Annotated in this window: 57 protein-coding genes, 1 tRNA gene and 1 pseudogene (1 of these 59 running past the window's edge); 24 read left to right on the forward strand and 35 right to left on the reverse strand. The window is 69.2% G+C overall.

Annotation, left to right across the window (positions count from 1 at the left end; all coding sequences use genetic code 11):
• Together BN996_RS00005 and BN996_RS00010 are read right to left on the reverse strand one after the other, a co-directional pair.
• The coding region (locus BN996_RS00005) for a hypothetical protein (protein WP_089776638.1) at positions 1-943 on the reverse strand (943 nt) is incomplete at its 3' end.
• A 91-nt stretch (positions 944-1,034) separates the two neighbouring features.
• Positions 1,035-3,599 carry a methyl-accepting chemotaxis protein gene (locus BN996_RS00010; RefSeq protein ID WP_089776639.1) on the reverse strand — a complete coding sequence of 855 codons (2,565 nt, stop codon included), beginning with the start codon at positions 3,597-3,599 and terminating at the stop codon, positions 1,035-1,037.
• A 289-nt stretch (positions 3,600-3,888) separates the two neighbouring features.
• Here BN996_RS00010 and BN996_RS00015 point away from each other — a divergent pair, with 289 nt between their 5' ends.
• The 5 genes from BN996_RS00015 to BN996_RS00030 all read left to right on the forward strand — a co-directional run bounded on the left by BN996_RS00015 (position 3,889) and on the right by BN996_RS00030 (position 6,477).
• A complete protein-coding gene (locus tag BN996_RS00015; protein ID WP_089776640.1) occupies positions 3,889-4,233 on the forward strand; it encodes a ferredoxin in 345 nt (114 codons plus the stop codon).
• Between the two features lie 41 nt (positions 4,234-4,274).
• A tRNA-Leu gene (locus tag BN996_RS00020) sits at positions 4,275-4,359 on the forward strand.
• 211 nt (positions 4,360-4,570) lie between these two features.
• Entirely contained in the window at positions 4,571-5,356 is a 786-nt protein-coding gene (locus tag BN996_RS00025; RefSeq protein ID WP_089777272.1) for a tetratricopeptide repeat protein, read from the forward strand.
• 52 nt (positions 5,357-5,408) lie between these two features.
• Entirely contained in the window at positions 5,409-5,585 is a 177-nt protein-coding gene (locus BN996_RS19890; RefSeq protein WP_167344077.1) for a DUF8015 family protein, read from the forward strand.
• Between the two features lie 394 nt (positions 5,586-5,979).
• Entirely contained in the window at positions 5,980-6,477 is a 498-nt protein-coding gene (locus BN996_RS00030; protein WP_089776641.1) for a DUF5813 family protein, read from the forward strand.
• Positions 6,478-6,543: 66 nt separating this feature from the next.
• On the opposite strand, the gene BN996_RS00035 is transcribed toward BN996_RS00030, so the two are convergent.
• Together BN996_RS00035 and BN996_RS00040 are read right to left on the reverse strand one after the other, a co-directional pair.
• The gene (locus tag BN996_RS00035; RefSeq protein WP_089776642.1) at positions 6,544-6,780 is read right to left on the reverse strand and encodes an Lrp/AsnC ligand binding domain-containing protein; all 237 of its coding nucleotides are present in this window, start codon (positions 6,778-6,780) and stop codon (positions 6,544-6,546) included.
• A 2-nt stretch (positions 6,781-6,782) separates the two neighbouring features.
• Entirely contained in the window at positions 6,783-7,466 is a 684-nt protein-coding gene (locus tag BN996_RS00040; RefSeq protein ID WP_089776643.1) for a potassium channel family protein, read from the reverse strand.
• 108 nt (positions 7,467-7,574) lie between these two features.
• Between BN996_RS00040 and BN996_RS00045 the strand changes: the two genes are divergently transcribed.
• A complete protein-coding gene (locus BN996_RS00045; protein ID WP_089776644.1) occupies positions 7,575-7,808 on the forward strand; it encodes an Lrp/AsnC ligand binding domain-containing protein in 234 nt (77 codons plus the stop codon).
• A 15-nt stretch (positions 7,809-7,823) separates the two neighbouring features.
• On the opposite strand, the gene BN996_RS00050 is transcribed toward BN996_RS00045, so the two are convergent.
• Entirely contained in the window at positions 7,824-8,870 is a 1,047-nt protein-coding gene (locus tag BN996_RS00050) for a thiamine pyrophosphate-dependent dehydrogenase E1 component subunit alpha (RefSeq protein ID WP_089776645.1), read from the reverse strand.
• A 160-nt stretch (positions 8,871-9,030) separates the two neighbouring features.
• On the opposite strand from BN996_RS00050, the gene BN996_RS00055 reads away from it, so the two are divergent.
• Positions 9,031-9,351 (forward strand): DUF7991 family protein, encoded by a 321-nt coding sequence (locus tag BN996_RS00055; RefSeq protein ID WP_007275614.1) that lies wholly within the window; start codon positions 9,031-9,033, stop codon positions 9,349-9,351.
• A 24-nt stretch (positions 9,352-9,375) separates the two neighbouring features.
• Here the strand turns inward: BN996_RS00055 and tmk are convergent, their stop codons facing one another.
• A complete protein-coding gene (gene tmk, locus BN996_RS00060; protein WP_007275613.1) occupies positions 9,376-9,969 on the reverse strand; it encodes a dTMP kinase in 594 nt (197 codons plus the stop codon).
• An 85-nt stretch (positions 9,970-10,054) separates the two neighbouring features.
• Here tmk and BN996_RS00065 point away from each other — a divergent pair, with 85 nt between their 5' ends.
• The 6 genes from BN996_RS00065 (at position 10,055) to cofG (ending at position 15,621) form a co-directional block, all read left to right on the forward strand.
• Positions 10,055-10,300: a hypothetical protein gene (locus BN996_RS00065; protein ID WP_007275612.1), complete on the forward strand. Its 246-nt coding sequence runs from the start codon at positions 10,055-10,057 to the stop codon at positions 10,298-10,300.
• 136 nt (positions 10,301-10,436) lie between these two features.
• Positions 10,437-11,342 carry a complex I NDUFA9 subunit family protein gene (locus tag BN996_RS00070; RefSeq protein ID WP_049920600.1) on the forward strand — a complete coding sequence of 302 codons (906 nt, stop codon included), beginning with the start codon at positions 10,437-10,439 and terminating at the stop codon, positions 11,340-11,342.
• A gap of 211 nt (positions 11,343-11,553) precedes the next feature.
• On the forward strand, positions 11,554-12,741 hold the full coding sequence (locus BN996_RS00075; RefSeq protein WP_004969204.1) for a tubulin/FtsZ family protein: 1,188 nt from the start codon (positions 11,554-11,556) through the stop codon (positions 12,739-12,741).
• Positions 12,710-13,504, forward strand: a complete 795-nt coding sequence (locus tag BN996_RS00080) for a hypothetical protein (protein WP_089776646.1) — start codon at positions 12,710-12,712, stop codon at positions 13,502-13,504. The genes BN996_RS00075 and BN996_RS00080 overlap by 32 nt, the downstream gene beginning before the upstream one ends.
• 6 nt (positions 13,505-13,510) lie before the next feature.
• A complete protein-coding gene (gene cofC / locus BN996_RS00085) occupies positions 13,511-14,131 on the forward strand; it encodes a 2-phospho-L-lactate guanylyltransferase (RefSeq protein WP_089776647.1) in 621 nt (206 codons plus the stop codon).
• A gap of 323 nt (positions 14,132-14,454) precedes the next feature.
• Positions 14,455-15,621, forward strand: coding sequence for a 7,8-didemethyl-8-hydroxy-5-deazariboflavin synthase subunit CofG (cofG, locus tag BN996_RS00090; protein ID WP_089776648.1), 1,167 nt, complete (start codon positions 14,455-14,457; stop codon positions 15,619-15,621).
• 39 nt (positions 15,622-15,660) lie between these two features.
• Here the strand turns inward: cofG and BN996_RS00095 are convergent, their stop codons facing one another.
• The 3 genes from BN996_RS00095 to cofH all read right to left on the reverse strand — a co-directional run bounded on the left by BN996_RS00095 (position 15,661) and on the right by cofH (position 18,311).
• Entirely contained in the window at positions 15,661-16,263 is a 603-nt protein-coding gene (locus tag BN996_RS00095; protein WP_089776649.1) for a hypothetical protein, read from the reverse strand.
• A 130-nt stretch (positions 16,264-16,393) separates the two neighbouring features.
• The gene (locus tag BN996_RS00100; RefSeq protein WP_089776650.1) at positions 16,394-16,942 is read right to left on the reverse strand and encodes a hypothetical protein; all 549 of its coding nucleotides are present in this window, start codon (positions 16,940-16,942) and stop codon (positions 16,394-16,396) included.
• A 1-nt stretch (position 16,943) separates the two neighbouring features.
• A complete protein-coding gene (cofH, locus tag BN996_RS00105) occupies positions 16,944-18,311 on the reverse strand; it encodes a 7,8-didemethyl-8-hydroxy-5-deazariboflavin synthase subunit CofH (protein ID WP_089776651.1) in 1,368 nt (455 codons plus the stop codon).
• 108 nt (positions 18,312-18,419) lie between these two features.
• Here cofH and BN996_RS00110 point away from each other — a divergent pair, with 108 nt between their 5' ends.
• A complete protein-coding gene (locus BN996_RS00110; protein ID WP_089776652.1) occupies positions 18,420-18,842 on the forward strand; it encodes a DUF5518 domain-containing protein in 423 nt (140 codons plus the stop codon).
• 24 nt (positions 18,843-18,866) lie between these two features.
• On the opposite strand, the gene BN996_RS00115 is transcribed toward BN996_RS00110, so the two are convergent.
• Positions 18,867-20,912, reverse strand: coding sequence for a hybrid sensor histidine kinase/response regulator (locus tag BN996_RS00115; protein WP_089776653.1), 2,046 nt, complete (start codon positions 20,910-20,912; stop codon positions 18,867-18,869).
• A gap of 107 nt (positions 20,913-21,019) precedes the next feature.
• On the opposite strand from BN996_RS00115, the gene BN996_RS00120 reads away from it, so the two are divergent.
• Positions 21,020-21,268, forward strand: a complete 249-nt coding sequence (locus BN996_RS00120; RefSeq protein WP_089776654.1) for a hypothetical protein — start codon at positions 21,020-21,022, stop codon at positions 21,266-21,268.
• A gap of 38 nt (positions 21,269-21,306) precedes the next feature.
• Here BN996_RS00120 and BN996_RS00125 read toward each other — a convergent pair whose 3' ends face one another.
• Positions 21,307-22,065: an SIR2 family NAD-dependent protein deacylase gene (locus BN996_RS00125; RefSeq protein ID WP_089776655.1), complete on the reverse strand. Its 759-nt coding sequence runs from the start codon at positions 22,063-22,065 to the stop codon at positions 21,307-21,309.
• Positions 22,066-22,203: 138 nt separating this feature from the next.
• On the opposite strand from BN996_RS00125, the gene BN996_RS00130 reads away from it, so the two are divergent.
• Positions 22,204-23,223, forward strand: coding sequence for a phosphoribosylaminoimidazolesuccinocarboxamide synthase (locus tag BN996_RS00130; protein ID WP_089776656.1), 1,020 nt, complete (start codon positions 22,204-22,206; stop codon positions 23,221-23,223).
• Between the two features lie 42 nt (positions 23,224-23,265).
• Here the strand turns inward: BN996_RS00130 and BN996_RS00135 are convergent, their stop codons facing one another.
• The 3 genes from BN996_RS00135 to BN996_RS00145 all read right to left on the reverse strand — a co-directional run bounded on the left by BN996_RS00135 (position 23,266) and on the right by BN996_RS00145 (position 26,093).
• On the reverse strand, positions 23,266-23,481 hold the full coding sequence (locus tag BN996_RS00135) for a hypothetical protein (RefSeq protein WP_089776657.1): 216 nt from the start codon (positions 23,479-23,481) through the stop codon (positions 23,266-23,268).
• Positions 23,482-23,542: 61 nt separating this feature from the next.
• On the reverse strand, positions 23,543-24,526 hold the full coding sequence (locus tag BN996_RS00140; protein ID WP_089776658.1) for a formyltetrahydrofolate deformylase: 984 nt from the start codon (positions 24,524-24,526) through the stop codon (positions 23,543-23,545).
• Positions 24,527-24,671: 145 nt separating this feature from the next.
• A complete protein-coding gene (locus tag BN996_RS00145) occupies positions 24,672-26,093 on the reverse strand; it encodes a GntP family permease (RefSeq protein WP_089776659.1) in 1,422 nt (473 codons plus the stop codon).
• A gap of 278 nt (positions 26,094-26,371) precedes the next feature.
• Between BN996_RS00145 and purS the strand changes: the two genes are divergently transcribed.
• Positions 26,372-26,623, forward strand: a complete 252-nt coding sequence (gene purS, locus BN996_RS00150; protein WP_004969187.1) for a phosphoribosylformylglycinamidine synthase subunit PurS — start codon at positions 26,372-26,374, stop codon at positions 26,621-26,623.
• Between the two features lies 1 nt (position 26,624).
• A complete protein-coding gene (purQ, locus tag BN996_RS00155; protein WP_089776660.1) occupies positions 26,625-27,299 on the forward strand; it encodes a phosphoribosylformylglycinamidine synthase I in 675 nt (224 codons plus the stop codon).
• Between the two features lie 488 nt (positions 27,300-27,787).
• Here the strand turns inward: purQ and BN996_RS00160 are convergent, their stop codons facing one another.
• Both BN996_RS00160 and BN996_RS00165 read right to left on the reverse strand, forming a co-directional pair.
• A complete protein-coding gene (locus BN996_RS00160; RefSeq protein WP_089776661.1) occupies positions 27,788-28,870 on the reverse strand; it encodes an archaeosine biosynthesis radical SAM protein RaSEA in 1,083 nt (360 codons plus the stop codon).
• Between the two features lie 78 nt (positions 28,871-28,948).
• Positions 28,949-29,815 carry a DICT sensory domain-containing protein gene (locus BN996_RS00165; RefSeq protein WP_089776662.1) on the reverse strand — a complete coding sequence of 289 codons (867 nt, stop codon included), beginning with the start codon at positions 29,813-29,815 and terminating at the stop codon, positions 28,949-28,951.
• Positions 29,816-29,930: 115 nt separating this feature from the next.
• On the opposite strand from BN996_RS00165, the gene BN996_RS00170 reads away from it, so the two are divergent.
• Both BN996_RS00170 and BN996_RS00175 read left to right on the forward strand, forming a co-directional pair.
• A complete protein-coding gene (locus BN996_RS00170) occupies positions 29,931-31,010 on the forward strand; it encodes an Ig-like domain-containing protein (RefSeq protein WP_089776663.1) in 1,080 nt (359 codons plus the stop codon).
• Positions 31,011-31,136: 126 nt separating this feature from the next.
• The gene (locus BN996_RS00175; protein ID WP_089776664.1) at positions 31,137-33,068 is read left to right on the forward strand and encodes an aldehyde ferredoxin oxidoreductase family protein; all 1,932 of its coding nucleotides are present in this window, start codon (positions 31,137-31,139) and stop codon (positions 33,066-33,068) included.
• A 14-nt stretch (positions 33,069-33,082) separates the two neighbouring features.
• Here the strand turns inward: BN996_RS00175 and BN996_RS00180 are convergent, their stop codons facing one another.
• The 11 genes from BN996_RS00180 to BN996_RS20760 form a co-directional block, all read right to left on the reverse strand.
• Entirely contained in the window at positions 33,083-33,709 is a 627-nt protein-coding gene (locus BN996_RS00180) for a DUF7979 domain-containing protein (RefSeq protein ID WP_089776665.1), read from the reverse strand.
• 50 nt (positions 33,710-33,759) lie between these two features.
• A complete protein-coding gene (locus tag BN996_RS00185; protein WP_089776666.1) occupies positions 33,760-34,443 on the reverse strand; it encodes a DUF7978 family protein in 684 nt (227 codons plus the stop codon).
• 75 nt (positions 34,444-34,518) lie between these two features.
• Positions 34,519-34,857: an AzlD domain-containing protein gene (locus BN996_RS00190; RefSeq protein WP_089776667.1), complete on the reverse strand. Its 339-nt coding sequence runs from the start codon at positions 34,855-34,857 to the stop codon at positions 34,519-34,521.
• The gene (locus BN996_RS00195) at positions 34,858-35,553 is read right to left on the reverse strand and encodes an AzlC family ABC transporter permease (protein WP_089776668.1); all 696 of its coding nucleotides are present in this window, start codon (positions 35,551-35,553) and stop codon (positions 34,858-34,860) included.
• Positions 35,554-35,620: 67 nt separating this feature from the next.
• On the reverse strand, positions 35,621-36,061 hold the full coding sequence (locus tag BN996_RS00200) for a DUF8048 family protein (protein ID WP_089776669.1): 441 nt from the start codon (positions 36,059-36,061) through the stop codon (positions 35,621-35,623).
• On the reverse strand, positions 36,058-36,315 hold the full coding sequence (locus BN996_RS00205) for a MoaD-like domain-containing protein (protein ID WP_089776670.1): 258 nt from the start codon (positions 36,313-36,315) through the stop codon (positions 36,058-36,060). Before BN996_RS00205 ends, BN996_RS00200 begins: the two co-directional genes overlap by 4 nt.
• A 1-nt stretch (position 36,316) precedes the next feature.
• Positions 36,317-36,595 carry a ubiquitin-like modifier protein SAMP3 gene (samp3, locus tag BN996_RS00210; RefSeq protein ID WP_089776671.1) on the reverse strand — a complete coding sequence of 93 codons (279 nt, stop codon included), beginning with the start codon at positions 36,593-36,595 and terminating at the stop codon, positions 36,317-36,319.
• A 269-nt stretch (positions 36,596-36,864) separates the two neighbouring features.
• The gene (locus tag BN996_RS00215) at positions 36,865-37,218 is read right to left on the reverse strand and encodes a DdfA family disk-determining factor (RefSeq protein WP_320055247.1); all 354 of its coding nucleotides are present in this window, start codon (positions 37,216-37,218) and stop codon (positions 36,865-36,867) included.
• Between the two features lie 302 nt (positions 37,219-37,520).
• Positions 37,521-39,482, reverse strand: coding sequence for an archaea-specific SMC-related protein (locus BN996_RS00220; protein WP_089776673.1), 1,962 nt, complete (start codon positions 39,480-39,482; stop codon positions 37,521-37,523).
• Positions 39,483-39,517: 35 nt separating this feature from the next.
• Entirely contained in the window at positions 39,518-40,162 is a 645-nt protein-coding gene (rdfA, locus tag BN996_RS00225) for a rod-determining factor RdfA (RefSeq protein WP_089776674.1), read from the reverse strand.
• A gap of 191 nt (positions 40,163-40,353) precedes the next feature.
• Entirely contained in the window at positions 40,354-41,295 is a 942-nt protein-coding gene (locus tag BN996_RS20760; protein ID WP_394326161.1) for a DUF1616 domain-containing protein, read from the reverse strand.
• Positions 41,296-42,664: 1,369 nt separating this feature from the next.
• Here BN996_RS20760 and BN996_RS00235 point away from each other — a divergent pair.
• Genes BN996_RS00235 through BN996_RS00245 form a run of 3 tightly spaced genes read left to right on the forward strand, consistent with a single transcriptional unit; the run spans position 42,665 to position 45,663 of the window.
• Complete coding sequence (locus BN996_RS00235; protein ID WP_089776676.1) at positions 42,665-44,110, forward strand: DUF58 domain-containing protein; 1,446 nt, start codon at positions 42,665-42,667, stop codon at positions 44,108-44,110.
• 18 nt (positions 44,111-44,128) lie between these two features.
• Complete coding sequence (locus tag BN996_RS00240) at positions 44,129-44,623, forward strand: DUF8163 family membrane protein (RefSeq protein ID WP_089776677.1); 495 nt, start codon at positions 44,129-44,131, stop codon at positions 44,621-44,623.
• The gene (locus BN996_RS00245) at positions 44,620-45,663 is read left to right on the forward strand and encodes a DUF7982 domain-containing protein (protein ID WP_089776678.1); all 1,044 of its coding nucleotides are present in this window, start codon (positions 44,620-44,622) and stop codon (positions 45,661-45,663) included. The genes BN996_RS00240 and BN996_RS00245 overlap by 4 nt, the downstream gene beginning before the upstream one ends.
• Before the next feature lie 15 nt (positions 45,664-45,678).
• Here the strand turns inward: BN996_RS00245 and BN996_RS00250 are convergent, their stop codons facing one another.
• From BN996_RS00250 to BN996_RS00275, 6 genes and pseudogenes are all read right to left on the reverse strand, one after another.
• Entirely contained in the window at positions 45,679-46,668 is a 990-nt protein-coding gene (locus BN996_RS00250; RefSeq protein ID WP_089777273.1) for an AAA family ATPase, read from the reverse strand.
• A gap of 93 nt (positions 46,669-46,761) precedes the next feature.
• A pseudogene (locus BN996_RS20715) lies at positions 46,762-47,655 on the reverse strand (DUF4350 domain-containing protein); the annotation flags it as partial.
• Positions 47,656-47,931 (reverse strand): DUF8044 family membrane protein, encoded by a 276-nt coding sequence (locus BN996_RS00260; protein ID WP_089776679.1) that lies wholly within the window; start codon positions 47,929-47,931, stop codon positions 47,656-47,658.
• Between the two features lie 76 nt (positions 47,932-48,007).
• Complete coding sequence (locus tag BN996_RS00265) at positions 48,008-49,315, reverse strand: ABC transporter permease (protein WP_089776680.1); 1,308 nt, start codon at positions 49,313-49,315, stop codon at positions 48,008-48,010.
• Positions 49,308-50,543, reverse strand: coding sequence for an FtsX-like permease family protein (locus BN996_RS00270; RefSeq protein ID WP_089776681.1), 1,236 nt, complete (start codon positions 50,541-50,543; stop codon positions 49,308-49,310). Before BN996_RS00270 ends, BN996_RS00265 begins: the two co-directional genes overlap by 8 nt.
• The gene (locus BN996_RS00275) at positions 50,536-51,285 is read right to left on the reverse strand and encodes an ABC transporter ATP-binding protein (protein ID WP_089776682.1); all 750 of its coding nucleotides are present in this window, start codon (positions 51,283-51,285) and stop codon (positions 50,536-50,538) included. The genes BN996_RS00270 and BN996_RS00275 overlap by 8 nt, the downstream gene beginning before the upstream one ends.
• A 157-nt stretch (positions 51,286-51,442) precedes the next feature.
• Here BN996_RS00275 and BN996_RS00280 point away from each other — a divergent pair, with 157 nt between their 5' ends.
• Positions 51,443-51,970, forward strand: coding sequence for a metal-dependent hydrolase (locus BN996_RS00280; RefSeq protein WP_089776683.1), 528 nt, complete (start codon positions 51,443-51,445; stop codon positions 51,968-51,970).
• A gap of 45 nt (positions 51,971-52,015) precedes the next feature.
• Here the strand turns inward: BN996_RS00280 and BN996_RS00285 are convergent, their stop codons facing one another.
• Both BN996_RS00285 and BN996_RS00290 read right to left on the reverse strand, forming a co-directional pair.
• Entirely contained in the window at positions 52,016-53,131 is a 1,116-nt protein-coding gene (locus BN996_RS00285; RefSeq protein ID WP_089776684.1) for a cell surface protein, read from the reverse strand.
• 112 nt (positions 53,132-53,243) lie between these two features.
• On the reverse strand, positions 53,244-54,764 hold the end of the coding sequence (locus tag BN996_RS00290; protein ID WP_089777274.1) for a PGF-pre-PGF domain-containing protein. 5,193 nt of this gene lie beyond the right edge of the window; the window shows 1,521 of its 6,714 coding nt (coding positions 5,194-6,714); its start codon lies beyond the right edge, outside the window — the gene reads right to left on this strand; it ends in the stop codon at positions 53,244-53,246.

The raw sequence follows: 54,764 nt of genomic DNA on the forward strand, positions 1-54,764 counted from the left end.
CGAGGCCGTCCGGCTCGGCGGGGCGGCGGGCGTAGCGCGTGGTCCCGTCGGCGTACGCGTCCTCCGAGGCGGTCGGGCGCGGGAACGCCCTGAGTTGTCCGGCGCGCTCGACCTCGGAGGCGTAGACGTTCGGGGCCTCGACGCGGACGACCTCCACCTCGCGGCCCGTCTCGTCGCCGGCGATTGACTCGCGGTATCGGAGGGTCCACCGGTACGACCGGTTCGCCGCGGCCCGGCGGTGGGCGGCCGCGAGGCGCGTCGCGTTCTCGACGCCCGCGGTTGTCACGCCGGGGGCGACCGTCCGCGGTTCGGGTGTCGGCGTCGGGTCGGGAGTCGTCGTCGCGGCCGGCGTCGGAACCGGCGGCTGTTGTCCACCGAGCGCCGGCCCGAACTCCAGCACGCCGCCCGGACCGGCGGTCACGACGACCGCCGCGAGGAGGAGCGCGACGAAGAGAAGCGGGACGACCGGGAGCGACGAGAGCGAGCGAGAAAGCGGAGCGACGACTGCGCCGCCCGCATCGTCCGCACCCCTCGCACCGACGCCGCCGTCATCGCCCGGCAGGTCGGCGAGGCGGACGCCGAAGTGGTCGGCGACGAGGTCGTCGCCGCGGCCCTCGGGGACACCGTACCGGACGAGGTCGTAGAGGTCGTCGACAGAGATAATCCGGGCGGCGTCGGGGGCCGCGCGCCGGGTCCGTTCCGGGTCGCCGAGCGCGACGACGACTGTCGCGTCGGCCGGAACCGACGGCGACAGGCGGAACCGCGAGCGCGAGACCACCGCGAGTCGCTCGGTTCGGTCGCCTCTGCGGGCGACGACGAGGCGGTCTTCGACGGTCGTCTCCCACCCGCGGGCGGCCCAGAGGTCGGCGAGGAATCGGCGGCGGTCGCTGGGGCCGACGGCGCGAATCAGGTCGCCGAACCGCGAGCGACGGGACTGCCGCATCGCTCGGAATTAGGGCTCGACGGCGAAAGAATCTCCGGGCGGTCGCTGAGGGGCGGCCCGTTCCGACTCGCACTGACCCGGTCCCACCCGGTCAGCGGTCCGCCGAGTCCTCGTACTCCGACAGCCGGGCCGACACCTGTTCGTCCATCGTCGTCAATACGGCGTCGAGGTCGCGGCCGCCGAACAGCTCGGACAGCCCCTCGGAGACGATGGTCCTGACGGTCGTGAAGGGGCCGACGCGAGCGCCGCGGGTGGCCGGCGTGTCGACGGTCTCGGCCAGTTGGTCGAACGCGACCGCGAAGCCGGGGTGCTCGTCGAACCAGCCGTCGTCGCGGAGGAGGTCCCGCGTCCGGCGGTGGACCGGGAAGTACCCCGTCCGGCGGTGCCAGCGACGCTGTTGTTCGGGCCGGGTGAGCCACGCGATGAACTCGCCCGCGGCGGCCCGTCTCCGGGATTCGACGCCGTCTGCGACCCACAGCGACGCGCCGCCGACGACAACGCCCTCCCGCGACGACCCGGGGGCGGGGAACCGGCCGACTTCGGCGGTGAACCCGCGCTCTGCGGCCCCTCGAACGACCGACGCGGCGCTCGAACTGGAGTCCACGAGCATCGCGGCGCGGCCGTCGAGGAACGCCTCGCGGGCGTCTCGGCGGGCCTCGACGCCGGGGTTGTACAGCAGGTCGTTGCGTTCGAGGTCGCGCCACCACTCGAACACGCGCGTCCCGACCGGGCCGTCGAGGTTCGAGGTGCGGGCGGTGCCGCTCCGCCCGTTGTCGGCGTCGAAGAGACACTCGCCGGCGGCGGCGAACCACTGCTCGACGAACCAGCTGTAGTTCGCCCACGTCGCGCCGTAGTCGACCGCGCCGCTCGTCTGCAGCGTCGCCGCGGCGGAGGTGACCGCGTCGAACGTCGCCGGCGGGTCGTCGGGGTCGAGGCCGGCCCGCTCGAACGCGTCGGCGTTGTAGTACAACACGGGGTTCGAGGCGTTGAACGGCATCGACCAGAGCGCGCCGTCGTGGCGGTAGTAGTTGGCGATTTCGGGGACGAGTTCGCCCGCGGACGCCCCGTCGGGGAGCACCGACTCGACGGGGATGAACGCCCCGCTGTCGAGGGCGCGCTGGGTGCCGACCTCGTACAGTTGCGCGATGGTCGGCGGCGTCCCCGACCGGGCCGCGGCGAGCGTCGCGTCGAACGTGCCGCGGTAGCTCCCCTTCGACGCGGTGTCGACGCGGACGCCGTCGTGTTCGGCGTTGAACTCGTCGACGAGCGACTCCAGGACCTCGGCCTTGTCGCCGGACATGCCGTGCCAGAACTGGACGACGGTCTGTCCCGACTCGGTCGCCTCGGCGTGGAGGCGGTAGTCGTCGATGGAGTCTTGGAGGTGGTCGGCCTGGTCGGAAAGCGCGCCTATCTTCGTCACCGCCTCGGAGAGCGACACGGTCTGTCGGCGGGCCGACCCGGCGGCGTCGACCGCGAGCGCCGCGGTCTCGTCGCTTATCTCGCCGACGCCGTCGGCCTGGCTCACGACCTCTTGGGAGGTCGCCGCCTGCGAGTCCGTGGCGTCGGAAATCTCGTGGAGGCTCCCGTTCGTCTCTTCGAGGTCGGAGACGACGCCGTCGAGCGCCGACAGCGCGTCCTGAATCGTCTCGCTTCCCTCGTCGAGGCGCTGGCTCGTGTCGGTGATGTCGTCGACCGTCGCGGCCGACCGACTGCGAACCGTCTCGATGGTCGATTCGATGTCGGCGGTCGCGGCCTGCGTCTCCTCGGCGAGCGCCTTCACCTCGTCGGCAACGACGGCGAAACCCGCGCCCGCGTCGCCGGCGCGGGCGGCCTCGATGGAGGCGTTGAGCGCGAGGATGTTCGTCTGCTCCGCGATGTCGGAAATCTTGGTCGCGATGCCGGTGATGTCGTCGATGTGGTCGTCGAGTTCCTCGACGCGCTCGACGGTCGCGTCGGTCCGCTCGCCGATGGCGGTCAACTCGTCGATGGCGGTCTCGGCGGCGCGTTTGCCGCGGTCGCCGCGCGAGACGGCCTCGTCGGTCGCGTGCCTGATTTCGTCGGCGGAGGCGGCGACCTCCTCGATGGTCGCCGAGAGGTTCCGCATCTCGTCTGCGACCTCCTCGACGCTCTCGCTTTGCCGGCGCGCGCCCGCCGCGATGTCGTCGACGGAGTCCGCGACTGACCGGCTCTCCTCGCGGCTCTCCTCGGCGGCGTCGGCCACGATTCGGGTCGACGCCGAGACCTGGTCGGCGAAGGCGTCGACGTCCCGCATGGCGGCCTGCCACTCCTCGAACAGCTCGTTGAGGAGGCGGGCGTGGCGCGCGAGCGCCGGGTCGTCGGGCACGTCGACCCGGACCGTCAGGTCGCCGTCGATACAGCGTTCGATAGCCGCGGAGAAGTCGTCGAGGTCGTCGAGCGCGGCGTCGTTCGAGCCCGCCGACGCGGTGGCATCGCCATCGGTGGAGCGAGGCTCCCCGGCCCCAGACCCGACGGCGACCGTGGGGGGTCCCCCGCCGTCGCTCCGCGCGTCGTCGCGCGCCGGCGCGTCTGCGGCGTCCGATTCGGATTCGTCGTCGGTCGCGCGCGAACCGAGCGCGGCCCGGACGGTTGCGCGAACCGACGACGCTCGTCTCCGGAGGTGGCTGTCGTCGTCCATTGGTCCGGAATGTCTCTGGTCGGTGATAAGACCACGCCTTCGGGTATCAAATATGAGAACGTATTCGTGACTGGCGGTGAATCAGTCGACTGCCCGTTCGACGGCAGCGTTCCACTGAGTCCGGATTCGTCCGAGAGAATACGGTACGTGTACTCGCCGGTTCTTGGGAGCGGGCGCGGAGCGGTCGCTTCGACGGACGTGACAGAAGTTCGAATCGTGGCGCGGGTCCGGCCCGCGGCGTCGCCGCGCGACCGACAGCGCAAAGACCACCGCGCGGCAAGGGCCGACGATGAGCGAGGAGTCCGACCGTCCGAAGCCGATCGACTTCGGAACCGACGAGAACGCCCCGCCGGTCGACGAAAAGCCCTACAAGATAATCTTCGAGGCGAACAAGTGCTTCGGGGCCGGCCGGTGCGCGGAGGTCGCGGACAACTGGGAGATGGACCTCGAAACCGGCCTCGCCCGCGCCAAATCCTACTTCATCGGCGAGGACGAACTCGACGAGAACGTCGACGCGGCGGAGGTCTGCCCGGCGAAGAAGGGCCGCGGCGTCATCCACGTCATCGACCGCCGGACCGACGAGGAGCTCTCGCCGAACCCACACGGCGACGGGACGCTCTCCGTCGACTGGTAAAGCGAAAGCACTTTTCTCCCCCTCGAAGAACGGGAGAGTGCGCGGGGGTGGCTGAGCCAGGCCAAAAGCGGCGGACTTAAGATCCGCTCCCGTAGGGGTTCGCGAGTTCGAATCTCGTCCCCCGCATCGATTCTCTGAACGTAGTGAAGGGAGCGATGCGGCCAGAGAGATTTGAGCTAGGGAGCGTCGCGAACGGAGTGAGCGGAGCGAGTGGAGTTCGAATCTCGTCCCCCGCATGTTCGTCGCCGAGCGGCGCGTCCTCCGTTTCACCGCCGTGGACCGGTCCGCCGCGGCGGGCGGCGACCACGTTATCTCGGTTCCCCGCCAAGTGATACGAATGGTTTCGACGCGCAGACACCGCTACTCGGAGGGACAGGGGTTCGGAAACCCGTACGACGGGTTCGACCTCGACCCGCCGACGTACCGGGTGAACGGGCGGCTCGTCGACCCGGCGGACGACCACGCCCTCGCCGAACTCGTCGACGAGGCGGGAATCGACCCCGAGGCGGTCGACCCGGCGGCGCTCGTCGAGGTCGGACTGGCCTACGTCGCCGTCGAGGAGTACGAGCAGGCCGTCGACAGCTTCGGACGCGCAATCACCTACGCCGACGAGGACTCGCCGACCGCGTGCGAGGCGTGGGTGAACAGGGGGGTCGCCCACGCGCAGCTCGGGGAGTACGACGAGGCGGTCGGCGCGTACCGCGAGGCGCTCCGCATCGACGGCGACGGCGAGTACGCCGCGGTCGCCGAGACGAACCTCGCGTACGCGCTGTGGGAGCTCGGCGACTCGTCGGCCCCGCTCGACCGCGCCGACCGCGCCGTCGAACTCGACCCGCGACTCCCGCAGGCGTGGTACAACCGCGGCTTCTTCCTCGCCGAGCGCGGCCTCCACGAGGAGGCCGTCCGCTGTTTCGACGCCGCCATCGCCCTCGGGATGCGCGACGCCTCGGTGCGCGGCGAGCGCGAGCGGTCCGCGGCGTTCCTCGAAGCCGACGCCGTCGAGAGCGAGACCGAAGCGCGGGAAAGCGCCGCTCCGGAACGGGCCCGCGTCGGTGACGAACCCGAGACGCGCGAGGTCACCGCCGACGCGACCGGCCCGGAGGTGAGAGAGCGAGGCGAGTAGGACCGCACCCACAACTATTTTGACAGTTCGAATAATGAGATGTAATTAGACCGTGACACCCGGACACCTCATCACGCGATTCGACGCCGCGCTCCTCGGCATGGCCGTCTGTCTCCTCGTCGGAGCCGTCGTCGGCGTCGTGTCCGCCCTCCCGACGCCGCTGGCCGCGGGCGGCGGCGCGACCGGTGCCGCCGCTCTCGCGCTCGGCGTCACCGCGAGCGAACTGTAGCCGAGCGTCAGCATCGCCGTCGGACGCGAGCGACGCCGTGACGGCCTCGCCACCGACGGCTCGGTCGGTCACGATTCGGGTTCTGGAACGCGCACTGGGCGGACGTCACTCGATTCGGATTCCATTCGGGCGCGCGAGAACGCGAGCCGGCGGCTCTCGGACGTGAGTTTCGTGAGAAAGGGATAGGCAGCCGCACGGGATCGGCCCGCGCGGCGAATGCCGCCCTAGATTGGTCCCCGCTGACGCTTCGGCCCTCCAAAGCGAAGCGTCACCTGAACGGAGTGCGGCGAGATACTTAAACGTGCCGCCATTCGCCCAAAACCGCCGCAGGCGGGCGATTCGAGGGCGCTCGCGACGCAACGGGCTTTTCTCCCGTCGGCACCTTCGTCCGTGCATGAGCGAAGACGACATCCCCGGTCGAGTCCGCCGCGCGTTCGGCGACCACGGGTCGTTCGAACCGGTTGACGACCGAACCTTCGAGTCCGTGACGACGCCGTTCGACGGCACCGTCGGCGTCGCGGCGCGGGACGGCGGCCGCGTCGAGTTCGACGTGGAGGTGCGCGTCCCGATGCTCTCGGCGGTCGCCGACGACGTGGCCCCCGTGGTCGAAGACGGCTGGTACGAGACGTTCGAACTCCGCCTCGAAGACGTGGGCGGCGTCGTCGCCGGCGACCACGACCTCGACCCCGACGTGACGCGCGCGGGCGATGAGGCGGTCGTCCGGGCGAGTTTCGCCGATATCAACGAGCGCCGCGGCGTCGACGACGCCGGCGCGGTCATCGACTACGTCGAGGGCACGTTCGTCGAGGGCATCATCCCCGGTTACGACTACGGCGAGCCGGTGACGAGTCTCATCCAGAACGCGAGAGACGCCGCCGGCGGGGGCTTCTGAAAAACGAGCGTATTCGGTTCGAGCGCGGCTCGGGTGGCTCCGCGGGGCTGGCCCCGTTGTCCGTGCTCAGTCCATCGCGATGTACGTCTGGGTGTCTTCGATGCCCGACACCGACTGGATGCCGCCGGCGATGTCCTTTACGTCCGCGGGCGAGTCCACCTCGACTTTGACGATGAAGTCCACGTCGCCGGCGACGATGTGGGCGCTGACGATGCCGTCGGAGACGGCCAAGAGGTCCTCTTTCAGTTGGTCGATGCCGCCGGAGACGGGCGCGGCCTTGACCATAATGTAGGCGTAGACCATCGTCACGCACCCCCCGCCGCGGTGGCGACTTCGTCGCCGACGAGCAGCTGTCGCACGTCGTCGAGCACGTCGAAGTCCGCGAGGACGGCCACGCGGTCGCCGGTCTCAAGCGAGTCGTCCGAAAGCGGGATGCCCATCGGCCCGTCTCTCTTCCCGAACGCGAGGATGCGGGCGTTCGCCGGGAGCGCCACCTCCTCGATGCTGTACCCGTTCATCGGCGACTCCTCGGTCACCGTCACGAGGATGACCTGCAGGTGTTGCGCGATGTCGGCGATGGCCCGGATGGAGCCGCCGAGCAGCGCGTTCTTCGCGCCGATAGCGCCGAGTCGCTCGGGGTAGACGATTACGTCGACCTCCTTGGCGTACTTCTGGTACACCTCCTCGCGGTAGTCCTCGTCGACCCGGAGCACCGTCCGACAGCCGAAGTGCTTGCCGATCATGCACGCCGCGAAGTTCACGTTGAGGTCGGCGGTGAGCGCGCCGAGGGCGTCGGCCGCCTCGATACCGGCGTCGACGAGCACCTCCTCGCGAGAGCCGTCGCCTTCGACCACCTCGAACTCTGCCTCGCGGGCCCGCTTGACCCGGTCGCGGTCCAACTCCACCAGGACGATGTCGTGGCCCTCCTCGCGGAGGACGCGAGCGGTGCGCAGCCCAACCCGTCCAGCACCAATGATAACGAACCGCATGATAGAGAGGTATGTCGGCGGAGGCAAATAACCTTCCCCCGGTTCGGCCGAGCGGGGCACGGTCGGTCGAAGCAAGGCTTTTGACGACCGTGGTAGAATATCTCACGCATGGTTCACGCGTTCATCATGGTGAAGACCGGAGCCGGCGAGTCGGAACAGCTGCTCGGTCCCATCCGCGACTTCGAGACGGTGACCGAGGCCCACATCGTCGCGGGCGCGTACGACATCATCGCCGAGGTCGACACCGACGCGGTCTACGAGGTGCTGAAGACGGCGTCCAGCCACGTGCAGGGGTTACAGGGCGTCGCCGACACGAAGACGTACATCTCCTTGGACGACTGAGGGGGCGGGCGCGACTCAGCGCTCGATGTCGAACGGCCCGTTGCGCTCGACGAACGCGACGTGTTCCTCGCGCTGGCGGGCGAGTTCCGTCGGCAGCTCCTCGTAAACGTTGTCGAACAGCTCGTCGGTCCCCGGTTCGGGCGTCGCCTCGGCGCGCTCGACGGCCTCGCGCAGTTCCTCGTCGGCGTCGTCGCGCATGGTCTCGACGGCCGCGTCGTCGACGACGCCGCCCTCGCGGCAGAACGACTCGAAGCGGTCGAGGGGGTCGCGCGTCCGCCACTCGGGGAGGTCCGGCTCGTCGTCGCGGTAGCGCGAAGGGTCGTCGGCGGTCGTGTGCGGGCCCTGCCGGTATGTGAGGCTCTCGATGAGAACCGGCTCCCCGGCGCGGGCCTTCTCGAAGCCGCGCTCGACGGCCTCCCTGACCGCCAGCGGGTCGTTGCCGTCGACCTGCATCCCGTCGATACCGTAGGCGTCGGCCTTGGCCGCGATGGACTCGCTGGCGGTCTGGCGCTCGCGGGGGAGCGAAATCGCCCAGCCGTTGTTCTCACAGAAGAAGACGACCGGCGCGTCGAAGACGCCGGCGAAGTTCAGCCCCTCGTGGAAGTCGCCCTCGGAGGTCGCGCCGTCGCCGAAACAGACCAGCGCCGCGTGGTCGTCGCCGCGGTAGTTCGCGGCCATGCCGACGCCCGCGGCGTGGGGAATCTGGCTCCCGATGGGGACCGCCTGCGGGAACACCGGCACGTCGTGGTCGGAGTTGTATTCAGCGTGGCCGCGGCGAAAGAGGAAGATGTCGCTCGGCGGGACGCCGCGGGCGAGCTGGAGGGCGTTGGACCGATACGTCGGCAGTAACACGTCGTCGTCGCGCATGGCGTGTGCGGCCCCGATTTGGGAGGCCTCCTGCCCGCGAAACGGCGGGTAGCCGCTCATCCACCCGCGCCGCTGGAGGGCGAGTGCGCGCTCGTCGAACCGGCGCGCTCGAATCATGTCGCGGAGGGCGGCGCGGGCGTCGTCCGCGGTGAACCCCGTGTCGTCCAGCCCGCGCTCTGCGATGAGTCGGTGCATGGCGGTGAGTCACGGTCCTTCGTGATAAACGTCACCCGTCTGCGGGGCGGTCGGGGGCGGTCGGAGGCGCTCCGAGTCGGGGGGTCCGACCGACGGCGACGCCGGACGAGCGGGTCGCCGAGAGCGACAGGCCAAAGACCACCGCCTCCCTAGGTCGGCTATGGTCTCGGTGGTCAACCTCGTGCTCATGGGCGCGCTCATCGTCCTCCACACCCTCATCGCGGCGGTCATGACCCGGTTTTTCCGCCTGCGGCTGAACACGCGGTGGGGGTCCGTCCTGTACGCCCTGTTTCTCATCCCGCTCGTGCTGTTCGTCTCGACGCTGGTGTTCTCCGGGGTCTTCGGCATCGGCGTCGACCTCGGCAGTCCGACGGCGGCGCTCGGCGTGATGATAGGGATGCCGCTCGCGCTCGGCTTCACCATCGACACGCTCTACGTTCCGCCGCCGGAGGAGTACGAGAACCTCCCGAACTCGCGGTGAGCCGCGAGCGGTCGGGAGTTACTGTTACTGTTCCGCGAGAATCTCTTCGAGCGCCGCCTCGACCGCTTCGAGCACGTCCTCGGGCGACTGCGTCGCGTCGACGCGGACGAACCGCTCCGGCTCGGCATCGATGAGTCGCTCGTAGTTGGCGCGCACGTCCGCGAGGTACGCCGCCTGTTCGAACTTGTTCGTCGCGCCGCTCCGCGCGGCGGCCGTCTCGGGGTCCACGTCGAGGTAGATGGTCTTGTCCGGGGGGCGGGTGAAGGCCGCGTGGATGCCCATGATGTACTCCATCGGGCGGCGGAGGTCGCTGTCGCTGAGCGCGGCCGCCTGATAGGCGTACCGCGAATCGGAGTAGCGGTCGGAGACGACGAGGTTCCCGTCGGCGAGGGCCGGCCGGACGACCCGCGAGAGGTGGTCGGCGTGGTCGGCGGTAAAGAGGAACAGCGTGGCCAGCGGGTCGGCGTCGTCGTCGTCGATGGCGCGGTTGACAGCCTCTCCGTACCACGAGTCCGACGTGGGCTCGCGCGTGAAGACGGCGTCGGGGTACGCGTCGTGGAGCGCCTCCCAGACGGTCGTCTTCCCGCTCCCGTCGAGCCCTTCGAGCGTGACGAGCATACCCTACCAACTCGGCGCTCCCGAAAAAGCGCGCCGAAGCGCGCCGCCGCAACGATAATGTCAACGCGGACCGATATACGCCGTAGTGGCACCCACCTGCGAGCGGTGGGACGACCTCCGACCGAGGGACAAACAGTACAGCGTCGTCCGCTTCGACGAGCGGGCGTCCCCGACCGACCCGGCGTTCGCGACGAAGCAGTCGGAGGTCGACCACCCGAACGACGCGCCCGACGAGTGCCCCGCGGCGGCCGAGGAGCTCGTCGTCTACGACCGAATCGGTCGGATGGTGAAACGCACGGACGGGTCGGTCGCGCCCTCGGTGCTGTTCTGAGCGCGGTCGCAGTCGCGGGCGGTGCGGATGCGGACCGCGGCCGAGCGCGAGAACGTCTTTCGCATCTGAGCGTTCGCCGGCGAAATCGACCTCATTCCCCCGTTAGCTTTACCCTCATTCCGCCGAATATTACGGCATGAAAGTCCTTGTTGTCGGCGGAAGCGGATTCATCGGGAGCCACCTCTGCCGCGAACTGCAGTCGCGGGGCCACAGCGTGACCGCGATGTCGCGGAGTCCGAACAGCGAGGACCTCCCCGACGGCGTCGAGAAGGCGATGGGGGACGTGACGGACTACGACTCCATCGCGGGCGCGTTCGAGGGGAAGGACGCGGTCGTCAACCTCGTCGCGCTCTCGCCGCTGTTCGAGCCGAGCGGCGGCAACCGGATGCACGACATCGTCCACTGGCAGGGGACCGAAAACGTCGTGAAGGCCGCCGAGGCCCACGACGTGCCCCGACTCGTCCAGATGAGCGCGCTCGGGGCCGACACCGACGGCGACACGGCCTACATCCGCTCGAAGGGGAAAGCCGAGGGGGCGGTCAAGTCGTCGGGCCTCGACTGGGTCATCTTCCGTCCCTCGGTCGTCTTCGGCGACGGCGGCGAGTTCGTCTCCTTCACGAAGCGGCTCAAGGGGATGTTCGCGCCCGGCGTCCCGCTGTACCCGCTTCCCGGCAACGGGAAGACGCGGTTCCAGCCCATCTGGGTCGGCGACCTCGTGCCGATGCTCGCCGACGCCGTCGAGGGCGACGAACACGTCGGCGAGACCTACCGCATCGGCGGGCCGGAAAAGCTCACGCTCCGCGAGATCACGGAGATGGTGTACGACGCCGAGAACAGGTCCATCACCATCGTCCCGCTCCCGATGGGTCTCGCGGGCGTCGGCCTGACCGTTCTGGGGGCGGTCCCCGGCTTCCCGATGGGGAAAGACCAGTACCGCTCGCTCCAGTTCGACAACACGACCGACCGGAACGACGTGGGCGTCTTCGGCGTCGACGTGTCGTCGATGAAGACGCTCGGCACGTATCTCGCCGAGCGAAACTGACGGCGCTCCAACCGTTTTCCGAAGTTAAGCGGTCGTGAACTGCGCCCCATTTCGCCGGTATGAGACGCTCTCCGGGGATAACGTCCGATTAACACCGGTTTCGAGTCGCCGTTTTTCGCCGATAATCTGATGCTGGAAATACACTTCCCCATCACAACGCTTATGTCCGCGTTCGTACTGCAATTCACGCAATGGCGAGGGGACTGAACCTATGAAGCTCGCAATGATCGGATTCGGGCAAGCCGGGGGAAAAGTAGTCGACAAGTTTGTCGAGTACGACCGGGAGCGCAACGCGGGAATCGTCCGCGCGGCGGTCGCGGTGAACTCCGCGAAGGCTGACTTGCTCGGACTGAAGAACATCCCGAAGGACCAGCGCGTCCTCATCGGCCAATCCCGCGTGAAGGGACACGGCGTCGGTGCGGACAACGAACTCGGTGCCGAAATCGCCGAGGAGGACATCGACGAGGTACAGGGTGCCATCGACAGCATCCCCGTCCACGAAGTCGACGCCTTCCTCGTCGTGTCCGGGCTCGGTGGCGGCACCGGCTCCGGCGGCGCGCCGGTCCTCGCGAAACACCTCAAGCGCATCTACACCGAGCCCGTCTACGGGATCGGTATCCTGCCGGGGTCCGACGAGGGCGGTATCTACACGCTCAACGCCGCGCGCTCCTTCCAGACGTTCGTCCGCGAGGTCGACAACCTCCTCGTGTTCGACAACGACGCCTGGCGGAAGACCGGCGAGTCGGTCCAGGGGGGATACGACGAGATCAACGCGGAAATCGTCAACCGATTCGGCGTGCTCTTCGGAGCCGGCGAGGTCCAGGACGGACAGGAAGTCGCGGAGTCCGTCGTCGACTCCTCGGAGATCATCAACACGCTGGCCGGCGGCGGCGTCTCGACCGTCGGCTACGCCTCCGAGGGCGTCGAACCGCGGAAGAACAAGGGCGGCGGCCTCCTGTCTCGGCTGACGGGCGGCGACGAGCCCGACGACAACCTCGACACGGCGCACACGACCAATCGAATCACGAGCCTCGTCCGCAAGGCCGCGCTCGGTCGACTCACGCTCCCGTGTGAGATCGAAGGCGCGGAGCGCGCACTGCTCGTTCTCGCTGGTCCGCCGGAGCATCTGAACCGGAAAGGCATAGAGCGCGGGCGGAAGTGGATCGAGGAGCAGACCGGTTCCATGGAAGTTCGCGGCGGCGACTACCCCATCCCGGGCGCGGAGAAGGTGGCGAGTGTCATCCTCCTGTCGGGCGTGACGAACGTCCCGCGCATCAAGGAACTGCAACAGGTCGCCATCGAAGCACAGGACAACATCGAAGAGATCCGCCAAGAGAGTGATTCGAATCTGGAGACCCTCATAAACGATGACGAGGACGAACTGGAGTCGCTTTTCTAAGCTGGCGCTCGCGCTCGTCGTACTCCTGTCGGCCTTCGCGGGGCAGGCAGGGGCGGTGAGCGTCGCGTCCGACGACGTCCCCGACGAGGCGCAGGTCGGTACGCAGGTGACCGCGTCGGTCACCCTCGAAGAGCTGTACCGGAGCCCGCAACTCGAATCGTGGACGCTCGCGGGCCAGACCGACCTGGAGGACGTGACGTGGACCGTCGCGTACTACGACCAGACGGGCGCGAGAGTCGACCAGCAGTCCTTCGACGGGCAGAACTTCAGCGGCGCGGAAATCGCCACTGCCGACGGGACGAGCGAGGTGGAGGTCACCGTGACGGGAATCGTTCCCGAGGTGGAGTCGTACAGCTACGACCCCGCACAGACGTTCACGATAATCTCGCTCGACCAGACCCGCGAGGGCGGCTCCAGTAACGATATCGACTCGTGGACGGTCCACCACTACACCGAGGAGAGCGCCGCCGCGCGCGACGAACTCGACAGCGCGCGGGACGCGATTCAGCGTGCGAGTGGGGCCAACACGCAGCAAGCCGAACAGACGTTCAACAACGCCGTCGAAGCGTACAACGGCGAGGAGTTCAACCTCGCGACGAACCTCGCCAACGAGGCCGAGACCAGCGCGAACCAGGCCCGGCAGTCGAGTCAGACGACCCAACTGCTCATCTACGCGGCGGGCGGCCTGCTCGTCGTCGCGCTCATCGTCGGTGGGTTCCTCTACTGGCGGTCCCAGCAGTCGACCTACGACAAACTGGGCTGATTTCCCGTGCGAGTCGTCGTTCCCTTCGGGGGACGCGAGCCGAAGACCCGACTCGCCCCGTTTTTCGACGCCGACGAGCGGCGCGACTTTGCGGTCTCGATGCTCCGCGACGTGCTCGACGCGGTCCGCGCGGCCGGCGGCGACCCCGCGGTCGTCGCGGACGCGCCCGTCTCGGTCGAGGCACCCGTCGCCGTGGACGACCGGCCGCTCACGGAGGTCGTCGGCGACGAACTCGACGGATTCGACGGCGACCCCGTCGCGGTCGTCATGGCCGACCTCGCGCTCGCGACGCCCGCGGCGCTCGCGCGACTGTTCGAGACCGACGCCGACGTGGTCGCCGCGCCCGGCCTCGGCGGGGGAACGAACGCGCTCGTCGTCCGGCATCCCGAGTTCTCCGTCGACTACCACGGCGCGTCCATCCTCGACCACCGGCGAATCGCCCGCGACGCCGGCTGTTCGTTCGCCGAGGTGGATTCGATGCGACTCGCCGTCGACGTGGACGAGCCGAGCGACCTCGTCGAGGTGCTCGTCCACGGCGAGGGCCGCGCCCGCGAGTGGCTGGTCGACGCCGGCGTCAGACTCGAACGCGGGACCGGTCGGGTCGAGGCCGTCCGCGAGCGCCGATAGGGCCTTAACGGTACGCGGTGAACGTTAAGGGGCGCGGTCGTCCGTCTGCCCGGCGGGAACTGAGGCGACGTGTGCCGCGCGTTCCGCGTCGCGAAGACGGCGCGGGGGGGCGAAGTGGAGTGGAGTCCGAACGTCGCGGCGACGACGCGAGTCTCGGTCGAAACCAACACGGGGCGAGCGTCTGACGCCGCTTCGGACGGGCCGGTGACGTGTCTGGCACCAACTATCCGGCCCCGAAGCTCCGACTTCCGTTCTTCGGTCTCGACGCCGCCGTATCGGCCGGGAGTGACACGCTTTTAGTGATTCGTCACGCACCGGGAGACATGTTCCCGGGTGCCGACGAGTACGGAGTCGACCTGACTATCGACGACGCCGAGGTGGACCGACTGCTCGCCGTCACCCCCGCCGACGCCGACGCGCCGGCGTCGCTTTCGTTCTCGCGGAACGTCTTCGTCCCGCTGACGACCGCCTGCCGGTACACCTGCACCTACTGCACCTACTACGACGTGCCCGGCGAGGCGACGCTCATGTCGCTCGACGAGGTCCGTGAGGTGGTCCGAACGGGCGCGGACGCCGGCTGCACGGAGGCGCTGTTTACCTTCGGCGACGCCCCCGACGAGCGCTACACGGCGATTCACCGCCAGCTCGACGAGTGGGGCTACGACGACATCCTCGACTACCTCGCGGCGGCCTGCGAGGTCGCGCTCGACGAGGGCCTCCTGCCGCACTCGAACCCCGGCGACCTGACCCGCGAGGCGTTCGCCGACCTCGCGCCCCTGAACGCCAGCATGGGCGTGATGCTGGAGACGACCGCCGACGTGGCCGCCCACTCGGGGAACCGCCGGAAGACGCCGGGCCAGCGGCTCAACACCATCCGCGCCGCGGGCGAGGTGGGCGTCCCCTTCACGACGGGCATCCTCGTCGGTATCGGCGAGACGTGGCGCGACCGCGCGGAGAGCCTGCTGGCCATCCGCGCGCTCCACGAGCGCTACGGCCACATACAGGAGGTCATCGTCCAGAACGTCGTCCCCAACGAGCGGTCGGACTACGAGCGCCCGTCGCTCGACGCGATGCGCCGGGTCGTTTCGATGGCGCGGGTCGCGCTCCCCGAGGAGGTGTCGGTACAGGTGCCGCCGAACCTCTCGGCGGCGGCCGACCTCGTGGCCTGCGGCGTCGACGACCTCGGCGGCGTCTCGCCGGTCACGGACGACTACGTCAACCCCGACTACGAGTGGCCCGCGCTGCGGGAGCTCGCCGACATCGCCGACGAGGCGGGCGTGCCGCTCCGCGAGCGACTGCCGGTCTACGAGCGGTTCCTGCCGGACGGGGCGCTCGGACCGGCCGGCGAAACCGGGGACCCGCCCGCGACCGCGCCGGACCGCGAGTGGCTCCGCGACCCGATTACCGAGCGTCTCGACGCCGACGACGTTCACGGGCGGCGGTTCCGAAACGTCGCCCGGGGCGACGGGCCGCTGTCGATTCCGCGGTGAGAGCGGCGCGGCCGTCGGTCGGCGGTCTGGCGTCGCGTGCTACCGACGACGAACGAGAACTGAGTAGAGCGCGACGACCGTGGCGGTCACGGCGGGCGCGCGCCCCGAGAGCTGTGGCACGCGCTTTCTGACGAGCGTGTAGGCGACGCCGACGGCGAGGCTGGCGAGGAGAATCCCACGCGGGCCGTCGCCGAGCGTCAGGAACCCCGGCACCGACAGCGCCGCGGCGAGCGCGAGGTCGCCGGGAGAGCCGTCGTAGGCGGCGAGACGCCGGGGTTCGACCCAGCCGCCGAGACTGCGGACGTAGACGCCGCGGTCGGTTCGAGCCTCCCACGGGCGGGCCTCGCTGCTGCCGCCGAGGTAGTCGGCCGCGCAGTGGAGCGCCGCCGCGACGAATCCGGTCGCCGCGGCCGCGGCCAGCGGGTCGCCCGTGACGACCGCAACCGCGCCCGCTCCGACTGAGCCGACGACGAACGCCTCGACCTGATGGATCGTCTTGCGGTGGACGCCGACGACCATGTCGAGGTCGGGGAAGACGCCGCCGACGAGTGCCGCCGCGACGACGAGCGGTGCGGCGGCGGGGGCGACGAAAACGACGGCGGCGGCGAGCGCGAGGCTCATCGCCACGTGCGTCGGGGCCATCACGGGGCGACCGCCCCCGGACGAAGTCGTCGAAGTGTCATCGCTTCGCCTACTCGGCGACCGAGACGTATGAGTTTCGTGGTCGAGTCGAACACCCGCGAATCGGGTCACAGCGCCCCGCTCGATGGACTCAGATGCCGAACCACTCGGGCATCCGCTTTCTGAAGCCGGTGTAGAACAGCGCGACGGCGACGCCGACCGCGACGGCGACGCGGATGCCGCCGGGGAAGGCGAGAAACCCGGGGACCGAAAACAGGAGCGTCAGCGCGAGGTCCTCGGGCGCGCCGTCGTAGCGGACGAGATAGCGGGGCCGGAGCCAGCGCTTCGCGGGGTGGACGTACACCGCGCGGTCGGAGGTGCGGTCCCACGGCCGGAGTTCGCCGCCCGCGCCGAGCCAGTCGGACGCGGAGTGGAGCGCCGCCGACAGGAAGAAGAAGGCGGCCGCGACGGTGAGCGACGAGGGGGACGTGATGGCGACGGCTCCGGACACCGCGGCGGCGACGCTGTAGTAGACGGGGAAGTGCAGGGTCTTGCGGTGGACGCCGACGAAGAGGTCCACGTCGGGGAAGACGCCGCCGGCGAGCGCGCCGACGGCCGCCGCGGTGGCGAGTTCGGGCGCGACCCAGACCAGCGGCGCGGCGAGGGTCAGCCCCACGGCCGCGTGGGTGGTCACCATCATCTCAGTCGTCGGCGGTCGCCGGGCCGCGGCGACCGTCGAGGAGCGGCGTCCCGTCGGCGCGGGGGCCGAGCGTCGGGCCGTGCGGGCCGTCGTCGATGTCGATTGGGCGGCGAGTCCGGTAATCGGTCGAGCGCTCGACCGGCCGGCGACCGATGGCGGTTATCATGTCGACGTAGTCGTCGAACGAGCGGAACTCGCCGAAGCCGCCGCCGACGCGCTTCGTTATCTCCTCGGAGAGAATCGACCCCATCAGGTCGTCCGCGCCGCAGTTGAGGAGCTTCAGCGCCTTCGCGTTCCCGAACTTCACCCACGACGACTGGATGTGGTCGACGTTGTCGAGATACAGCCGCGCGACGGCGACCATCAGTTCGTCCTCGTCGTCGGACGCGCCGCCGGTCACGAGGCCGCGGTCGTACAGCGGCGTGTTCTGGTGGATGAACGACAGCGGGACGAACTCGGTGATGCCGCCGTAGCGGTCCTGCAGGTCCCGAATCACGTCGAGATGGAGCACCCGGTGTTTCTCGGTCTCGACGTGGCCGTACATGATGGTCGCCGTCACGTCGAGGCCGGCCTCCATCGCGCCCTCCATCCCGGCGACCCACTCGTCGGTGCCGATTTTGCCGGGGCAGATGACCTCGCGCACCTCGGGGACGAGAATCTCCGCGGCGGTGCCGGGCGCGCTGGCGAGGCCCGCGTCGGCGAGGCGGCGATAGACTTCCTCGTAGCTCCAGTCGGTGCCGCGCTTGGCGTGGTGGGCCTCCTCGGGGGTCATCGAGTGGACGTGCGCGCCGTCGGCCGACATGGCGGAAAGCTGTTCGGCGTAGCTCGCGGGGTCGGTGTCGTACGCCTCGGGCGGCTTGTAGTTCACCTCGGCGGCGGGGTTGTCGTGGGCTTCGAGAATCTCGCGGTGTTCCTCGTCGAGCACGAGCGCGGGGTGGAGGCCGGAGACGGACGTGACCTCGTAGACGCCCATCTCGACCGCGTCGGCGACGATGTCGCGGGACTCGGCGGGCGTCTTCGTGAAGCCGCCGTGGTCGGCGTCGGAGTCGGACTCGAACAGGTGGGCGGTGTTCTTGAAGTTACAGAACAGACAGCCGGTGTTGCAGGCCGTCGTCACGTTGTTGTTGAGGTTGGCGACGAACGTCACGTCGTCGCCGACCATCTCGGCGCGCCGCCGGTCGGCGGCTTCGAGCACGAGTTCCTTGCGCGCGGCGTCGATTCCCTCGCGGTCGGTCCCCGTCGTGATGAGTTCGACGCCGTCGTCGACCGTGAGGCGCTCGCCCGCTCGCGCCTTCGCCAAGGCGTTCTCGAACGACTGGTCTGTCTCCGGGACGTGGTCGAACCCGAAGTCGTGGGCGGCACCGGTCATGCTCGTTTGCAACGCGCCACGGTCCTAAAAACGGGGCGGTACCGGAACACCGACCGCGGGACGCCGCGGCGGAGAAAGCATTAGACCCCCGGTCGTGTTGTGTCCGGTATGGAACACACCCCGTCTTCGGAAACCGAGTCCGCTCTCCGCGACGACCGCGAGAGCCTGCTGTTTTCGGCGCTCGTCGGCGCGGTCGCCAGCATCGTCCTCTCGCCGCTTCCGGGGTCGACCGTCCTCGGCGGCGCAATCTCCGGCTACCTGACCGGAAGCGACCGCGAACTCGGCGTGAAATCCGGCGCGGTCTCCGGGCTGTTCGTGAGTCTCGTCGGCGTGGTTCTCGGCGTCGTCGTCCTCGGCTTCTTCGGCATCTTCGCCATCGGCGTCACCCCGTTCGAGTTGGGATTCGGCCTCGGCATCCTCGGCATCGTCATCGTCGCGCTGTTCGGCCTCGCACTGCTCCTCGTCTACACCGTCGGCCTCGGCGCGCTCGGCGGCTACCTCGGCGCGTACCTCCACGAGGAGTTCGCCTGAGTCCGCTCCGCCCCGATTCGGCGCTCAGGGCTCGGATTCCACGCCGGTGAACCCGAAGCGAGCGCCGCCCGCGTCGCTCTCTCCGACCGAGACCGTCCAGCCGTGCGCGTCGGCGACGTTCGAGACGATTGTGAGTCCGAAGCCGATTCCGGCGGTGCCGGTCGAAAAGCCGGTGTCGAAGATGCGCGAGCGGAGTTCGGGCGGGACGCCCGCACCGTCGTCTTCGACGTAGAAGCCGTCGTCGAGCGCGCCGACGGTGACGGTGAGGCGGGTCTCGGCGTCGTCGCCGCCGTCGGTAGAGTCGGACCCCGGTCGCTCCGGGGAGCCGTGTTCCACGGGGTCACCAGACGCAGTCTGGTTGCCCGTCGAACCGTGTTCGACTGCGTTCCGCATCAGGTTCTCGAACAGTTGGTGGAGCCGACCCGCGTCGGCGACGACGGTCCGGTCGGTCGCCACGACGAGCGCCGCGTCCCCGGTCTCGACGTGCTCCCAGCACCGCGCTGCGGTCTCCGCGAGGGGCACCGGCGTCGTGGCGAACGCGTCGGTGCCCTGCCGCGCGAGGACGAGCAGTTCCTCCGTCAGCGCGCTCATCCGGTCGTGCGCCCGCGCCACCGCCGCGAGGTGGTCGTTGTCGACTTCCTCGCGGGCGATGTCGAGGTGGCCCGTGGCGACCGAAAGCGGGTTTCGGAGGTCGTGGGAGACGGCGCTCGTGAACTCGTCGAGCCGGCGGTTCTGGGCCTCCATTTCGCGTTCGACGTCCCGTCGCGCCGTGATGTCCGTGTACACCGCGTATATCGTGTCTTCGCCGACCGGGACCGACCGGAGGAGGAAGTCCCGCTCGCCGTTTGCGGTCCGCCTTCGAACCTCCGTCTGGACGAAGTCGCCGGCGCGGACCATCTCGGTGAGCTTCGCGGCCTCGTCGAGACGGTCGTCCGGCGCGACCACGTCGTCGATGGCGCGGCCGACGACCTCGGATTCGTCGTAGCCGAACGTCGCCTCGAACGCCGGGTTGACCGCGCGGATGACGGACTCGCCGTCGACGAACTCCGAGTCGATGATGCAGTCGGCGCTGTTCTCGAACAGGGCGGCGTACTGGTCGCGTTCGATACGGAGCCGGCGCTCGAAGCTGAGCCGCTGGAGCGCCGCGTTCGTGTGGGCGACGAGCAGTTCCGCGAGTTCGAGGTCGATTTCGTCGAACGCGCCGGTCTGTTCCGACACCGCCTGAAACACGCCGAACGAGCCGATGGCGACGCTGAGCCCGGAGCGGTAGTCGCCGAACTCGGGGCGGCCGAACGCGTGGAGCTCCATGTCGACCGCGCGGTGGGACTCGCCGGTGCGGAACGTCTCGCCCATCGCGCCCGCGTCCTTCGGGACCGGGCGGAGTTCGCGGGCGGTCGGCGTCGACGACTGCGCCCGCGGGACGAACCGGTCCGCCTCGGCCTCGAAGGCGAAACAGATGTCGAGGTTCAGGATGCGCTCTGCGGCCTCGACGGTCTCCTCGTAGATGTCGTCGGCGTCGGCGGCCGACGCGAGTCGCATGGCGACGCCGTGGAGCGACGTTATCTTGCGCTCGGTGCGCTGAATCCGGCGTTCGAGCCGGGAGACGATGTCGCGTTCGGTGCGCTGGGCCTGCGAACTGCGGTAGCGGGCGACCGACGCCCGGACGCGGTCGGCGAGGCGGTCGTACGAGATGGATTCGATGTCGTCGGAGAAGCGATGGACGGCGGGGTCGGCGACGAGCGGACCGGCGGGCGAGGCGGCCGCCGCGTCGTCGTCGTCCGACCGACCGGGGCCGAGGAGGACGACGGGGAGTTCGGGATGGCGGTCGCGGACCAGCGCGACGAGGTCGACGGCGGTGTGTCGGCCGAACTGGCCGGGAATCAGGAGGCAGTCGACCGTCCGGTCGTCGACGCGGCCGAGCGCGGTTCCGAGGTCGAATTCGACGGTGACGGACACGTCGTGGCGGTCGAGCGCGGCCGCGACGGCGTCCGCCCGGGTTCGGTCGGGAGCGACGAAGAGAACGGACGGTGCCGTCCTCGCCGGCGCTCCCGGCGAGGCAAACCGAGTCATGCACCGACATGACGGGGAGGGAGCATCAATTGATTGGTGGGCGCGACCGACGTTCGTGACAGTCGGCCACCACCTATTTGCCGCGTGAGCCGTGAGCTAGTGGCCCGATGTCCGACGACACCGAAGCGGACGTGACGGACCGCGAACCGAGCGTCGAAGACGACGACGGCCACGGCGTCACGGTCGACGGCGGCGGCGACGCCGGCGCGTCGTCGCCCGAGGAGTCCGAGGAAGTCGACGCCGAGCGTCCGGACGAGGGGGAGGAACCGGACGCCGAAGACGAGATGCGCGAGGAGGAGGCGGCCGAGACGGAGAACGTCGACAACCACCGCGACGACGAACCGTTCTACTCCTGACGGGGCGGTCGCGCGGTCACGAAGTCACGCGGTCGCGGTCAGATTCGTTTTTCGACCTCGGGGAGGAACGCCGCGAGGTCCCCGCGGACGACGCGGTCGGCGCGGTCGTCGTACTGCGTCGCGTCGAAGTTGACGACGACGAGCGAGCCGGCCTCGGCGGCGCGGCCGGCGAGACCCGCCGCCGGGTGGACCGTCAGCGACGACCCGAGCGACAGGAACACGTCGGCGTCGCCGGCGAGGCGGTTCGCCTCGCTGTAGGCGACCCGCGGGAGGTGTTCGCCGAACAGGACGACGCCGGGCTTGAGCAGGCCGCCGCAGTCCTCGCACCGCGGCGGCGCGTCGCCGGCGCGGACCGTCTCGAACGCGGGTTCGGCGTCGGTTCGCGCGCCGCAGTCCTCGCAGACGACCTCGGCGGCGTTGCCGTGGAGTTCGACGACGCGGTCCGAACCGGCCTCGCGGTGGAGACCGTCGGTGTTCTGCGTCACGACCGCGTCGAGGACGCCCCGCGATTCGAGGGCCGAAATCGCCTCGTGGCCGGGGTTCGGCTCGACGCCGTCGGGGAACATGCGCTCCTGTAAGCGGACGCGGTCGCGCCAGAACCCCGCGGGGTCGTCGACGAAGCGGTCGCGGTGGAACGACGCCGGGTCGAACTCGGTCTCCCAGATGCCGTCGTCGCCGCGGAAGTCGGGGATGCCCGAGGCCGTGCTCATCCCCGCGCCGGTGAAGGCGACGGCCGTGTCGGCCTCGCGGAGTCGGCGGGCGACCCACGCGGCGTCTGATTCGAGGGCAGCGTCCATAGCCCGACGGACGGGCCAGCCGCGAAAAAGCGATACGATTCGCTCGGTGCGCGCGTTTGTGCATACATTCCTCTCGTCATCGGTCGAGATACGCACGGAAGTGGAAGCTTCTTAGTGGGATGAGTCCAGAGGACGACCATGACCAGCGTGAAGGACTTCCGCGTCGAGGAGGAGCCGACGGCGACCGACCTCGGGCGGGGCCGCTTCGTCTTCTCGGACCGCTACTCGGTGTTCGACTGGGGCGAGATGCCCGACCACGTCCCGAACAAGGGCGCGAGCCTCTGTCTCATGGGCGCGTACAACTTCGAACTGCTCGACGTGAACCACGTCCCGACCCACTACCTCGGCGTCGTCGAAGACGGCGAGGTCAAGGAACTCGGCGAGTGCGAGTCGCCGCCGACGGAGATGGCCATCGAACTCACGCAGGTGCCCGACCTCCCCCACGAGGACGGCGCGTACGACTACGACGCCTACCACGAGGCCGCCGGCGACAACTACCTCATCCCGCTGGAAATCGTCTTCCGCAACACCGTCCCCGTGGGGTCGAGCCTCCGGCGGCGCGGCGAGCCCTCGGAGTACGGCCTCGACGCCGACGAGTGGCCCGACGAGGCCGTCTCCCTCCCCGAGCCGGTCGTGGAGTTCTCCACGAAGTACGAAGAACAGGACCGGTATCTCTCCCGCGAGGAGGCCGACGACATCGCCGGGAAGGTCGACCTCGACCGCCTCGAAGAGCTGGCGCTCGCCGTGAACCACGTGCTGACCGAGCGCGCCGACAAAGCCGGATTCGACCACGAGGACGGCAAAATCGAGTGTCTCTACCACGACGGCACCGTCAAGGTCGGCGACGTGGTCGGCACGTTCGACGAAAACCGGTTTTCCTACGGCGGCCAGCAGGTCTCGAAGGAGGTCGTCCGGCAGTACTACAAGCGCGTCCAGCCCGAGTGGGTCGCGGCCGTGAAGGACGCGAAGGCCGAGGCCATCGAGACGGGCGAGCCGAACTGGCGCGAGAACTGCGCGGTCGAACCCGACCACCTGCCCGCCGACATCGTCGAGGCGCTGTCGGACCTCTACTGCGCCGGCACCAACGCCTACGTCGACCACGACTGGTTCGACGCGCCGGCCATCGAGGACGCCGTGGCTCGCGTCCGGGACCTGTAGTCGACCGCCGAGCGAGCACGCCGTTTTTCGTCTGTTCCATTCTCACGACGCGTCGTCACCGACGAGGGACCGCCAACCTCGGCGGAGGAGTTGGACGACGCCGAGCGCGAAAAACACCGTCGCGCCGGTCACGACGCCCGGTTCGACGCCGGGAAGGAGCGGGATGAAACCGAGTTGGTGCGCGATGAGGAGGACTGTCGCCACGAGCCACAGCGCGTAACAGCCGAGCGCGACGCGATGGCGGAGGGAGACGGGCACGGCTCCGAGTCGTGGCGGCGGCAAAATAGGTCTGATGGGGGTCGCCCCACTCAGCGTCGCCTCAGTCCTCGGACGGGTCGGGCGCGAGCGCCTCGCGCTCGCCGAGGGCGTCGATGATGCCATCGACCGGGCGGTCGGGATTCGACGCCTGCGCTTCGCGGGTGAGGCCGAGCTGGTAGCGCTCGGGGTCGGCGCTCTCGCGGAGGCTGGTGCGCCCGCGGTGGACCGAGACGTCGTTGTTGAGGTGGAGCTTCACGGCTTCGAGGAGCGCGTCGGCCTCCAGCGGCTGACCGCGCTCTTTTATCTCGTCGATGGTGGCGTCGTCCGGCACGTCGAAGGCGCGCTGGGCGATGATGGGCCCCTGGTCGAGGTCGGTCGTCACGTAGTGGGCGGTGACGCCGGCGATGCGGACGCCCTCCTCTTTCGCCTGCCGGTAGGCGGCCGCGCCGGGGAACGCCGGGAGCAGCGACGGGTGGATGTTGATGATGCGGTCCTCGTAGCGGAAGACGACGTTCGGGCCGAGGATGCGCATATAGCGCGCGAGGACGATGAGGTCCACGTCGTACTGTTCGAGGAGGTCGAGCAGGCGCTGTTCGTTGGCGGTGCCCTTCTGGTCGCCGATGTCGTGGAAGGGAACGTCGTAGTGGCTCGCCAGCGGTTCGAGCGTGTCGTGGTTGCCGATGACGACCGAGATATCAGCGCCGAGGTCGTCGTTGGCCCACGCCTCGAACAGCGCTTCGAGGCAGTGGGACTCCTTCGTGACGAGGACGGCGATTTCGCGGGTCTCGCGGTCCGAGGGGAACCGGACCTGCACGTCGACGCCGAGGTCGTCGCCGAGGTCGGACAGCGCCTCGCGGAGTTCGTCGCGCGAGCAGGTCATCTCCGCGGTGTCGGCGTGGAGGGTCATCCGGAAGATTCCCTCGCGGACCGCCTGGTCTAAGTCCTCGACGTTGATTCCGCGCTCGAACAGCAGGGTGGTCACGTTCGCGATGAGTCCGGTCTTGTCTCCTCCGATGACCGTGATTTCGGTGAGTTCGCGAGTCATACCGTCACCTCCAGCTGTTCGAAGCTGAACATACCCGTCCTGCGTCGGCGAACGGTAAACCGCTGTCGTTCTCCGCAAGCGAATCTCTCGGGAACGACCGTGAATCACCCGCACAAAGGAAAAGCCGATGTGACGGTAAGACCGCCTACGCCAGCGGCAGCACCGACGAGACGACGAGAACGACGACGAGACCGGTCACGGAGATAATCGTCGTCAGCGCGGTCCACGTCTTCAGCGTCTCAGCCTGCGTGAGGCCGCCGATTTCCTTGACGAGCCAGAAGCCCGAGTCGTTGTACCACGAACAGATGTTGCCGCCCGCGCCGATGACCATCACCAGATACGCGGTGTTGACCGGAAGCTGGCCGGTGAGCGGGGCCATGATGCCGGCGGCCGTGAGCATCGCCGCGGTCGCGGAGCCCTGCGCGATGCGGACGATGGCGGCGATGAGCCACGCGGTCACGAGAAGCGGGATGCCGAAGCCTTCGAGCCCGTTGGCGAGGTACGAGCCGATTCCGGAGGCCGCGAGGAGCGCACCGAACGCGCCGCCCATGGCGGTGATTGCCGCGATGTTACCGCCGCTTTTGAGCGCCTCGGTGAGTTCGTCTTCCCAGTCGGACCGCGAGAGGTCGGACCAGCGGTAGTACGTGTAGGCCGCGGCGAGCGCGGCGACCGTGAGCGCGACGTTCTTGTCGCCGATGAACGCGACGAACGGACGGTTGTCGACGACGAACGCGACGAACGGCCGGAGCGGTTCGGCCACCGTCACGCCTTCGAGGGCGTTGACGACGGTGAGCGAGCCGACGAGCGCGACGGCGATGACGATGGGCGCGGTGGCTTCGAGGAAGCTCGGCAGGGACGACACGTCGCGCTGGGCGCGCTCCTTCAGTTCGTCCGTGGTCGTTCCCATCGCGTCGCGGAGGGGAATGTCGATGTGACGGTTTATCCAGCGGCCGTAGACGAGACCGCCCATGGTGGCCGACGGGACGGCGACGGTGACGCCGATGAGCATCGTGGTGCCGATGTCGGCTCCGACCTCGCTGGCGACCGCGAGCGGGCCGGGCGTCGGCGGGACGAACACGTGGGCCGTCGCCGCGCCGGCCCCGACGACGACGAGGTAGAGCGCGTAGTTGTCTCCCATCCGAGCCCGCATCGACCGCGCGAGGGGAGCCATGAGGTAGAACACGCTGTCGAAGAACACGGGGATGGCGAGCACGGTACTGCTCCCCCACAGCGCGATGTCGCTGTTTTCTCTCCCGACGAGCGACTGGAAGGAGCGGACGATGCGCTGGGCGGAGCCGCTTTCGAGCATCGACTTCCCGATGATGGCGGCCATCAGGATGGGAATCCCGATGCCGGCCATCCCGTTGCCGAACGCCGTCGCCGTTCTCGTCGCCGCGTCGGCGAGCGCGAAGTCGGGGACGAACGCCGCGTTGACGAGTCCGACCGCGAACGCGGCTATCGCCAACCCGACGAACGCGGGGAGGTCTAACACGACCAGTAGCAACACGACCAACGCGAGCCCGATTACGAACGTCAAGAGCGGACTCTGTGCGAACTCGATTGCCATACGTGAAACACCGTATCACCGTGCCGTAAAATTATTATCATATATTACGTATGTAATTGTTATTTTAAACTGCTGGAAAATAATTAATATGGATTCTGTCAAATCATCCGAATTGGAGACGCGGGGTCGGGTGCAGAGTTCACGGGCAGACCGCGCGGAATCCGCGAGCTAACGCGGTTTCCGGGAGCGTCGTCACCGGTTCGGCGACGATACGCACATCTGTGTATATCAAACACGACCCAAAACCGTTTTTGCACATGACCGCGCATCGCCACCTGATGACCACTTACACCGCGACGGTGACGGTGCGCCTCAAGCGCGGCGTGCTCGACCCGGAGGCGGAGACGACGAAGCGCGCGCTGGAACGACTCGGGTTCGAGCTCGACGCGCTACGCTTCACCGAACGCTACGAGGTGGACCTCGACGCGGCCGACGCCGACGAGGCCGAGGCCCGCGCCGACGAGATGGCAGAACGCTTGCTGGCGAACCCGACCATCCACGACTACGAGGTCGCGGTCGCCGAGGCCTGAGATGATCGCAGTCGTGCAGTTCGGCGGCTCGAACTGCGACCGCGACGCCGTGCGCGCGCTGTCGGACCTCGGCTTCGAGGCCGAGCGCGTCTGGCACGAAGACCCCCTGCCCGAGGCGACGACGGGAATCGTGCTCCCCGGCGGCTTCTCGTACGGCGACTACCTGCGCGGCGGCGCGATGGCCGCCCGCTCGCCCATCATGGAGTCGGTCCGCGAGGCGGCCGACGACGGCGTCCCCGTCCTCGGCGTCTGCAACGGCGCGCAGATCGGCTGTGAGTCCGGGCTCACCCCCGGCGCGTTCACGACGAACGCGAGCGCCCGCTTCCAGTGCGAACACGTCTACCTCCGCGTCGAGAACGCCGACACGCGCTGGACCGCGGCGTACGAGGAAGGCGAGGTCATCGAACTCCCCATCGCCCACGGCGAGGGTCGCTTCGAACTCGACGCCGAGCGCTACGAGGCGCTCGAAGCCGACGACCGGATTCTGTTCCGCTACTGCGACGAGGACGGCAACGTCACCGACGAGGCGAACCCCAACGGCTCGCTCGGGAACGTCGCGGGCGTCCTCGGCGACAGCGAGTCTGTCGCGGTGCTGATGCCGCACCCCGAGCGGGCGTCGCTCCCGCAACTCGGCAACACCGACGGTCGGGGCGTGCTGGCTGGCTTCGAGGGGTAGGTGTATAAAAAAGACCGTCCGCCGCGGTGGCGGGCGGCACGGGGCCGGTTGGCGAGCGAAGCGGCGTACACGATGAGCGATGTTGGAGTGTCGAGGTTTCCGGCCCGCGTACCGCGTGCTATGGGGCGAGAGCGCAGGGAGCGTCCGTGGCGATCCACGCCTCGGTGTTCTCCTCTTCGCGTATCTCGAACCACCCATCCGCGTAGTAGACGGTCTTGTACGTGTGTTTCGTCATGATGGCGGGCGGTTCGGATGGACACGTCCGAACCACCGAATATGACAACGACTCACACCCTCTTTGATACGAATATCCTATTCGACGGTTAGGGGTCAGTTACTCTGAGACGTCACACCCTAACGCGGCCGAATCGGAGGAAACTCGGGGAGATACTGGACGAACAGTCACCGGTTCGGGACGGGACGGCCCCGTTCGCGGCGGGCGTCGGGCCGCGCGGAGAGATGCGATTCGGGGGCTCAGCGCGCGGCGCTCACTTGACGAGCGGCATGTTGTAGCTCGTCTCGTTGTCGAGGACGAACTCCCACGTCGCCTCGCAGTCGCAGGACACCTGCTCGAAGACGCTCGGGTCCTGTCGGAGGTTGAAGTCCTTGACCGCCTTGAACACGAGTTCGTCGCAGTCGCCGCAGTTGTGTGCGCCGCGTTCCTGTCCGCCGCCGACGGGGTCGGAGACGACGATGGCGTCCACGTCGGCCGTCTCGCGGAGCGCGTCGGCGACCGACCAGAGCCACGGCGGGCGATAACCGCCGTTGAAGAACAGCTCGTCGACCATCGTGTAGCGCTGGACGTTCGTCGGGTTCATCGAGACGGTGTGGCAGTTGTCGACCGCCGCACACCGGCGGATGGAGGACTTCATGTCGTCGAGCGCCTCGGGCTCCGAGAGGAACGGCGGCTTCATCAGGAGGTACGCCTTGACGCCGCCGCCGGCCGCGGCGGCCTCCTCGCAGGCGTCCTCGAAGTCCGCGAAGTCGAAGTACTTGTTCACGCAGTCGTGGCGAACGCGGTCGGTGGCGGTTTCGAGGCCGACCGCCACGTCGGTTTCGAGGCCGCGGTCGGTGAAGTCGGCGAGCTTCTCGCGCGTGACGAAGTCCGGGAGCGACTCGACGACCACGCGGTCGCGGTCGGCGAACGTCTCGGCGATGGCGTCGCGGGTCTCGGCGGGCACCTCGCGCTCGTCGAGGAACGAGCCGGAGGTGTAAATCTTGATGAGACCGGCTTTCTCGCCGTCGTCCATCTCCTCGGCCTCGTGGTCGAGACAGACCTGAATCTGGTCCATCAGCGCCTCGTGGGCGACGGTGCCACCCTCGACGGACTCGGCGACGTAGCCGCACATCGTACAGCCGCCGGCGCGCGCCCACCGACAGCCGCCGGTGTTGAGGATAATCGTCAGCGAGTCGTAGACGCCGTCGGGCGTGTTGTCCTCGTCAATCCACACCCGGGTCGGCTCGTGGGGGTCGTAGGTCTTCTGCTTCCGCGAACGGATGTCGCGCATCACCTTGTTGTGCGCGTCCATCCCGCGTCCCCGTTCGTAGACCTCGGGGCTCGGCTTACTCATTGGATACCCGTATCGGACGGGTGCGTAAAGCGGCTTCGTCTGGGGTCGGCGGGCGGCGGTCGTCGGCCTGTCCCGCCGTCACATGTTCCGCGAGATGTAGCGGTCGACGTCGGCGACGAGCGACGGCCGGAACGTCCAGTAGCCCTCCCACCGCCTCGGTTCGGTCTCCAGCGCGAGGAGGGCGACGGGCTGACCCGGAGCCGCGCCGTCGACGCACCCATCGCCCGGTCGCCCCCCGTCGGTCGCACCAGTCGCCTCGCTCTCGTCCGCGGTCGACTCGTCCGACTCGACCGAGTCGCCGTCCGGCGGCGTGTAGACGACGAACCACGAGTCGTAGAAGTCGTCGGAGTAACCGCCGTGCGTCAGCAGTTCGGAGTTCGACGGCGGCGTCCAGTCCGGAATCCCGTAGACGTGCGTCTGCACGTCTGTCGCGGCGACCTTCCGGTAGACCGCTCGCGTTCCGCGCTCGTCTTCGATGCGCGAGAGGCGCTGGAACGACGACCGGAGTCGCCCCCGCCCGGCGCGCCACGCGTGCCGCTCGATGTACCGCGAAATCGCCACGAGAAGGAGTTTCTCCTTGTCAGATTCGGGGTAGCCCCGGAGCGAGAACGGCACGTCGTCGAGTCGGGTGAGCACCGACGGGAGTTCGAACTCGGCGAGGTTCGCCTGTCCCGTCTTGTAGAGGTCGGAGTTCACGAGGAGGATAGAGTTCATCACCTCCTCCAGCGGCGAGGTCGCGACCACCTCGCGGCCCTCGGGCGTCCGCTCGGAGAGCACGACCACGTCGTCGCCGCGGGCGTCGTCGGACAGCTCGTCGACGTCGACCGGCTGGTCGGAGAACGTGGTTTCGAGCATTCGCTGGACTGGGTCGGGAGCCGAGCGATTGACCACGGAAAGCGACCGGCTCGCGGCGTCAATCGCGTCGAGGTAGCTGTCGAGACCCATCTAGTCGTGAGAACGACTGACCGCCGACGAGATAGCTGTTTTGGAGGCCGGAGCCGCGACGGGTTCGGCGGCCGCGGCGACAGGCGTTCATATGCGTCGCGACCGTAGACGAGGTATGGAGCGCCGCACGCTCCTCTCGCTTCTCGCGGGCGGCGTCGCCGGACTCGCCGGGTGCGGGACGCCGGACGGAGAGACGGAGACGCCGACGCCAGAGGAGGGGACCGACGCGCCGACCGCGACGCCGACGACCGAAGCGCGCGTAGAGCGGTCGCTGACGCTCTGGAACCCGACGCCGGACCCCGTGTTCACGACCGTCGTCGGCGTCCGCGGCGACCGCGACGTGTTCTTCGAGAACCGCGACCTGCTGCCCGGCGAGCGCGCCGCGCTGTCGGTCGCGGTCCCGACCGGAGAGACGGCGGTGCTCGTCGAGACGGACTCCGGCCTGCGGGCGCGCTCGACGTGGATCGTCGACCCGGCGTTCGAGGGGCTGGTGGTCGTCCTCGGACGGGACGCCGCGGCGTTTTGGCGGACCGTCTCGTGCGACGCGCGGGGGGAGTGTTCGCTCGCGGCGTCGCCCCCCGACGGCGGGCCGAGAATCGACCTCCCGCTCGTCGGCGATGGCTCAGCACGGTGGTACGCGCCCGCGGGCGTCGTCGTCGAAAACCCCGGCCCAGAGACGACCGCGCGCCTCCGCATCGACCTCGGTGACACGGCGCTGGTCGACCGCGCGTACCGCGTCCCCACGGGAGCGCGGCTGTCGGTGCCGGTGACGTACCGAAGCGGGAGCTACCGCGTGGTCGTCGAGACCGACGACCGGCGCGTCGAGGCGGCGTGGCCGGTGCCCGACCAGCCGACGAAGTACGTCGACGTGTCGAACGGGACGGCCGGGTGCGGACCGGCGAACACGACGCTCACGGTCGCCAACCGCGACGGCGAACCCCACCGGCTCGCGCTCCGGGTCGACCCCGCGGACGGCGGCGAGCCGTTCGACCGCACGCTCGCGCTCGACCCCGGCGAGGTCCGCGAACTCGTCCCCGTGACGACCTCCGGGGGCCACGCCGTCTCGGCGAGCCTCGAAACCGGCGCGGCGGCCTCGGGAACGTGGTGGTCCTGTCCGCCGCGCGGCCCCGCGAGCGTCGTCGTCGACGCCACCGGAACCCTCGCGCTGCGGGCTGCCGGCCCGCAACCGGGATGAGTCGCACGGATTGCCGCAATCCCGTGACGGTCCGGCGTCGGTTCGCGCCGGCGTAACCACTAGCGGTTACACTGAGGTGGGAATCACTAACCCGACAGCGACCGTATATAACTAACGAGGATTACAATGACTGAACTCGGTGGTTATCACGACAGGGTCGCTCGGGTGGACCTGTCGTCAGGCGACATCGCGTACGAGGGAATCGACGACGAGGACGCAAAGAAGTACATCGGGGCCCGCGGCCTCGGCGTGAAGTACGTCTTCGACCAGGGACCGGACGTGGACCCGCTGGGACCGGACAACCTCCTCGCGTTCATGACCGGCCCGCTCACCGGCACGCAGACCGTGATGAGCGGCCGAATCGCGGTCGTGACGAAATCCCCGCTCACGGGGACTGTCACCGACTCGCACCACGGCGGCTGGAGCGGCGCGCGCCTCAAGTGGTCCGGCTTCGACGGCCTGCTGTTCGAAGGCAAGGCCGACCACCCGGTCTACGCGGTCATCGAAGACGGCGAACTGACGCTTCACGACGCCGAACACGTCTGGGGCAAGGGCGTCCACGAGACCATCGAGACGCTCGAAGGCGAGGTCGACGGCAGCCTCGGCAAGAACCTCTCGATAATGGCCATCGGCCCCGGCGGCGAAAACGAGGTCAGATACGGCTGTATCATCAACGAGGACGACCGCGCGTCCGGCCGCGGCGGCACGGGTGCGGTCATGGGCTCGAAGAACCTCAAGGCGGTCGTCGTGAAGTCCGGCACGCGGATGCCGAAGCCCGCCGACGCCGACACGTTCAAGCAGGGCTACCAGCAGGCGATGCAGCTCATCCGCGAGTCCGAGGTCACCGCGCCCAACGAGGGCGGCCTGTCGCTGTACGGGACGAACGTGCTGATGAACGCGGGCGAGGAACTCGACGGCCTCCCGACGAAAAACGGGAAGTACACCTCGACCGCGGCGATGCGAGACGCCGAGGGCGCGGACATCGACTCCGAGCGCGTCTCCGGCGAGAACGTCCGCGAGAACATCCTCGTCGACGAGCCGACGTGTCACTCCTGTCCCGTCGCCTGTAAGAAGGAAGTCGAGGTGTCGGTGATGCACAAAGGCGAGGAGCTGAACGTCCGCGGCGAGTCCTACGAGTACGAGTCCGCCTACGCGCTGGGCCCGAACTCCGGACACACCGAGCGCGACGAAATCGCCGTCATGATCGACCGCTGTAACGACATGGGCGTCGACACCATCGAGATGGGGAACATAATGGCGATGGCCATGGAGATGTCCGAACAGGGCAAGCTCGACGACCTGAGCGAACAGCTCGACTGGGGCGACACCGAGCGCATGATCGACCTCATCACCGAGGTCGCCAACCGCGACGGCGACCTCGCCGACGCCCTCGCGGAGGGCGCAAACGGCCTCGCCGAGCGCTTCGACGCCCACGACAACTCGCTGGCCGTCAAGGGCCAGACCATCGCGGCGTACGACCCGCGCTGCATGAAGGGCATGGGCATCGGCTACGCCACCTCCAACCGCGGCGCGTGTCACCTCCGCGGCTACACGCCGTCCGCCGAGATTCTCGGCATCCCGGAGAAACACGACCCCCACGAGTGGCGCGGGAAGGGCGAACTCGTGGCGCTGTTCCAGGACATGCACGCCATCTCGGACTCGTTCGACATCTGCAAGTTCAACGCGTTCGCGGAGGGCATCGAGGAGTACGTCCTGCAGTACAACGGCATGACCGGCCGCGACGTGACCGAGGAGGAACTGCTCGAAACCGGCGACCGCATCTACACGTTAGAGCGGTACTACAACAACCTCGCCGGCTTCGACGGCGCCGACGACTCGCTGCCGGGACGCTTCGTCGAGGGCGACGAGGCGATGCCCGGACAGGGCGCGTCCGAGGGCCAGCTGTGCGAACTCGACGAGATGAAAGAGGAGTACTACGCTCGCCGCCAGTGGGTCGACGGCGTCGTCCCCGACGAGCGTCTCGCCGAGCTCGAAATCGACATCGGCCCCGGCACGGGCGTCTCCCGCGGCGACTCGCCCGCGCCCGCCGACGACTGAGCTGACCGCCCGAATCACGCCTTTTTCGACCGATTGCGAACCGCAGTAGCGACGACTCCCCCGACGAGCGCCGCGGCGGCGACGACGCCGAGACCGACGAACGTCGTCGGCGAGCCGACCGGGAAGTCGAAGACCGGCCCAACGAGATGGAACGCGGCACCGACGACCGCCGCGCCGGTGGCGAGCCGAACCGAACCCTCCTCGCGGTACGCCCGCGTCCCGACGCGTCCGAGCGCGAGGCCGTAGGCGACGAACGGGAGTTCGTACAGCCAGTAAATCACCGGGAAGCCGCCGGCGGCGAAGGTGTAGAGCCGGTAGTAGTCGCCCTCGTAGACGACGGCGTACAGCCCCTGTCCGGGCGCCGTGTAGTCACTGTAGAAAAAGCGGTCCGGCCAGTCCTCGTCGCCGTAGACGACGTGGGAGCCGTCGGGCGACTCGACGGCCTGCCGAACCGCGTCCTGTGCGTCGGCGTCGAGTTCGTCGTATCGGAGCACGGGCGTCTCGTCTCGGACCTGCGACGCGTCGATTTCCGACGCGGAGAACGACACCTGCTCCGACCAGTCGGCCATCGTCACCGGCGCGCCGACGAGCGAGAGGGCGACGAGGAGCGCGAAGGCCGAGACGACGAGTCGCCGGGACATAGAGGCCCTGAGTGAGCAAAGCGGTGAATGTCTTCTGGGGTCGACGCCGGCTACCAGAACTGGCGAAGCGAGGCCGCCGCCCCACCGAGTCCGCCGAAGACGACGCCGTACACCAGCCCGGAGAACGCCCCCCAAAGCGGGAGGCCGACCGAGTCGCCGTCGAGGTCGGTCGGGTGAAAGCCGGTCGAACCGACGCGGACGAACCCCTCCGCGTTCGGTGGCGCGTCGCCGAGGCCGACGCGGGCGACGAGCGCGGCGACGGCGACTGCGGCGGCGAAGCCGAAGGCGACAGACGACCCGGTGGCGAACCCCTCGGCGGGGCGTCGGGACCACGCCGTAAGGCGCGCCGTGACGACGCCGGCGAGAAAGAGGCAGGCGGGCGGGAGCGCGCCCAGCCAGTACCACGGGTCGGCGGGGCCGTCGAGTCCATCGACGAGGTTTCGGAGGACGACCGCGCGACCGGAGCCGGTCGTCTCGACGAGTCGAACGGGCAGGCCCATCGCGCCGCCGAACGTCCAGACGGGGACGAACACGGACGGGACGGGTTTTCCGGCGGTCATCTCGGTCGCGGCGTCGAGCGTGGAAAACGAGCCGTCGGTGGCGAGGGCGACCCAGCCGGCGACCGCGAGCGTGCCGACGACGAACGCGGCGACGCCGGCGGCGAACCCGGTCGGGAGAAGGGCGCGACCCTCGTCGCTGGGGAGCGAGTAGCGGCGCGGGGACGGGGAGGGCATACGTGTGGTCGTGGTCGCCCGCGAGACGAGTATCTTGGGGGGCGACGGGTCAAGACGAGCGGGGGGCGACGGCGCTCAGACGACGAACCGGAGAATCCAGAGCGCGCCCATGCCGACGAGGATGGTGGCGAGCACGCGTTCGGTGTACCACGCGGCGAGCGCGGCCAACGCGCCGGCGAGGAGTTTCTCGTTGCCGACGGAGACCGCGAGGTCGCCGGACGGGGCGAGGAGCGCGGGGAAGACGAGCGCCGCGAACACCGCCGCGGGGACGTACTCCAGCGCCGATTCGACCGTCGGCGGCACGTCGTCGATGCGGCCGAACAGGTAGATGAACGAGCCGCGGATGGCGAACGTGAGGACGCCCGCGAGGGCGATGACGAGCCAGACGGTCGCCGAGTCGTAGCCGGTCGGCATTCAGGCGTCGCCTCCGCGCGATTCGACCGCGAGGCCGGCGAGGACGCCGACGACGGCCGCGACGATGATGTCGAGGTGGAACGGGACGCCCGCGACGACGACGCCGGTGGCGACGAGGCCGCCGACCAGACACGACGCGCCGGACGCGCGGTCCTTCAGCGTGGGGACGAGCAGGGCGAGAAAGACCAGCGGTGCGGCGAAGTCGAACCCCCACTCCGGCGGGAGTCCGGAGCCGAGGAGCGCGCCGGCGACGGTCGTCACCTGCCAGACGAGCCACAGCGACGCGCCCGCGCCGAAATAGTACGCGAAGCGGTCGGTCTCGCCGTCGCGGCCGTAGCGGGCGATGGACACCGCGTACGCCTGGTCGGTCAGGAGGTACGACGCGAGCGCCTTCGACCGGGCGGTCAGGTCGCGGAAGTACGGCGCGATGGAGGCCGAGTACATCATCGTCCGGAGGTTGATGACGACCGCCGTTCCGACGACGATGGCCAGCGGCGCGTCCGCGCCGAGGAGTTCTATCATGGCGAGTTGCGACGCGCCCGCGAAGACGAGGCTGGAGAAGCCGAGGGCGTGCGCGACCGACAACCCCTGTTCGACGGCCGCGACGCCGGCGACGAGGCCGAACGGCGCGATGCCGAGTTGGAGCGGCCCCGCGGCCCGAACGCCGTCGAGGAGGTCGGAAGAAACGGTTGGCATCTGTCGGTAGCAGGTCGTCGTCCCCGAAATAGGCGTCTATCGTCGGGCGGATTGCCGGCTTTTCCGCCTACCGACTGACGACGGCGACCTCGCGGATTTCGAGCGCCGTCTCGAACTCGTCGCGGCGGTCGGCGTCCGCGCCGACGCGCCGGAGGTGCTCGGCGTGTGCCCGGCGGACGGCGTCGACCTCGCGGTGCGAGAAGTCGAGGTCGAGTCCCTTCGTGTCCCAGTGGCCGAGCGGGACGAGGTACACCGCCGTCTCGTCGTCCTCGTGGACGCATTCGAACTCCTGTGCGTACTCGCCGGCACGCCCGTCGAGATACGCCTGCGCCCGGTCGAGCAACAGCGGGAGATTGCTGGCTGGGACGCTCGCCTTCGCGGCCGCGAGCATGATGGCCGTGCCGTCGAGGGCACCGCCGCGGGGCGCGCCGTCGTCGCCGTCCGGCGCGAGGCGTTCGCTGAGTCGTTCGCGCCCCGGTTGCCGCTCACCGTCTGCTCCCACGGTCATCCCCCCGCGCGCATCGCTTTCTGCGCGAACCGCTCGACGAGGTCGTCGAGCGTCTCCTCGTCGCCCTCGAACGAGAGCTGTACCTCGGTGAGTTGGATACTGCTCGTTATCGTGACCTCCTCGGTCTCGATATCGACGGCCCAGTCGGGACCGACCACGCGGCCGTCGCCGTCGGCTTCGCCCCCGAGTCCTTCGAGGTACTGAATCGCGAGTCGGGTGGAGATGCCGCGAAACGCCCGCTGTCGGCGCGCCACGTCAGCCCCCCGCGACCGGCGGGAAGACGCTCACGGCGTCCCCGTCGTCGAGCGTCGTGGCCATCCCGTCGAGGTGAACCACCTCGCGCCCGTTTTTCAGCACGTTCACGTGCGGTTTGACCTCGCCGTCTTCGATGAGTCGCCCGGCGAGGCCGTCGTACTCCGCTTCCAGCGACCGGAGGACGTCGCCGACCGTCGCGTCGTCGTCGACCCGCCACGAGATGGACTTCTGGCCGACCACCTCCCGAAACGTCGCAAAGAAGCGCAATTCGAGTTCCATACCCCTTTTCGGCGTCCCCGAGACAAAAAGGTACGTCGCGGAGGCGCGAGGAAATCCAAGCATCGTCACCGGAGACAGAAATGCATATAAATCACAATTATGGTGTCGGGACGTTCTCAACCAACTAAGTCGTTCGGGCCGAGAAACGTTTCGGAAAAACGCACTTCTCAAACGGCTTTGATACCGATTCGGGGTGAATCGAGGCGAGATGGTCGGTCCGTTCGGCGACGGTCGGCCCGTCCCGAGTTGGTGCCGAGCGGGCCGCCCGATTACCGTCCCGCGTCGCGGACTTCGATGCGGCCGACGGACTCGACGGTGACGACGAGGTCGGCGTAGTCGAATTCGAGCGACGCGCCCGATACGCGCGGCGCACCGGGCGTGTCGCAGCCGAACAGGGCGTCGAGGGCGTCGGTGTCTACGTGCTCTGTGAGCGGCGGTAACTCCGCGTCGCGGCGGGTGTGTTCGTTCACGGCCGCGACGACCGCCTCAGAGACGGGCTCGGTACGCTCGCAGTCGTACCAAACCCGTGTCGGTTCGAACTCGTCTCGGAGCTGCGTGTCAGATTTGATGATAGCTTCGTCCCCCCAGTATCGTCTGTTCGATATGTCTCCTCTATCTGTTATATTTCTTGCGTACTATCGGTATGTGCCCGCGATGGTGATAAAATAGCACAATACTAAAATTCGGGAGACGGTACTGAACGGTTCGAGCGGGGCGAATCACCGAGGCGGTCGAGCCGAGGGAGCGGTCGAAACGGTCACGGGACACGTCGCCGCGAGTCTATCGCGCCCGCTGTCTGTGTCACGCCGCTCCTGTCGCAGGATGGGGTTCGACGGGAACCGAGCGAGACGCAGTCGGACGGGAGCAAAACGAAGCGGAGACGCGGAACGCGGCGCGGACTGCCCGCGGTCACGGTCCGGTGGGGTCAGGCGGTCGGCGTCACGTCGGTGCCCCACGTGACGCGACGGTACGACGCGTCGAGGGCCTGGGCGTCCTCCGGGAGGAGCGCCGCGACGAGGAACGTCGAGTACTGCTCGAAGTGGTCGACCAGCGCGGCGATGCGCTCGGCGTCGATGGCCTCGACCGAGTCGAGGAGCATGAACGGGACGGTCTCGTACACCTCGTGGACGAGGTAGCCCGCGAGGGCGAACACGAGGCCGACGACCTCGCGCTCGCTCTCGCTGAGGTGGTCGATGGAGTCCTCGTACACCGCGCCGGAGTCCGACGCGCGGACGATGTGGAGTTCGAACTGGGTCTTGTCGACCTTGCGACGGCCCTCGCGGACCCGGCGTTCGACCCGCTCCAGCCAGACGCGCTCGATGTTGTCGTAGCCGAGGAGACCGAGCACCGTCTCCATCTCCTCGTTGAACGACTCGACCGCCGCGGTCGTGAGCGAGCGGATTCGGGTCCGCGCGGTTTCGAGTTCCTCGTCCACCTGCGCGCGTTCGGTTTCGAGTTCCTCGCGCTCGTCGAACCGGGCGTCGAGCGCGTCGAGGTCGTCGTGAACGGACGCGAGTTCGTCGCGCTTCCGGTCGAGCGCGAACTCGACCTCGTTGAGCTCCTTGTGGAGTTCGATGAGGTTCCCCTCGGCCTGTCCGCGGAGGTCCGACGCGTCGGCTTCGAGCGCTTCGACCCGCTCGGCGAGCTCCTCGCGCCGCTCGGTCAGCGACTCGATCTGCCCGGTCCGGCGGTCGAGTTCGTCTTCGAGTCGCCGGAGCTTGTCGCGGAGGTTCCGGCGGTCGCGCTCGGCCCGTTCGGCGGCCCGCATCGACCGTTCGAGTTCGTCGAGTTCGCGGCGGAGTTCGGCGCGCTCCTCGCGTTTTTCGTCTCTGACCTCGCGGAGGCGGTCGGTCGTCCCCCGAATCTGGTCGCGGTCGACCTCGGTGCCGCAGGTCCAGCAGGTGGTGGTCTCCGACGAGACGAGCCGGTCGGTCACCGAGCCGTCGCCGCCGACCCGGCCGAGCGAGTCCTCGACGAGGTCGGCCTTCCCGTCGAGCACGTCCTCCGTGTACTGGACGACGGTCTGGAGCTCCGAAATCGTCGAGTTGAGCGACTCGATGCGCGACCGAATCGACTCGATGCGGTCGCTCGCCTCGCCGGGGTCGACCGCCTCGGCGTCGAACGAATCGAGCTCCGTCTGTAGCTCGCCGCGCTCCTCGCGGAGCGATTCGACGCTCTCGCGCTCGCTTTGCAGGCGGAAGCGGACGGTTTCGAGGTCCGACCGCGCCGACTGGAGATCGGACAGCACCTCGTCCAACGCCGCCTGATTCTCGCGCTGGGTCTCGACCGTCCGGTCTTCGGCCTCGATTTCGGCTTCGAGGTCGTCGCGCTCGGCTTCGAACTCCTCGATTTCGGCTTCGAGGTCGTCGCGTTTCGATTCGAGCGACCGCCGGTCGGCTTCGAGCGAGTCGAGCGAGTCGAGTCGCGTTTCGACCTGCGAGCGCCGCGACCGGAGACGCTCGATTTCGGCCTCGATGGCCTCGGTGTCGACCGGGGCCATGATGACGTCGTGGAGGTCGCGCTCGGCGACGACCGCCCGACGCGCCTCGTTCGAGCCGAGGAGGAACGCAAAGCGGTCCGCCGTCGTCGTGTCTCGCAGGTACGGCGTCCCGTCGGTCGAGACCGTACCGTTCTCGCGCGAGAGGATGCGGGTGTACGTCCGGCCGTCGAGTTCGAGTTCGACCGTCCCCTCGTCGGCGTCGCCCTTGAGACTGACCGCGTCGCTCCCGCACGCTCCCATGAGCGCGCGAAGGAAGGACGTTCGGTTCGTCGCGTTGCGGCCGGTGAGAACGGTGACGCCGGGGTCGAGTCTGACGGTCCGCTCGTCGATACCGCCGATGTTTCGTATGCGGACAGTCGCTGCCTGAAGTGCCTCTGAATCGTTCATGTGTCGGATGTTGGTGTGTTGGAGAGCCCGAACCGCTACTCGTCTCCGTCGTGGTCGCAGTCGCAGTGCCCGGATGAGAGGAGCGCCGTCGGGGTCATTCGCGTGTCGCAGTCGGTACAGGTGACTCTGATGTCGACTTCGACCTCGTACGCGCCGATGAAGACCTCCTCGGCCTTCACTAGGCGGTCGATAACGTCGATAGTCACGGTGCGAAGTCGGGACCGGAGCTTTCGAACCGTCGCGAGTCCCGACTCGGTCGCATCCGTCTCGTCGTCGGTGTCGTCGCGTTCGACGTTTCGGTGTCGCTTGAGGTAGTTGTACACCGACTGGTAGGAGATGATGTCGGCCTCTAACTGCTCGACATCGACGCCGCGCTCGCGGAGCGTGTTCCGCGCGTCGGTGCGGCTCCCCGCGGTCACGTCGTCGCTCGTCAGGAGTCGGTAGAAGTTCTCCGCCTCCCCTTCGAGGACGTGCGCGCCGGCCTCGTCGAGCGCGGCCCGGACGAGTCGCTCGTTCACGTCGCCTTCCAGTTCGCGGAGGCTCCGTTGTGGTCGCCCCTCGCCGAGCCACGCGTCGACGAGGTCGTCGCCGAGGCCGTCGAGCCCGTACCGGTCCGCGATGCGTTCTATCTTCGGACCTCGGCCGCCGCGGCGGGATACCGTCCTTCCAGAGTCTCGCATTGTGGCCTCGCTGGCAAAAGCTTGGGGTGCAACACCCTAAACGTTACTTATGGATTATCAGAGATGATAAAACTAGAACACAAGCGATTTACACGAGCTACGCTCCGGTTCTCACGGATTTCGGAGAGATACAGAGAAACGTCAGCGGGCTGGGAAACCGCGCGCCGCCCGACCGCGGTCGAGTTCGGCCGTCAGTTCTCGCGAACTGTCACCCAGAGGTGGACCTCCCGGTAGGCGTTGTCGACCGTCGGCGACGCCGGCGGCGCGCCCTCGTAGAGGAGGTACGTCAGTCGCAGGCGCTCGCCCGTCATCGTCGGGCGAACCTCGTGTGGCTCGTGCCACGTCTCGTTGCGTTCGAGCCGGGGAGTGAACGTCCGGAGCCGCTCGGACTCCACGACGGTCGTCGAGTTGTTCGACACCTCGACGCGCTGGAGCATCGCGACGACGGTGTAGTTCATCGCCCGATGTTCCCGATTGCCGACGCCGAGGACGAGCGACGCGGACTCGCCGCGGACGAGTTCCTCCGGGTAGCTGTCGGCGGTGAGTTCGCTGTCACCGTCTTGGGTCAGGAGGTACAGCTCGGTGAACGACTCGCCGTTTTTCGGCACCGCCACCGCGTAGCCGACGCTGGCGGACGCGAGGACCACGCTCACCACGAGGACGACGTTCAGCATCGCGTCCGTCCGCGACGCCGGCTCGAACAGTTCGTCGCGCGCGGCGGCGACCCAGCGCTCGTACGGGACCACGAGCCGCTCGTCCTCGGGGAGCGCCGACCGCCGGGCCGCCGCGAACGCCGTGGCGACGAGCGCGAAGCCGCACACGACGACGAGGATGGGAACGAGTCGAATCCCCCACGGCGTGAAGTTGAGGACGAGACCGAAAAGCGGGACGACCGCGATGCTCGTCCCGAACGACAGCGCCACCCGCTCGATGCCGTCGATACCGTCAATCCGCTCGTGGCCCTCATCGGCGTCTATCGGCGGGCCGCGCTCGGGGAACAGCGCCGCGATGAGCGCGTAGCCGGGGGCGAAAAGCAAGAACGCGAGGCCGACGGTCGACTGGCCGCTCGCGTCCGTCGCCGCCGCGGTCGCCGGCGACCCGGCGAACGTCGCGGAAAGCGGGTAGTCGGTCACCGGCGACCCGTTCACGCGAATCGTCGCGCGGGCCGAGACGGCGTCGGCGTAGCCGTAGGGCGACGCGGACGGCTCCGAGAGGTCCGCGGTCGCGTTCACCTGCGAGACGGCGACGGGGACGGCCCGCTCCGTCGCCTGATACATCGACGTGTCGTTCGGGAGGTACCGGACCACGAGCGACGAGGTACCGGCCGGAATTCGCGTCGGCCGGTAGGTCAGTTCGAACGAGCCGTCGGCGTCGACCGCGGCTCGAACCGTCTGCCCGCCGACCGCGAAGCGGGCGGTCGTCGCCTGTACCGGCGTGCCGTTATCTGCGACGAGCGACCCCGAGAGGACGAGCGGGTCGACAAAGGAGATGTCCCGGTCGTAGTCGTCGACGCCGAGACGGGTGGCGACGAACTCGCGGGAGACGATCTCCTCGCGCCGTTCGGAGACGTTCGCCTGCACCGCCTCGATTTGGGCGCTGCTGTCGGTCAGGTCGCTGTCGGTTCGGTTCGAAATCGCGTCGAACGCCGCCAACAGTCGGTCGGACTGCGTTTCGCCGTCCTCGGCGAGGCGCGTCAGTTCGCGGGCGAGTTCGCGGGCGCGCTCGTCGTCTCCCGCCTGCCTCGCCGCCTCGTACTCGCGGCGCGTCTCGCGGAACTCGCTGACGGTGTCGACGTACTCCCGTTGGGTCTCCCCGACGGTGCGGTACTCCTCGCCCGCGCCGTCGCCGCCGGCCTCGCCCTCAACGTCGACGTACTTGGCCAGCGAGTCGTCGTAGTCGTCGCCGAGCGCCGCCCTCGCGGCCTCGTACTCGCCTCGGCTGAGTCGCAGGCTGCTCGCGCTGATGTCGCCGTTGAGCTCGCCCGAGAGGTACGAAAGCAGGCGGTCGAGTTCGTTCTCGTCGCCGACCTCGTCGGGGTTCTCGTGGAGGACGCCGGTGCTGTTGTTCGTCTCGTTGGCGGTCTGTCGCGGCGGCCCCGCGGCCGGCCCGAGCGCCGAAACGCGGCCGGTGTCCGGGCCGAGAGACGCCGGTGCGGCCGCCCCGTCCCCGGACGCAGCGGGAACCGCGCCCGCGGAAACCACGGTCACGGGCGCTGTCGCGACGAGACAGGCGACGACGAACATCGTCCAAAGCAACCGCGCGGGGCGGCCCGATTCTCCACGCACTACCCGTAGCCAGACGGGGGGAGCTAATGGGTTTTGGCATTCGGCTGACGCTCCGCGGACGGGCGAGTCACGTGATTCGCAGACTGCGCGGGGTTAACAACCGATTTAACGGTTGATTGACCCCTCGGGTCAGCCCCGACTCGTCGGGGGCCACGCGGCCGACAGCGGCCCGCGCCAACACAAACATTCAACTTGGCCGGCACGAATCGAATCCACGATGCTTCCGACCCGCCGGTGGGCCGCGCTCGCAGGCGTCGCCTGCTTTCTCGCCGTTTACGCGGTCGTTCTCGACGAACCGACGCCGCTCGTCGCCGCCTGCGGCCTCGCCGCGTGGCTCGTCGTCGCGCAGGTCGACGCCGTCAGGACGATGCGGGCGGTCGACCGCGACCTCTCGGCGACCGTCTCGGTCGACCCCACGTCGGTCTCCGTCGGCGACCGCGCCGCGGTGACGCTGACGGCGTCGCTGCCCGAGGCCGTCGACGCGCCGGTCAGGGTCGAACTCGTCGCGCCGCCGAGCGTGAACGCGCCGGAGCGGTCCCGCCGGGCGGTCGCGTTCGACCCCGGCGACACCGAGGGGTCGGTCACGTGCAGTGTCGAGTTCCCCGTCGCCGGTCGAATCGCGTTCGACGAGGCCGCCGTCGACATCGAGGGCCGCGCCGGCCTCTTCACCGAGACGGTGACGCTCGACCTCGACGCCCGCTGTCTGGTCGAACCGCCGGCCCCCGAGGGCATCCACGTCGGCCGCGGCGGCGAACTGGTCGGCGCGACCTTCGGCGACCACGCCAGCGACCAGACCGGCCCAGGCCACGTCCCCCACGAGACCCGGCAGTACCTCCCCGGCGACACGCTCTCGCAGGTCGACTGGAAGACCACCGCGCGGATGAACCACCCGTACATCCGCGAGTTCGAATCGGAGTCCGACTACCTGCTGTCGCTCGTGGTCGACTGCGGGTCGCACATGAACCGCGGGCCGACCGGGCGAACGATGCTGTCGTACGCGCGCGAGGTCGCGCTCGGCCTCGTCGACGCCGCGGAGTCCCACGCGGACCCCGTCTCGGCGCAGTTCGTCGGGGACGCCGCGACGACGTGGGAGTTCGGCCCCTCCTCGTCGTCGAACGCCTACCAGACGGTCCGGCGGCGACTGCTCTCGATAGCGCCGACCGCCAGCCCGCACCGCCCGGTCGGCGCGTCCCGGCCGGTCGCGCCGGAAGACGCCCGCAAGCGGAGCCGCCGCCTCGACGGCGACGACTCGGCGTTCGCGGAGACGCTCCGCCCGTACCTCAAAGACGGCGAGAGCTACGTCTCGCGGGTCAGCGACCGGCCGCTTTTCGACGCGGTGAAGTCCGCGTGCTCGCGGTCTGACCGACAGGACCACCTCGTGCTCGTGACGGACGACTCGGCGAAAGTCGAGACGTACGAGGCGGTCGTCGTCGCGTCGAAGCGGACCAGTCAGACGAGCGTCTTCCTCACGCCGACGACGTTCTTCGACGACGCGGCCGAAGGCGAGACCGTCGACGCGGGCGGCGCGGGCGACGCGACCGGGTTCGTCGCCTTCGAGGAGTTCAGAAAGCGCCTCGAACGCCTGCCGAACGTCACCGCCTACGAGGTCGCCCCGAAGGGCTCGATTGAACTGGCGACGGGACGGGCCACCGCAGCGGAGTGAACACCGATGGAGACACCTGTGAACCAGAGCGAACGGACGATTCGAACCGTGTTGGACGCGAACGAACTCACACCGATGGACGCGGCGGGCGTCCTCTGTTTCACCCTCGCGGTGAGCCTGACGGACGGGCTGTGGGGCGTCGCCGGGGGCGTCCTCGTCCTCGCCGCGGCGGCGGCGAGCGAGGGGCCGCTCGCGTTCGTCGTCGCTCAACTGACCGCCGTCTCGCTGTTCGGAGACGCGGGTCTCGTCGCGGTCGGAGCCGCGCATCTCGCCGCGTTCCCGCTCCTCGCGAGCGCCGCGTGCGCGTGGCCGCCGGACCGCGCTCGGCTCGCTCGACTGGCGGCGGGCTACGTCGTCGCCCTCGGGGTCGCGTGGGCGCTCTGGACGACGCTCCGGTGGGCGTGGCAGGCCGCGCTGGTCGCCGCCGTCCTCGCGGCGGCGGTCGCCTACGGACTCCACCGCTACGAGCGCGTCGCGCTCGGCCTCGTCGGCGCGACGGAGGCCGAGCGATGAGCGCGGACGACGCCCGCGAGCGGAACCGGGAGTCGGCGTTGAACGGTGAAGCCCGCGCCGTCGTTTCGGCCGCGACCGACGACGGCGGCGAGCGTCGACCGGACGCCGACGAGGCGGGGAGCGCCCGCGCCGAACTCGTCGACCTCCGGCGCGAGAACGCCCGACTCAGACAGCGCTACGAGGAGCTCAGAAGGGGCCGATACCGACAGACCGCCGTCGCGCTGGCCGCGCTCGGCGTCGCCGGCCTGCTCGGCGGCGCGCTGTTTCCGCCCGTCCGGGAGACGCTCGTCGTCCTCGGCGCTATCGGGCTGTTCGCCGCCGCGGTGACGCGCTATCTGAGCCCCGAGCGGTTCATCCCCGTCGGCGTCGGGTCGGCCGTGTTCGGCGCGCACGCGCGCAACCACGCCGCCGTCGTCGACGAACTCGGCCTGCAGGACGCGGCCGTCTACGTCCCCGACGCCGACCGCGACGGCGTTCGCCTGTTCGTCCCGGAGCACCGCGACTACGCGCTCCCCGACGCCGAGGCGCTCCGCGACACCTTCGTCGTCACCGACGACGACGACGCCCGCGGCGTCGCGTTCGACCCGAGCGGCGGCGGCCTGTTCGACGAGTTCGCACGGAGCCTCGACGGCCCGCTCGGCGACGACCCCGACGCGCTGGCGCGACAGGCGACCGACGCCCTCGTGGAACTGTTCGAACTCGCCGAGACCGCGACCGCCGAGACGGACGCCGCGGACGGTCGCCTGACGGTCCGCGTCGAGGACTGCCGGTTCGCCTCGGCCGAGACGTTCGACACGCCCGTCGCGTCGTTCGTCGCCGTGGTCGTCGCTCACGGCCTCGACGCGCCGGTCGTCACCGAGGTCGCCGCCGGCGAGGAGATGGACTTCGCCGTCACCTGCCGGTGGGAGGTCGAAGACAGTGACGGCGATAGGGACGGCGACGGCAACAGCGATGAGCCGTCAGCCGACGCGGCGTCGGAGACGGGAAACGAGGCCGAAGAATCGGTGACCGGAGAAGCAGAAGCCGACGAGCGCCGATAGGTCGCCGGGTCGCGCTCAGTCGTCGTCGCCCACGACCGAGGGCGTCGTCGACCCGTCGAGACTGACTTCGGGCGTCGGCACGGTGTCGACGACCTCCTCGACGACGTCCCGGGGGTCGCGCCCGCTGATGTCCGCCTCGGTCCCGAGGACGAGGCGGTGCGACATGATGATGGGAGCCAGTCGCTTCACGTCGTCCGGAATCACGTAGTCGCGGCCGCGAATCGCCGCGGCGGCCTTGCCGGCCCGCAGGAAGGCCAGCGAGGCGCGGGGCGACGCGCCGAAATCGACCGCGGCGTGCGTCCGCGTCGCGCCGACGAGGTCGAGGATGTAGTCGAACACCTTGTCGTCGACGTGGACGTCCGTGACGACCTGTCGGGCCTTCCCGATGTCGGCGTCGTCGATGACGTTCGAGATGTCCGAGGGCTTGAGCGACGGCGAGCGGTCGAACCGTTCGAGAATCTCCCGCTCTTCGGCCCGCTCCGGGAGGTCGACGACGACCTTGAACTGGAAGCGGTCGCGCTGGGCCTCCGGGAGGTTGAACGTCCCCTCGTACTCGATGGGGTTCTGCGTGGCGACGACCATGAACGGGTAGGGGAGCTTGAGCGTCTCGCCCTCGATTGTCACCTGCCCCTCCTCCATCGCTTCGAGGAGCGCGGACTGGGTCTTCGGCGTCGCCCGGTTTATCTCGTCGGCGAGGACGACGTTCGAGAACACCGGCCCCCGCTGGAGTTCGAACTCGCCGAGGTTCTCGCGGTAGATGTGAGTGCCCGTGATGTCGGCCGGCAGCACGTCGGGCGTCATCTGAATCCGCTGGTAGTCGAGGTTCGCGGCGTGCGCGAACAGGTTGGCAATCGTCGTCTTGGCCACGCCCGGAACCCCTTCGAGGAGGACGTGCCCGTTCGTCAGTAACGCGATGGTGAGCGCCTCCATCGCGTCTTCGTTCCCGACGAGGAGTTGCGACGTCTCGTCCAGGATGGCCTCGTAGACCTCTTCGGGAGCACTCATATAGCACTCACTCGGAACGGCGGCCACATATAACTGCGGTCTCGGTCGCCCGGCGAGGCGGGCGGCGGGCCGACCGCGGCGAGCATGCCGAGCGCCTCGACGGGCGACGAGCGCGACCCCGCCGACGGCGAGGCCGCCGAACAGGAGTTGCAGTCCCGCCGACCCCCGGAGCGCCCGAAGCGCGACCTGCAGGGGCGGGCGCTCCTCGGCGTGCGAGAAGTCCAACACGACGGTCTGTCGGTCGGCCGCGAGCGCCGCCGCGAACGCCCGGTTGTCCGGCCGGTCGAGCATCGCGTTGATGAACACGCTCGGGTCGCTCACGACGACCACGTCGCCCGCGCCGAGGCGCTCCGTGGTCACGACGGGATGCGACCGGAGCGTCTCGGCGTCGTCCAGTTCGCCGTCGTCGTCGCGGTCGAGATACGAGAAGTTCGACGAGCGGACGAGGACGGTGCTCTCGTTCGCCGTCACCGTCGCCGGGTGGTTCAGCGTGAGTTGCGTCACGTTTCGGGTCAGCGGGTCGGCGGCGACGCGCGTGGCGACCGGGAGCGCGCCGGAGCGGTACTGGTGGCGATCGTCGCGGAGCGGCGTCCGGTCGATGCGCGCCGACGCGCCCAGTCGGGCGAGCAGGTCGTTGCCGTGCGGTCTGAAGTCGTCGGCGACGACGACGGTCCCGCCGGCGCGGACGAACGACTCGATGCGGGCGGCCTCGGCGTCGGTGTAACCCCGTTCGGGCGAGATGACGAACGCGACGGTGCCCGCCGGGTCGACCGCGTCGTACTCGGTGGTGTTGTAGACGACCTCGGTCTCTGCGCCCGCGTCGGCCGCGACCCCGCGGACGCCGGAGCCGCCGTCCCACGCGGCGTTGAACGCGCCGTAGGTGGACGACGAGGTGCCCGCGCCGACGCCGACGCCGACGAGCATCGCGACGAGGAGCGCCGCGGCCAACAGGTGCGGATAGCCGACCTCGCGGGAGCCGAGACGCACTCAGAACACCCCCGGCGGGAGGATGTCGAGGACGCGTCTGACCACGATGTAGCCGAAGGCGACGAGGCCGCCGCCGATGAGCCACAGGAGCCGTCGCCGCCACGCGGGCGTCACCGCGACCGGCGCGGTGAGTTCGACGACGACGAGGAAGCCGATGAGGGACACGACGAACACCAACTCGTAGGACAGCGCGTCGAGGAGGACCAAGACGAGGGTCGCGCCGAGCATCCAAGCGAGTTGGGCGCGGACGAACCGCTCGCGTCGTGCCGTTGCCATGTACGGTCGTGGACGGGGCGGGATAACTAAACTATCGCTTGCGGGGGTCGGTCGACCCCCGGACGCCCCGCCGCGACTACAGGTGGTCGAGCGGTCGGATGCCGGCTATCTGCCGGCTGACCGCGAGCGACGAGACGAGGCTCATCACGAACGCGATGGCGAAGCCGCCGACGAGGACCGTCTCCGGGAGGACGACCACGTCGCCGAAGCCGACGAGGAGCCGGGCCAGTCGGTTCAGGCCGCCCGCCGCCGGGAACGAAAGCGCCACCCCGAGCAGGCCGCCGAGCGTCCCGAGGACGAGCGCCTGCGCCGCGAGCGTCAGCGACAGCGTCGACGACGACGTGCCGAGCGCCTTCAGCGCGGCGAGCTCCCGCGTTTGGTGGTAGACGTGCGACAGCAGGACGTTCACGCTGAGCGCCAGCCCCGCGAGGAGCGCGAGGAAGACGAGGCTCCCGCCGGCGGCCATGATGACCGCCTGGTCGCGCAGAATCTCCGCGAGCTGTTCCTGATTCGTCCGCACGTCGTAGTCCGGATAGTCCGCTTGGATGTCGGCGGCGACCGCCTCGGGGTCGGCCCCGTCGGCGACGGTGAGCGTCATGAGCGTGGCCGTGTCCGCGCCGGTCGAGCCCGTCACCTCCTGAAGCTCGCTCAGGTGGACCACGACGCTCGGCGTGCCGAGGAACCGCGAGAACGTCGGCGAGATACCGACGACGGTGAACTCGTTTTCGCGGGCGATGCCCGTGGTGCCGCCGACGTACAGCGAGTCGCCGACGGAGACGTTCATCATCTCGGCGGTCCGCTGGTCGATGACGACCTCGTGAGTCATCGGCCCGGTGTAGTTGCCGCCGGCGTAGTGGACGTCCGTCTGATTGAACCCCGTGCCGTTCGTAATCTGGACCGACCCGCCGCGGGCGGGCGCGCCGACGCCGACGAGCGTCTCGTAGTCGGACTCGTTGGACCTGACGTACACCGTCTGGAACGACATCGGCGTGACGAGTTTCACGTCCTCGCGGGCCTCCAGCTCGGCGTCTAACCCGTGGGCGTCGACGATGGTGTTCTCGAAGCCGCCGACGCCGGTCGGCGAGAACCGGACCGGACCGCCGGTAATCCACACGTCGCGGCCCGCCGCGTCGAACTGCTGTTGGCCCGTCTGCATCACGCCGATTCCCGTCCCCGCCAAGAGCGTCGCCGCGAGGACCGCGAGCGTGATACCGAGGACGGTCAGGACCGTCCGCCCGCGGGCGTGAGAGAGCTGCGAGAACGCGATTCCCGCCGACGCGCGGACGCGGGAGAGCCGCGGGAACCGCGACGACTTCGGGGTCGCCCGACGGTTCCCGTTCGCCGTCGCGTCCGAACCCCGGTTCGAGTCGGCGTCCTCAGTCATGCGACATCGCCTCCAGAGTGGGCGTCCGCCAGGTGAGCCACGCCGGGTACACCGAGGAGACGAGGCCGATGAGCGCCGCGACCGCGACGCTGTAGCCGACGAGCACCGGGTCGAACAGCGCGACCTGCACCCCGAGTAGCTCCCGCGTGATGGCGTTCGTCAGGTGGATGCCGCCGATGCCGGCCGCGACGCCGACGACGCCGCCGACGGTGGCGACGACCACCGTCTCGGCGACGACGAGCAGCATCTGCGAACTCGTCCGGTAGCCCATCGCCGAGAGCACGGCGAGATTGCGGCGGTCCGCGTTGACTTCGAGCCCCATCATCGTGGCGACGAACAGGACGCCGACGAGGACGGCGACGACGAGCGAGACGGCGGCCATCGCCAGCGGGAGGCTTGAGGTCGACGCGCCGCGGACGGCGAGACCGGTCTGCGTGACGACCGAGGTCCGCGGGTAGAGCGTCTCGATGTCGGACCGAACGCCCGCCGAGTCGGTGCTGACGAGCAGTTGGTCCGCGAGGTCACCCTCGGTGGCTCCGGTCATCGTCTGCAGTTCCGAGAGGTGGACGAGCGCGACCGGGACGGGCCCGACGCCCGACGACAGCGACCCCTCGCGGACGTCGGCGACGGTGAACGCGGCCCGCGAGCCGCCGACGCTCGCGGTCACCTCGTCGCCGGCCGAGACGCCGAGCAGCTCCGCGGCGGCGTCGTTGAGGACGAGTTCGCCGGTTCGGGGGCCGTCGTAGCTCCCGTTCGCGTAGTGGGGGTCCCCCGGCGCGAGCGACGCCGTCGAGACGCCGACGACCGAGGTCGGTTCCTCGGGCGGGATGATGCCCGCCGCGAGGACGTACTCGTCGGTCGAGCCGTCTTCGGGCGCGAGCGTCACCAACTGCGTCTGGACCGGCGTGGCGTAGTCCACCCGGTCGTCGCGGGCGAGCCGGTCGGTTATCGCGTGGGTGTCGCCGAGTTGGGGGCCGCCGACCGAGACGGCGACCGACGAGGCCGTGCTGGCCTCGGGGACGACCCAGTAGTCGACGCCCTCGCTCTGGATGGCGTTTTCCGCGCCGAGGCCGAGGGCGATGCCGCTGACGGTCGTCATGAGCGTCACGGCGAGGGCGACGCCGAGGACGCTCAACAGCACCTGCTTCGAGGAGGTGGTCCGCAGCCGACCGAGGACGCGCCGGCCCGCGAGGCCGACGACGCCGAACAGCCGGTGTCGCCTAGCCATCGCTCACCACGTGGCCGTCGCGGAGGCGGACGACGCGGTCGGCCCGCTCGATGACGTGTTCGTCGTGCGTGGCGACGACGACCGCCCGCTCCGTGGCGGTCTGTTCGATGTAGTCGAGGACGCGCTGGCCCGTCTCGGTGTCCAACTCGCCGGTCGGCTCGTCGGCGATGAGCACCGCGGGGTCGGAGACCAGCGCGCGGGCGATGGCGACGCGCTGTTGCTCGCCGCCGGAGAGTTCGCCCGGCTTGTGGCCGGCGCGGTCGCCGAGCCCTACCTGTTCGAGGAGGTCCTCGGCGCGGGCGCGTCGGTCGCGCTTCGACACGCCGCGCTCGATGAGCGGGAGCGCGACGTTGCCGCGGGCCGAAAGCGAGGGAAGCAGGTGGAAGTGCTGGAAGACGATGCCGATGGTGTCCCGGCGGAGTTTCGTCCGCCCGCGGTTCGACAGCGACCGGACGTCGGTGCCCGCGACGCGGACGTCGCCGCGGGTGGGCGTGTCGAGCGCGGCGAGGAGGTGCAACAGCGTGGACTTGCCGCTCCCGCTCGGGCCGGCGATGGCGACGAACTCGCCCGTCGAGACCGAAATCGAGACGCCGTCGAGCGCGCGGACCGTCGGGGCGTCGGACCCGCGGGAGAAAAACGAGTCGGAGCCGCGGGTGTACTCGCGGACGACCCGCTCGCAGCGGAGGGTCGCCGCCGAGTCCGCCGCGGCGGGAGGACGGTGTTCGGAGACCGAATCAGACATACTGCCACGTGGTCCCCGACGTGACATATACTTGGTGCGTGGTCGCCGCGCCGGCGGGGCGACGCCGACGCGACTCGACGAACGTCCAGATTCGCGGGGCGGCGTCGGCTCGCGTCGTCCCCACGGTTGAATAGCCTCGGCGTCGTCCACCTCGGTAGTGTTCCCAATCGGCCACCTCGCCCTCGGATATCTCTCGGTCGCGCTCTTCCGGGTCGGCCGTCGCCGCCCGCTTCCGACCGAGTGGACGCTGGCCGCCGCGCTCGTCGGCTCGCAGTTGCCCGACCTCATCGACAAACCGCTCGCGTACTACGGCGTCCTCGTCAGCGGCCGCTCGCTCGGTCACTCGCTTCTCGTGATGCTGCCCGTCCTCGTCGTCATCGTCGGCGTCGGCTATCGGCTGGGCTACGACGAGCACGCGACCGCCCTCGTCGTCGCGACGCTCTCGCACTACCTCGGCGACACCTACCGGGCGCTTCTCGCCGGCGACTGGAGCGCGATGCAGTTCCTCCTGTGGCCCCTGTTCCCGGCGACCGACTACCCCGCGGACTCGATTCCGCCGTGGGTCCGCGTCCTCGAATCGCTGGGCGACCCGCGGTACAACCTCCAGTACGCGCTCGCGGTCGTCGCGTTCGGCATCTGGCTGATCAACCGACTCGACCGTCGGCGAGCGCGAGCGGAGCGCTAGACCAGCGGGGCGGCGAAGAAAAGCGGCGGGTGACGCGGGTTCCGATTAGCTGACGAGTCGCCGACCGACCGCGAAGACGACGAGCGCGCCGAACAGGAGGTACGGTGCCGTGTTCGGGACTTCCGAAGAGGTCGTCGTCTGGGCCGTCGCCGTCGTGGACTCGCTGGGCGTCACGACGCTGTCGGTCGTCGTGGTCGCCGTCGAGTCGGTGGAGTCGTCCGTCGAATCGGAGGAGTCGTCCGCCGAATCGGAGGAGTCGTCCGTCGAGTCGGAGGAGTCGTCCGTCGAGTCGGAGGAGTCGTCCGTCGAGTCGGCGGTGTCGGTCGCCGACGTCGACGTGTCGTCGGAGTCGGACGTGGTCGTCGCGGTGTCGTCCGTGTCACCGTCGTCGTCATCGTCGTCGTCGGGCGTCGCCGTGTCGTCCGAGTCTGACGACTGTTCGGTCACTTCGACCGTCGAGGCGTCGCTCACGCCGATGAGTTCGTCCTCGCCGAGCGCCTGGTCGTCGCCGCGGACGACCGCGTACAGCGAGTAGTCGCCGGCGTCCAAGTCGTCGGTGGAGACGGACGCCGAGTAGTGCGTGTCGTTGACCGACGAGGCGTCGACGCGGACGTTCTCGGAGTCGTCCGCGAGGACGACCTGCACGGCCTCGGCGGATTCGCCCGACTCGACCTCGTCGAGTTCGACGGTCACGTCGAGGTCGTCGGACCGCTCGACGCTCTCGGCGGCCTGTGTCGAGACCGCGTAGGCGCGAATCACGAGGGGTTCGCCGGCGTAGACTTCCTCGGTCGACTGGTTGCCGACCACGACGGCGTAGGTTCCGGGTTCGAGTCCACCGGTTCCGAACTCTTCGGTCGCGTCGCCGGTCGCGGGCGCGGACCGCCGGATTCGCTGTTCGGAGTCGAGAATCGTGATCGTGTAGTTGCTGCCGCTCGGCGCGTCCACGGAGACCGAAACGGTGTCGCCGGCGTCGGCGCGGCCGACTTGGGTGACGGTGAACTCGCCTTGCGAGGTCGAGACGGTTCTGTCGACGGTGTCGATGGAGCCGTCGATATCGATATCGTAGTCGCCGTTGGCCCCCACGGCCGGGGGCGCGACGGCCGCGAGAAGCATCGCGGTGACCACGAGAACGGAGATCGAGACGCGAGGTCGTAGCATCATCGTTCGTTTTGCCCACCTGTGGTAAAAGCTTGTAGGCAGTTCGTCGCACTATCCGCGGGCGTCGCTGGTCGGGTCGAAAGATGAAGGAGAGACGAACCGCGCGGCGCGGTCGTTAGTCGTTCCGGCGGACCGCGAGGAGCGCGGCCGCGAGGAGCGCGACCACGGCGAGCGCCGCGCCGAATCCGGGAATCGGGGAATCCGTCGTGCTGCTCGCGGCGGTCGTCGTGTCGTCGTCGAAGCCGGGCGTACTGGACGCCGTGGTGGTGTCGTCGTCGGCCGGCGTCGTCGTCGCGTCGTCGTCGTCGGTCGGCGTCGTCGTGACGACCTGCCGCGACGTCACGGCGAAGTACGAGAAGCCGGGCGTGTCGGCCTCGATGACGACCGCGCCGTCACCGCTGTTGACGACGCGGGTTTCGAGGTCTTCCCACGAACCGGCGTCCTCGTTGAACCGCCGGACCACGAGGTCGGACGACTCGATGCCGAGTTCGTCGAGCCGGCTCTGTCTGACGGTGAACCGGAGGGTCGACTGGCGGTCGCGCGCGCTGTCGGGAACGTCGATGCGCACGTAGCTGACGGCCGTGCCGCCGGGCTGTCCCACGCTGCCGGGGACTCCCGAGCGTTCGCTGACGATGACCTCGCCGGTCGTCTGCTGGCTGAACGTGATGCTCACCGCGGAGACGCCCTGTCCGCCGTCGAACTGGGCGTCGAAGCCGCGAGCCGAGAACAGCCGGTCGCTGTCGGTCGTGTCGTCGTGGGGGAGGCCGCTACCGCCGCCGCCACCGCCACCGCCGCCGCCGCCGACGTTCGCCTCTTCGACGGTGATGCTGCCGATCGTGACGCCGTCGACCTGCAGGTCGTACGTGCCGGCGTCATCGATGGAGACGGAGTACGTCAGCGTGCCGGAGGAGCCGGGGCCGACGGTGACGCTCTCGGTGGCCAGCGTCGTACTGCCGGCCGTAAGCGCTCTGGTGTACGTCCCCTCCGCGGTGCCGGTGTTGTTCACGCGCACCCTGACCGTGAACGTCTCGTCGGTGTCCACGGTCGCCTGCGAGATGGAACTCGCGCCCGCGTCGATGCTGAACGCCGGGGCACGCTCCGAGACGGAGACCGTGTCGATGGTCGTGCCGTCGAACGCGTAGACGTAATCGCCGGTTCCCGGCGGGGTGTCGGTGAAGGTGAACGTCCGCTGTGCGCCGGAGGCGAGCGAGGTCGAGATGTTCCCGACCGCCGTCCCGTTCCGGGTCACGGTGCCGGAGACGTTGCCGCTCGCGCCGCCGAGGTTGCCGAGTTTGACCGTGACGGTCGCCTGCTCGCCGTCGACGAGCGACGTCGGACTGACCGACGAGTCGCTGAGCAGTTGGATGTCGGCGGTCGGCGAACTCACGTCGAGCGCGTTCGTCGCTGTCGTACCGTTGACCGCGACGGTGTAGGTGCCCGCGTTCGTCGGCTCGATGACGAAGCTCACGGACTGGTTCGCACCGGCGGCGAGGGCCACAGGCTTCGTGACGCCGAAGTCGGTGGTGCCAGCCTGACTGGTGCCGGTGACGCCGACGTCGAGCGAACCGGACTCGTCGCCGAAGTTCTCGGCCCGCGCGGTCACCTCGACCGGGTCACCGGTCTGCACGCTGGTCGC

The sequence above is a fragment of the Haloferax massiliensis genome (assembly GCF_001368915.1).
Taxonomy (GTDB): domain Archaea; phylum Halobacteriota; class Halobacteria; order Halobacteriales; family Haloferacaceae; genus Haloferax; species Haloferax massiliensis.

Excerpts from the sequence above, each read along its gene's own strand:
- BN996_RS00160 (WP_089776661.1), bottom strand. The coding sequence starts at position 28,870 with ATGAGTAAGCCGAGCCCCGAGGTCTACGAACGGGGACGCGGGATGGAC.
- BN996_RS00265 (WP_089776680.1), bottom strand. The coding sequence starts at position 49,315 with ATGACTGAGGACGCCGACTCGAACCGGGGTTCGGACGCGACGGCGAAC.
- BN996_RS00055 (WP_007275614.1), top strand. The coding sequence starts at position 9,031 with ATGGTCTCGGTGGTCAACCTCGTGCTCATGGGCGCGCTCATCGTCCTC.
- BN996_RS00200 (WP_089776669.1), bottom strand. The coding sequence starts at position 36,061 with ATGACCGTGGGAGCAGACGGTGAGCGGCAACCGGGGCGCGAACGACTC.
- BN996_RS00190 (WP_089776667.1), bottom strand. The coding sequence starts at position 34,857 with ATGCCGACCGGCTACGACTCGGCGACCGTCTGGCTCGTCATCGCCCTC.
- BN996_RS00080 (WP_089776646.1), top strand. The coding sequence starts at position 12,710 with ATGACGAGGACGAACTGGAGTCGCTTTTCTAAGCTGGCGCTCGCGCTC.
- BN996_RS00035 (WP_089776642.1), bottom strand. The coding sequence starts at position 6,780 with ATGGTCTACGCCTACATTATGGTCAAGGCCGCGCCCGTCTCCGGCGGC.
- BN996_RS00120 (WP_089776654.1), top strand. The coding sequence starts at position 21,020 with ATGTCCGACGACACCGAAGCGGACGTGACGGACCGCGAACCGAGCGTC.
- BN996_RS00180 (WP_089776665.1), bottom strand. The coding sequence starts at position 33,709 with ATGTCCCGGCGACTCGTCGTCTCGGCCTTCGCGCTCCTCGTCGCCCTC.
- BN996_RS00145 (WP_089776659.1), bottom strand. The coding sequence starts at position 26,093 with ATGGCAATCGAGTTCGCACAGAGTCCGCTCTTGACGTTCGTAATCGGG.
- cofG (WP_089776648.1), top strand. The coding sequence starts at position 14,455 with ATGTTCCCGGGTGCCGACGAGTACGGAGTCGACCTGACTATCGACGAC.
- BN996_RS00070 (WP_049920600.1), top strand. The coding sequence starts at position 10,437 with ATGAAAGTCCTTGTTGTCGGCGGAAGCGGATTCATCGGGAGCCACCTC.
- BN996_RS00270 (WP_089776681.1), bottom strand. The coding sequence starts at position 50,543 with ATGGCTAGGCGACACCGGCTGTTCGGCGTCGTCGGCCTCGCGGGCCGG.
- BN996_RS00130 (WP_089776656.1), top strand. The coding sequence starts at position 22,204 with ATGACCAGCGTGAAGGACTTCCGCGTCGAGGAGGAGCCGACGGCGACC.
- BN996_RS00015 (WP_089776640.1), top strand. The coding sequence starts at position 3,889 with ATGAGCGAGGAGTCCGACCGTCCGAAGCCGATCGACTTCGGAACCGAC.
- BN996_RS00170 (WP_089776663.1), top strand. The coding sequence starts at position 29,931 with ATGGAGCGCCGCACGCTCCTCTCGCTTCTCGCGGGCGGCGTCGCCGGA.
- tmk (WP_007275613.1), bottom strand. The coding sequence starts at position 9,969 with ATGCTCGTCACGCTCGAAGGGCTCGACGGGAGCGGGAAGACGACCGTC.
- BN996_RS00275 (WP_089776682.1), bottom strand. The coding sequence starts at position 51,285 with ATGTCTGATTCGGTCTCCGAACACCGTCCTCCCGCCGCGGCGGACTCG.
- cofH (WP_089776651.1), bottom strand. The coding sequence starts at position 18,311 with ATGACCGGTGCCGCCCACGACTTCGGGTTCGACCACGTCCCGGAGACA.
- BN996_RS00245 (WP_089776678.1), top strand. The coding sequence starts at position 44,620 with ATGAGCGCGGACGACGCCCGCGAGCGGAACCGGGAGTCGGCGTTGAAC.
- BN996_RS00185 (WP_089776666.1), bottom strand. The coding sequence starts at position 34,443 with ATGCCCTCCCCGTCCCCGCGCCGCTACTCGCTCCCCAGCGACGAGGGT.
- samp3 (WP_089776671.1), bottom strand. The coding sequence starts at position 36,595 with ATGGAACTCGAATTGCGCTTCTTTGCGACGTTTCGGGAGGTGGTCGGC.
- BN996_RS00165 (WP_089776662.1), bottom strand. The coding sequence starts at position 29,815 with ATGGGTCTCGACAGCTACCTCGACGCGATTGACGCCGCGAGCCGGTCG.
- BN996_RS00030 (WP_089776641.1), top strand. The coding sequence starts at position 5,980 with ATGAGCGAAGACGACATCCCCGGTCGAGTCCGCCGCGCGTTCGGCGAC.
- BN996_RS00140 (WP_089776658.1), bottom strand. The coding sequence starts at position 24,526 with ATGACTCGCGAACTCACCGAAATCACGGTCATCGGAGGAGACAAGACC.
- BN996_RS00260 (WP_089776679.1), bottom strand. The coding sequence starts at position 47,931 with ATGGCAACGGCACGACGCGAGCGGTTCGTCCGCGCCCAACTCGCTTGG.
- BN996_RS00100 (WP_089776650.1), bottom strand. The coding sequence starts at position 16,942 with ATGATGGTGACCACCCACGCGGCCGTGGGGCTGACCCTCGCCGCGCCG.
- purQ (WP_089776660.1), top strand. The coding sequence starts at position 26,625 with ATGATCGCAGTCGTGCAGTTCGGCGGCTCGAACTGCGACCGCGACGCC.
- purS (WP_004969187.1), top strand. The coding sequence starts at position 26,372 with ATGACCACTTACACCGCGACGGTGACGGTGCGCCTCAAGCGCGGCGTG.
- BN996_RS00195 (WP_089776668.1), bottom strand. The coding sequence starts at position 35,553 with ATGCCAACCGTTTCTTCCGACCTCCTCGACGGCGTTCGGGCCGCGGGG.
- BN996_RS00250 (WP_089777273.1), bottom strand. The coding sequence starts at position 46,668 with ATGAGTGCTCCCGAAGAGGTCTACGAGGCCATCCTGGACGAGACGTCG.
- BN996_RS00125 (WP_089776655.1), bottom strand. The coding sequence starts at position 22,065 with ATGGACGCTGCCCTCGAATCAGACGCCGCGTGGGTCGCCCGCCGACTC.
- BN996_RS00285 (WP_089776684.1), bottom strand. The coding sequence starts at position 53,131 with ATGATGCTACGACCTCGCGTCTCGATCTCCGTTCTCGTGGTCACCGCG.
- BN996_RS00220 (WP_089776673.1), bottom strand. The coding sequence starts at position 39,482 with ATGAACGATTCAGAGGCACTTCAGGCAGCGACTGTCCGCATACGAAAC.
- rdfA (WP_089776674.1), bottom strand. The coding sequence starts at position 40,162 with ATGCGAGACTCTGGAAGGACGGTATCCCGCCGCGGCGGCCGAGGTCCG.
- BN996_RS00025 (WP_089777272.1), top strand. The coding sequence starts at position 4,571 with ATGGTTTCGACGCGCAGACACCGCTACTCGGAGGGACAGGGGTTCGGA.
- BN996_RS00115 (WP_089776653.1), bottom strand. The coding sequence starts at position 20,912 with ATGACTCGGTTTGCCTCGCCGGGAGCGCCGGCGAGGACGGCACCGTCC.
- BN996_RS00045 (WP_089776644.1), top strand. The coding sequence starts at position 7,575 with ATGGTTCACGCGTTCATCATGGTGAAGACCGGAGCCGGCGAGTCGGAA.
- BN996_RS00235 (WP_089776676.1), top strand. The coding sequence starts at position 42,665 with ATGCTTCCGACCCGCCGGTGGGCCGCGCTCGCAGGCGTCGCCTGCTTT.
- BN996_RS00075 (WP_004969204.1), top strand. The coding sequence starts at position 11,554 with ATGAAGCTCGCAATGATCGGATTCGGGCAAGCCGGGGGAAAAGTAGTC.
- BN996_RS00040 (WP_089776643.1), bottom strand. The coding sequence starts at position 7,466 with ATGCGGTTCGTTATCATTGGTGCTGGACGGGTTGGGCTGCGCACCGCT.
- BN996_RS00095 (WP_089776649.1), bottom strand. The coding sequence starts at position 16,263 with ATGGCCCCGACGCACGTGGCGATGAGCCTCGCGCTCGCCGCCGCCGTC.
- BN996_RS00175 (WP_089776664.1), top strand. The coding sequence starts at position 31,137 with ATGACTGAACTCGGTGGTTATCACGACAGGGTCGCTCGGGTGGACCTG.
- BN996_RS00010 (WP_089776639.1), bottom strand. The coding sequence starts at position 3,599 with ATGGACGACGACAGCCACCTCCGGAGACGAGCGTCGTCGGTTCGCGCA.
- BN996_RS00050 (WP_089776645.1), bottom strand. The coding sequence starts at position 8,870 with ATGCACCGACTCATCGCAGAGCGCGGGCTGGACGACACGGGGTTCACC.
- BN996_RS00110 (WP_089776652.1), top strand. The coding sequence starts at position 18,420 with ATGGAACACACCCCGTCTTCGGAAACCGAGTCCGCTCTCCGCGACGAC.